Below are 56,538 nucleotides of genomic sequence, written 5' to 3'. Positions count from 1 at the left end.
GATCAACTGGTCGACGACGTTCTCGCTGAACGCGGACCGGCTGAACGTGATGATCTTCGACTCGATGATGCCGACGGTGTCCGGGCCGAACCAGCCGCCGACATAGCCGATGCTGCCGAGAAGCCCGAGCAGCAGAGGCGGCAGCGACAGGGTCTGCCAGAACGCCGCCGTCGCGGACTTGCCGAAGATCGAGTCACCCCACGCCTTGGCCGCGGTTCGCCTGACGACCAACCAGGTCGTCCGAAGCGGATGACGGCGTTCCTGCTCCGCGTCCCCGTGGTGGGTGGGCAGTTCGGCGGGCAGATCGGAGGGCGCCGCGGGTGTGCCACCCGGGTGCTCCTCGCCGATCGGTTCGCTCATGGTGCCTCAAGCATCCCTGACGGCGTGTCGCTCGGCCGCACCGGAGGTGTCGTGTCGGACAACACCTCCGGTGACGTCGGACCAACACGGAACCGTTCTCGTCACTGCTCGTAGTGGCGAGGGTGACGCGCGCCGCGGAATGCGGAGAACGTCGGTGGTGAGGGTTAGGCTCGTGCGGCAGTTGTCCCGGTCGAGATCGACCCGCAATCGAGAAGGAGCGGACGCGACAGTGCTCATGGGGGACACCGAATCGCTCACGACGAGCGCAGCATCGGCATCGTCCGCACCCGCACCCAGCCTCCGTGCCTGGCAGCGGCGTGCTCTGACGAAGTACCTGGCGACCAAGCCGCGGGATTTTCTCGCGGTCGCGACGCCGGGCGCAGGCAAGACGACCTTCGCCCTTCGGGTTGCGGCCGAGTTGCTCGGCGACCGGACCGTCGACCAGATCACCGTCGTCGCGCCGACGGAACACCTCAAGCACCAGTGGGCCGAGTCCGCCGCGCGGCTCGGAATCGCGCTCGACTCCAACTTCACGAACTCGACCGGTCAGACGTCCGCCGACTACCACGGCGTGGTCGTCACGTACGCGCAGGTGGCGTCGCACCCGACGAAGCACCGGGTCCGTACCGAGAACCGCCGCACCCTCGTGATCCTCGACGAGATCCACCACGGCGGTGACGCCAAGAGCTGGGGTGACGCGATCCGAGAGGCGTACGACCCCGCGACGAGGCGCCTCGCACTCACCGGAACGCCGTTCCGCAGCGACGACTCCGCCATCCCGTTCGTGCAGTACGAGCCGGACCACGAGGGTCTGATGCGGTCGAAGGCCGACCACGCGTACGGATACTCCGATGCGCTCGCGGACGGCGTCGTCCGCCCGGTCGTGTTCCTCGCGTACTCGGGTGAGGCGCGGTGGCGGAACAACGCCGGCGAGGAGTTCGCGGCCCGGCTCGGCGAGCCACTCTCCGCGGAGCAGACGGCGCGGGCGTGGCGCACCGCGCTCGACCCGAGCGGCGACTGGATCCCCGCCGTCCTCGGCGCCGCGAACACCCGACTGCAGCAGTTGCGGGCCGGCGGAATGCCCGATGCAGGCGGACTCGTGATCGCCACCGACCAGACCGTGGCCCGCGCATACGCGAAGATCCTCGAATCGATCACCGGGCAGCCCCCGACCGTCGTTCTGTCCGACGACCCGACCGCGTCGAAGCGGATCGCCGAGTTCAGCAACAACACCGAACCGTGGATGATCGCCGTGCGCATGGTGTCGGAAGGAGTCGACGTTCCGCGCCTCGCGGTCGGTGTGTACGCAACCAGTTCCTCGACCCCGCTGTTCTTCGCGCAGGCGATCGGCCGCTTCGTGCGGTCCCGCGCGAAGGGGGAGACGGCGAGCGTCTTCGTGCCGTCCGTTCCGGTGCTCCTCGACCTGGCGAGCCAGCTCGAGGTGCAGCGCGACCACGTCCTCGGCAAGCCGCACCGCGAGAAGGACGGCCTCGACGACGACCTGCTGGCCGACGCCAACAAGCAGAAGGACGAGCTGGGCGAGGAGGAGAAGGCGTTCACCTCGCTCGGCGCGGACGCCGAACTCGACCAGGTGATCTACGACGGCTCCTCGTTCGGAACAGCGACGTTCGCGGGCAGCGACGAGGAGGCCGACTACCTGGGACTGCCCGGACTGCTCGACGCCGATCAGATGCGTGCGCTGCTTCGTGAGCGTCAGGCCGGTCAGATGGAGAAGAAGTCACAGGAGTCCGCGGTTCACGTTCCGGCTCCCGCGGCGTCCGAGCGGGTCGAGTCCGCGGCGAAACTGGCCCAGCTGCGCAAGGAACTGAACAGTCTCGTCGCGATGACGCACCACCGCACCGGCAAGCCGCACGGCTGGATCCACGGCGAACTGCGCCGCGTCTGCGGTGGCCCGCCGACGGCGATCGCTACCGTCGACCAGCTGACGGATCGGATCGCCGCACTGCGCAAGTGGTGACCGATCGGCGCAAGTGGTGACTGATCGGCCGTCCCGACACAACGACAGTGCCCGCACCCTGATGGGTGCGGGCACTGTCGTACGAAGGGGTTCGGCTGTACGCCTCAGATCGCTGCCTCGACGGCGCCGGACACGATCGTCGCGTTCATGGCGCGAAGCCGGTCCGAATGCTCGTTCGCATGGTGCTGGCAGAACAGGAGTTCTCCCCCTGATGTGAGGAGCGCGCGAACGCGGGCTCCTGCACCACACCGGTCGCACCGGTCGGCTGCGGTCAACGGGGCGGTGGTCAGTGTCTCGGGCATGACTCCTCCGTACTGGCCGCCGGCGTGACCCGGTGGCCTGGTGCGTGCTCCGCCGTGCCGTCTGGCGCGGTGGACTCACTCTGTCAGACGTTCGGCGTTCGAGCATTGTTCCCGAGGGTGTTTCTTTGTGGTTTCACTAACAGGAGAAATCCGACACGAGTGACGTGCCTCACTCTTTCGGGTCTGTCCCGTCCGCGGGATACGCTCCGCGGGTGACGGATTCGAACCTCGTACACATGTGCACTGCCGCGGAGTGGGAGAGCTGCCGCGAGGCAGGCAGCCGCGTCCCCGACAACTTCGACGCCGACGGATTCGTGCACCTGTCGACCCGCGACCAGGTGCATCTCCCGGCGAACCGCCTGTTCGCCGGGCACACCGACCTCGTCCTGCTCCACCTGGATCCGTCGCAGCTCGGGGCCGAGATCCGTTGGGAGCCGGGAGTCCCCACGGACCCGGATTCGATGCTGTTCCCGCACCTCTACGGCCCGCTCCCCGCGGCCGCCGTCACGGCCGTCACGCGGTATCGACCGGGCGCCGACGGGCGGTTCGGGACCCCGCCGCCACCGTGAATTGACGGTGTCGCGGCCGAAATCCGCCCGCGGCGCTACCGTTGAGACATGAACGTGGAAGTGACCCCGCTACCCGGAATCGGGGTGCGGAAGGACTTCGAGCTGACCACCGGGCGGCGCGTCGGTGTCGTCGCCTTGCGTGACGGTGGCCTCGACCTCATCGTGTCCAAGAAGGGTGACCCCGACTCCTGTCAGGCATCGGTTCGACTGACCGACGACGAGGCTGCCGTCCTGGCGAACCTGCTCGGTGCCCCGCAGTTGGTGTCGCAACTGCGCGAGGAACACCGCGACCTGCCCGGGATCTCCACCCGACAGCTCCCCATCGGCGAGGAATCGCCGTACGACGGGCGGACGCTCGGCGAGACCGCGATGCGTACCCGGACCGGTGTCTCGGTCGTGGCCGTGATGCGGGCCGGCCAGGTGTACCCGTCGCCGAACCCCGACTTCAACCTCACCGAGGGTGACCTCCTCGTCGCCGTCGGCACCTCGGACGGACTCGACGCAGCCGCCAAGATCCTGCACAACGGGTGATCGGTGAGTGGCACCGCACTCGCGCTGATCGAACTGGGCGCGATCTTCTTCGTACTCGGTGTCCTCGGTCGACTCGCCAGTCGGGTCGGAATGTCGCCGGTACCGCTCTACCTTCTCGGTGGCCTGTGCTTCGGGCAGGGCGGTTTCATCTCGCTCGGTGATGTCAGCGAGTTCGGGCACATCGCCAGCGAGATCGGTGTCGTGCTGCTGCTGTTGCTGCTCGGACTCGAATACCGGGCATCCGAGCTTGTCACCGGGCTGCGGAAGTCGTGGATGGCTGGCGTCGTCGACCTCGTGCTCAACGCGCTGCCGGGTGTGGTCGTCGCCCTGTTCCTCGGGTGGGGTCCAGTCGGCGCACTTGTGATGGGCGGCGTCACCTACATCTCGTCCTCCGGCATCGTCGCCAAGGTACTCACCGACCTGGGACGCCTGGGCAATAGGGAAACGCCTGTCGTGCTGTCGATCCTCGTGTTCGAGGACCTGACGATGGCGGTGTACCTCCCGATCCTCACCGCGGTCGTCGCCGGTGTCGGGGTGGTCGGCGGACTACGGGCAATGATCATCGCGCTCGCCGTGTTGGTGGTCGTGCTGATCGTTGCCCTGCGCTACGGGCACGTGGTGTCGAACCTCGTCGACGCCAAGGAACGCGAGGTGTTCCTGCTCAAGCTTCTCGGCGCCGCCCTGCTCGTCGCGGGCTTCGCCTCCGCCCTGCAGGTGTCCGCGGCCGTCGGGGCGTTCCTGCTCGGCATCGCGATCTCGGGGTCGACCGCACGCAACGCCACCCAGGTGCTCGAACCGCTGCGGGACCTGTTCGCGGCGATGTTCTTCGTCGTGTTCGGACTCAACACCGACCCGGCGACCATCCCGCCGGTTCTGGCGTGGGCGGCCGTCCTCGCAGTGGTGACGGCCGGAACGAAGGTCGCCACCGGAGTCTGGGCGGCCCGTAGGCAGGGCATCGCGCGGATGGGACAGGCCCGTGCCGGCGCCGCCCTCGTGGCGCGTGGCGAGTTCTCCATCGTGATCGCGGGCCTCGCGGTGTCCGCCGGCGCGGTCGAAGGCGAACTGGCCGCCCTGGCGACGGCCTACGTGCTGCTCATGGCCGTGCTCGGTCCGGTCGCCGCCCGGGTCGTCGAACCGTTCATGCAGTGGGTGACACGCGAGCGGCCGCCGGACAGTGATCCGGCGGCCGCTCGTGAGGGCATCGGGGAGATCTAGGCTCCCGGCGCGCCCCGAGCGTCGGGCGTGAAACATCGTGGATTGAACTGGGAACGGATTGCCGATACCGGGGTCGGCCCCGGTCGTGACGAGACGATCGTCAGACACGACGTGCCGGCCTGATCCAGACCCTCCGCGAACCCGTCCGGTGTCCCACCCGGGCGGGCTCGTTTCGTTCGGTCCCCGTCGGCGGCCGGGCGTGTCGCTAATACCCCTGGGGGTATTAGCGCGGTCGATCTGTTTCCGACCCGAGGAGTGTTCCCGTGCTTCGTCGATTTCGCCCGTTGCTGCTGGGTGCCGCTCTCGCTGTGTTCGCCGTGTTCCTGACCGGATGTGCGGGCGACGAAGCGGCGACGGCGGTCGGCCCGGGGACGGTGGTCCTCGACGTACGGACACCGGGGGAGTACGCGGACGGGCACCTCGAGGGCGCCCGGAACATCGACCTCCAGTCCGCGACGTTCGATTCGGAGATCGCGGCCCTCGACCCCGACGCGGAGTACGTCGTCTACTGTCGCTCGGGCAGTCGCTCGGCGCTGGCTGCCGCACGGATGGCGGACGCCGGTGTCGTGAACGTCACCGACGCGGGCGGCATCGACCGGGCGGCAACCGAGACGGGCCTGCCGATCGTGGTGGGATAGCCGGGCCGGGTGACGCCGTTCACCCTGTACGCGGTGGGTCAGCTGCCACTGCGCGAGGTCCGGCGACGGACCGATGTGGCTCATGTTCTATTCGACGCCGTCGCCATCCCGACTGTCGCTGTGCAGGGCATAGAACTGTGCCCTGACCGCTATCGCAGCAGGTCAGGGCACAGTTACTCGAAGTAAGCCTAGTCCAGGTAGTCGCGCAGAACCTGGGACCGCGACGGGTGGCGCAGCTTCGACATCGTCTTCGACTCGATCTGGCGGATGCGCTCGCGGGTCACGCCGTACACCTGACCGATCTCGTCGAGGGTGCGGGGCTGACCGTCCGTCAGACCGAAGCGCAGTCGCACGACCCCCGCTTCACGCTCGGACAGCGTGTCGAGCACCGACTGGAGCTGATCCTGCAGCAGCGTGAACGACACCGCGTCGACGGCGACGACAGCCTCGGAGTCCTCGATGAAATCGCCGAGCTGGCTGTCGCCCTCGTCGCCGATGGTCTGGTCGAGGGAGATCGGCTCACGCGCGTACTGCTGGATCTCGAGGACCTTCTCCGGCGTGATGTCCATTTCCTTCGCCAGCTCCTCCGGAGTGGGCTCGCGGCCCAGATCCTGGAGAAGCTCGCGCTGGATGCGGCCGAGCTTGTTGATGACCTCGACCATGTGCACCGGGATACGGATGGTGCGGGCCTGGTCTGCCATCGCGCGGGTGATCGCCTGACGGATCCACCAGGTGGCATAGGTGGAGAACTTGTAGCCCTTCGTGTAGTCGAACTTCTCGACGGCACGGATCAGACCGAGGTTGCCCTCCTGGATGAGGTCGAGGAACGCCATTCCTCGGCCCGTGTAGCGCTTCGCCAGCGACACCACGAGGCGAAGGTTCGCCTCGAGGAGGTGGTTCTTGGCACGGTTGCCGTCACGGCAGATCCAGTTGAGGTCGCGGCGCTGCGCGACCGGCAGCTTCTCGCCCTTCTCGGTGAACTCCTGCATCAACTGCGTCGCGTAGAGGCCCGCTTCGATGCGCTTGGCGAGTTCGACCTCCTCCTCGGCGTTGAGGAGGGCGACCTTGCCGATCTGCTTCAGGTAGGCGCGAACCGAGTCCGCGGACGCGGTGAGTTCGGCGTCCTTACGTGCCTGGCGAAGGGCCTCGGACTCCTCCTCGTCCCAGACGAAGTCGCCGGACGCCTTGTCCTTCTCGGACGGCTCCTCGGTCTCGGCGTCGTCCTCGACGACGATCTCCTCGACGACCTCTTCGGTCAGTTCGCCCTCGGGACCGTCGAGTTCGGCTTCGTCGTCCTCGAGGCCGTCGGCATCGGGATCGCCGGCCTTGGCGGTCGCCTTCTTCGCCGCGGTCTTCTTGACGGCGGCCTTCTTGGCGGGAGCCTTCTTCGCGGCGGCCTTCTTGGCGGGAGCCTTCTTCGCCGCGGCCTTCTTGGCAGGAGCCTTCTTCGCAGCCGCCTTCTTCACGGGGGCGGTACCGGCGACGGCCGAGTCCTGAGCAGTGCCTGTGTCGGCAGCGGAGTCGGCGGTCTGACTGGTTTCAGTGGCGGCCACGTACGCCCTTTCGTGACGGAGTCGTGCGGCGTCACGCCAGAGTGATTTCCGGCGGAGAGGTCAATTGATTTCGGCCGGCTTTGGACGTCGGCCTCACCATTGTAACGATCGCGGCGGGGTGCTATCGCCCGATGCTGGTCACGGACGCGAGAGCGGCCCCGGCGATGCCCGCCGTGTTCCTCAAAGTGGCCGCCACGACGGGGGTGCGAGTCGTCAGGTGCGGGATCCACTTGTCGCCCTTTCGGCTGATCCCGCCGCCCACGATGAACAGGTCCGGCCACAACAGCTGCTCGTACCGTTCGAGTACCCGTGAGACCTCCTTCGCCCAGTCCTTGTACGAGAGGTCCTTGTGTTCCTTGACTGCGGACGAGGCCCGGTGCTCGGCTTCCTTCCCGTCGACCTCCATGTGGCCGAACTCGGTGTTCGGCAGGAGCACGCCGCGGTTGAGGATCGCCGATCCGATCCCGGTGCCGAACGTCAACAGCATGACGACGCCGTCGACCTCCTTGCCCGCGCCGTACCGGTCCTCGGCGATCCCCGCCGCGTCCGCGTCGTTGAGGACCGAGACCGGACGTCCGCCGAGGGTTCGTGAGAACAACTCGGCGGCGTCGGTTCCGATCCACGAGTGGTCGATGTTGGCCGCGGTCCGGGCGACGCCGGACGTGACGACCGCCGGGAGGGTGATACCGACCGGTCCGGCCCATTCGAACCGGTTCACGATCTCCAGGACCGTCTCGGCGACCGCGTCCGGCGTCGAGGGGTGCGGAGTGAGGATCTTCTGCCGCTCGCCGACCAGCTCCCCGGTGTCCAGATCCACGACGCCACCCTTGACGCCGCTGCCTCCGACGTCGATTCCGAGTGCATGGTTACCGCTTGCGAGAGGGGTGGCTGCTGAGGCGCTGCCCGGCTCCTGCTGTGCCGCATCCGTCATGCGAGCCACGATAGTGGCTACCGGGGCTGCACGTCGGGAAGCAGTGGGGGACCATGGGGCGTGCCGCTTTTCGACGATCATCCCGCTGTCCGTGACCACGTCGTCGCCGATTCCACGCCCGGTTCGGTCGACCCTCGAACACTTAGGGAGGTGGCGGTCCGGGTCGCCGTCGAGGCCGCCGCCCACGCGTCGACTCGACGTCCGCAGGTGTTCGCCTCGGTGGGCCACGCGGTCCGGGAGACCGAGGCGGGCACAGGCGCGGGCGCCGTCGACACCAAGAGCACACCGACCGACCCGGTCACGGTGGTCGACACCGAAACCGAGATCCTCATCCGTGCCCGGCTCGCCGACCTGCGACCCGGAGATGCGGTCCTGGGTGAGGAGGGCGGCCGCGACGGTGGACCCGAGGGCATCCGGTGGGTGGTCGACCCGATCGACGGCACCGTGAACTTCCTCTACGGGATTCCCGCGTACGCGATTTCGGTGGCGGCGCAACTCGACGGCGTGTCCGTCGCGGGCGCGGTCGTCGACGTGGCCGGGGGAGCTGTGTACTCGGCCGCACGGGGGCATGGTGCCACGTTGCACGAGGCCGACGGAGCGGTCCATGTACTGCGGTGCACGACGGTCACAGAGGTGTCGATGTCGTTGCTCGCCACCGGGTTCGGCTACGCGGCAGGGCGGCGGCAGCGGCAGGGCGAACTCATCGCAGCCCTGCTACCGCAGGTCCGTGACATCCGCCGGATCGGTTCGGCGGCACTGGATCTGTGCATGGTTGCGGCCGGCAGGGTCGACGCGCACTTCGAGCACGGGCTGAGTCCCTGGGACTGGGCCGCCGGTTCGCTGATCGCGGAGGAGGCGGGTGCCGTGGTGATGTTGCCGTCGCCGGAGTCGACGAGTGCCGACGGTGATGTCACGGTCGCGGCGGCGCCCGGTGTCGCGGCGGCACTGGAGGCCACGCTGGCCGGGATCGGGGCACTGGATCCGATCCCGGCGTGAGCGTGGGCTGTCAGCAGTGTGCGGTGCGCGCCGCGTTGAGCAGGTCGATGTCGACGGCGCCCGCGCTGCCGGGAGCGGTCGTCTTCAGTGCGGCGAGAACTTCCTCGGCGTCGGTGTTCGGCTGGATCTTGCGGAAGTAGGTACCGAGCGCGAGATCGACGACGTCATCGGTGCGCGCGTCCTGTACCAGTTCCGCACACGGCATGGCCAGCCACAGTGAGCTGGCCGCGGCGAGACCGTTGGTTCCGAAGCGGATCTGTCCCTGGCACTGCATGTTCTGATCGGTGTACACCGGGTCGTTTCCGGACTGGACGTCCGGTGCAGAAGCGAACCCGTAGTCGCTGAGCTGTGACGCGACGTCGGCGGCCTGGCCGCGCTCGCCGTTGGCGTTGAACACGCGGACCCGGGTCGCGGCGAGCGGCGCGGGCTCGACGTCGAGGAGCGTCGAGGCGGACACGACGTCGCCGAGTGGTTGCGGTTCCGGGTCTCCGGCCTCGAGCGGTCCCGACGTCGACGGCGGGTTGCACACGACCGGCGCGGACAGTTCGGCGGGCTTGGTGAGGATCCGGAACCACACGACGGCACCGAGCACGGCGAGCACAGTGATGAGGATCATCACCGGGAGTGCACGGCGGTACGGATACGGCTTGCCGTTCGGGTCCGTCGACCGGCCGTCGGTGATCAGTGAAACCACGTTGCGTCCTGACCTCTCGCTGTTCGGGGTGCGCCGGCCGGCCCCGGTCGGGGAGAGCCGTTGGGGGCGCGGATCTGCTGCTGCGCTTGGCACAGCGTAGTGAACGCGGGGGCATGCGGACGACACCGGACGGGGCCCTGCGCGCCTCGCGGGTGGGAGTCGCCGGTGGGGTGCCGTGGCAGTGGGTGACACCGGCCGCCGACGGCCCGGAATGTCTGGGTCCACGGGAGTGTTGGTGCCGATTGTCCGATAATTTGCGGGCCACGGCGAAATGAACCGCGACTTTTTCGCGTAGTTCGGCTATTGTCTGGCCGCCTGATGATGACAGGACGAGGGCTCTACGGTGCGCTACCGGAGGAGAATGTGAGGCGAATCATAATTCGCCTGACGAACTTCCGGTACCACTTTTCGTTCTGGCGCGTTGTGTAGCGGGACTGCACCAGGTGGTACGCCCACGAGGGCGTGGGGACGGGGACAGATGACGAGAGAGGACGAGGGGAAGACGAGATGGCAACCGACTACGACGCACCGAGGCGATCGGAGTCCGACGAGGTGTCGGAGGATTCGCTGGAGGAGTTGAAGGCGCGACGGAACGAGGCTCAGTCCGCGGTCGTCGACGTCGACGAGTCCGACACGGCGGAGTCCTTCGAACTGCCGGGCGCCGACCTGTCCGGCGAGGAACTGTCGGTTCGGGTGGTTCCGAAGCAAGCCGACGAGTTCACCTGCTCGAGCTGCTTCCTGGTTCACCACCGGAGCCGACTCGCCAGCGACGCGAACGGCGTGATGATCTGCATGGACTGCGCCGCCTGACGCAGTGAACGACGGCCGCGCCGACCTGTCACGGTCGGACCCGACGGGGTCCGACCCGGGTGGACTGCGGTTCGAGGACGTCGGCATCTGACCGACCTTGCGCCCGCAAACGCCCGTGGCCGACCCGAACGATCGGGTCGGCCACGGGCGTTTCGGCTGTGTGAGTCCGAGCTCAGCTCGCGTCGGTACGCCAGCCGAGGGCGGCAGCGAGTTCGCGCGGGTGCCGCGTGCTCACCAGCCAGTACGGCGTCGGATCCTCGGGATCGTCGAGGACGATCAGCAGCATCGGCCCGATCCACGTCCGGTTCTGAACGAACGCCGCGGGATCGAGCTGCCTGCCCAGTGCCGCCGACTTGGCCGACCCGGGCACGACCGCCACCCGGGCGATCGCGTCCACGGGCAGGTGTGCGCGTCCCACTCGCAGCTCGCCCTCACCGGAACCGGGGCCGGGCACGACCTCGACCTGCAGGCGGCTGAGCCACAGCAGTCCCCATGCAGGGATCGGGATCAGCACCACGTACGGCAGCCAGGAGACGAGGCCGGGCGCTCCCATGTTCACCTCGACGGCGAGCAGGATCGCGATCGCCAGGCCCGCAACCCACCACCACAGCGGGACGCGGAGGCGCTCGGAATACTTCGTGATCCCCAGTGGCGCAGGGGTGGAGGACGGTTGGTTCGCAGGTCCGGGCTTTACAGGCACACACTCAGAGTAGTCTCGGTCCACGTGAGCGATCTTCCTGCCGTCGAGTTGAAGCGCCTCGACCCCGAGACACCACTGCCCCGACGTGCCCACGAGGGCGATGCCGGCGTCGACCTCTGCTCCACCGTGGACGTCACCCTCCACCCCGGCGAGAGGGCTCTCGTCGGTACCGGTATCGCGATCGCCCTGCCGATCGGGACCGTGGGGTTGATTCATCCGCGGTCGGGTCTGGCGGCGAAATCGGGGCTGTCCGTGGTCAACACGCCCGGCACCGTCGACGCCGGATACCGAGGCGAGATCAAGGTCTGCCTGATCAACCACGACCTCCACACCCCGATCGAGATCCGGCGCGGGGACCGGATCGCGCAGCTGCTCGTGCAGCGCGTGGAACTGGTGACGTTCATCGAGGTCGACGAACTGGACGAGACGAGCCGGGGCACCGGCGGCCACGGGTCGAGTGGCGGACACGCGCTGCTCCACGCGGTGCCGGAGCCGGCCGAGGGAGAGGCGCAGTGATGTTCGGACGCAAGAAGAAGACCGACGCAGACGAGACACCTGTCGAGTACGACGTCGCCGACAGCAACACGGACACCGACGAGTTCCCGGCACTCGGTACCGAGGACCGAGGCCCGTACGACGCGACCGACTTCGAGGATGCGGAGCCGACCGAGGGGCGCCTCGACCTCGGGTCGGTTCTCGTTCCGGTTCCGGACGGCGGGCAGATCCAGGTCGAGATGTCCACCGACGGCTCACCGCAGGCCGTCCATCTGGTCACGCAGTACGGACGCATCACCGTCGCGGTGTATGCCGCACCGAAGTCGCCGGGGCAGTGGCGCGAGGTCGCGGCGGATCTGGCGGACTCACTGCGCGGTGACAACGCGCAGGTCTCCGTCGAAGGTGGGCCGTGGGGCCGCGAACTGCACGCCGTCACTCCCAACGCGGACCTCCGCTTCATCGGCGTGGACGGCTACCGGTGGATGATCCGGTGCGTCGTCGCGGGGCCGGCCGGAACCGCGGGCGTGGATTCGGACCTGGCGCGGGTCGCGCGGGAAGTGCTGAGGGAGACGGTGGTCCGGCGCGGCGACGAGCCGCACCCGGTGCGCACGCCGCTGCCGGTGGTCCTTCCGCAGGTACTCGCCGACCAGCTCGTGGCCGCGCAGCAGCAACAGGTGCTCGCGCAGCAGCAGGCCGCTGCCGCGCAGGCCGAGGCGCAGCGTCAGGAAGCGATCGCGGCGGTACAGGCGCAGCAGGCGAAGGACGCCATGCCACCCGAGCAGCGCCCGGGTGGCGGCGGTTCGGCGATGCAGCAGATCGAGCGCGACTCGTAGGAAACCTCAGCTCACTCGATGCGCTGCGGCGGGGGAGACCCGCTGCAGCGCATCGAGCGACACCCGTCCGAGGACGGACGGATCGGCCCCGATCTCGTCGAGGGTGACGGTGCCGAGCGCGGAGTGGGGGAGCATCCCCGTCCAGTCCTGCGACACGGTGAGCGGATGCACCGCGTCGTCGACGGCCGCGCAGATCCCGACCGGGACCTCGCAGCGCGCCATGTCGTCGGCCGTGGGCGCGTGGTATCGGGCCGCTTCGTCCAGCGCGAGCGGGAGTTGCGGCCATTGGGACCGCCACGATCGTTCGAGCTCGCCGGCCAGCCAGGTGGGCGAGGACGCCGTCATCTCGGCGGTCACGGCGTCGAGCCCGTCGGCGCGCAGCCGGCCTGCTGTGTACGCGGCGCTCAGCGCTGCGGGCGCGTTCGCGGGGTCACCGGTCCAGGCAGGCAGGGCGGCGAGGACCCCGGCCGCGCGATCGGGATGTTCGGTTGCCCACTGGAGCGCGATGGACGCCCCGATGGAGATTCCTGCGGCCAGGATCGGGCCGTGCTGCTGGGCCGCCGAGTTCAATGCGTCGAGGTAGCTTCCGACGAGTCGGGCCGGGTCGGGTTCGACGGCGATGACATGCACCCCGATCTGCGACAACGCGTCGGTGAACGCGCGTGCCGCGAAGTCGGCGTCGGAGCCGGTTCCGGGGAGGGCCACCGCGACCGGCGGCAGTGTGAGCGAAGCCATTCGTCGATAGTGCACGGCCGGTCCCGAGCTCGTCGCAGGAGGTCTGATTGACCCCCTGCAAATGAGGTCTACAGTGGCGAGAAGAGAGACCACATGGACTACCCGTGGCGCGCGAAAGTCGCGCCGCACGCTGCTCGGAGGGGCGCAATGGCACTCGCGGCCAACGGATACATTCGGCGACTGACCCGGCGACTGACCGAGGACATCGACCAGCTCGACGCCGAGGAACTGGCGGAGTCGTTGCACGCCACCGGCGCGCAACGCGCCTGTGACTGTCGACACGGCGAAGAAGTGACGATGCGGGGTCGGTTGCGCAGCGTCGAATCCTGCCCCAAGGCGTCGGCCGCCACGGTGCAGGCGGAACTGTTCGACGGCACCGATCCCGTGACGCTGGTGTGGATCGGGCGGCGCCGCATCGCGGGGATCGAAACCGGTAAGCAGCTGCTGGTGCGGGGACGCATCGGTGACCGCAACGGTCAGAAGGTCATCTACAACCCCTACTACGAGCTCCTGGGCGACTCGTAGCGCTCCGCGGTGGATGTGGCACCCTCGTGTGGTGACGGACAAGCAGCCCACCATTCTCGAACAGCTCGGAGGCGTCAGCGGGCTGGTCTACTCGACCCTGCCGGTGCTGGTGTTCGTGCCGGTCAACGGATTGTTCGGGCTGACCGCGGCGATCTGGTCCGCCCTCGGGGTCGCGGCGGTGATCCTGGTGTGGCGTCTCGTCGTTCGTGGAACCGTGCAACCGGCGATCTCGGGGTTCTTCGGTGTCGGTGTCTGTGCGTTCATCGCATACCGCACCGGTGACGCGAAGGGCTACTTCCTCTTCGGCATCTACACCTCGCTGCTGTACGGGGCGGTGTTCATCGCGTCGATCCTCGTCCGCTGGCCGCTGGTCGGCGTGGTGTGGGGGTTCCTGAACGGCCACGGCAACAGTTGGCGTACGTCTCGCTCGGCGATCCGGGCCTACGACATCGCGACGTTCGCGTGGGCGCTGGTGTTCGGAGCGAGGTACCTCGTGCAGTCCCAGTTGTACGACACCGACCACACGGGGTGGCTCGCGGTCGCCCGGATCGGCATGGGCTGGCCGCTCACGGCGCTGGTGCTGCTGGTGACGGTGTGGGCTGTTCGACGCGCCGATCACGTGGTGGACGAGGATGCGCTCGACACCGACACCGACACCGACACCGACACCGACACCGCGGAAGGCGCGACGCCCGACGCGGCCGACACCGATACGGGTGAGACTCCCACCTCGCGCGGTCGCTGATCGCACGCCGCGACACCGATTTCGCAGGCGTTCCGGTGAATTCGGAGGGTGCCTGCGAAATGGTGCCGCCGAGAAGAAATTCCTAGACCCCGTCGTCGGGGCAATTTGCCACGGAATGTAACGGGGCGATTGTCGGCTGTTGTGTATTTCGAATGATGTACAAATTCTTGGACACCTGACGGTGAAAGTGTCCAAGCAATTCGTCAGCGAGTCAGGCCGAGAGCGTCCCGGAGCTGTTCCTCGACCTCGACCGACGCCACGAACACCAGTTCGTCGCCGCCCTCGATCGGATCGTCGGGCTGCGGCGTGATGACCCGCCCGCCGCGGATGATCGTGACGAGCGCGGCATCGCGCGGCAACGTCATCTTGCGGACGGGCTTGCCCGCAAGCGACGTGTCCGGAGGGAGGGTGACCTCGACGAGGTTCGCCTGACCCTGGCGGAACGTCATCAGCCGGACCAGGTCGCCCACCGAGACGGCCTCCTCGACCAGCGAGGCGAGCATTCGCGGTGTCGACACCGCGACGTCGACGCCCCAGGACTCGTCGAAGAGCCACTCGTTGCGGGGATCGTTGACGCGGGCCACGACACGCCGGACCGCGAACTCGGTCTTCGCCAGGAGGCTGACCACGATGTTCGCCTTGTCGTCGCCCGTCGCGGCGATGACGACGTCATAGGACTCCAGCTGGGCCGCTTCGAGGAGACCGAGCTCGCAGGCGTCCGCATGGACCCAGTGAACCTCCGGGATCGCCTCGGGGTCGACGTGCTCGAGCTTGCGCTCGAGGAGCATCACGTGGTGATCGCCGCGGACGAGTTCGCGGGCGATCGATCGGCCGACAGCGCCGGCTCCGGCAATTGCGACTCTCATCGGGTCCATCCGATCGGTTTCGGGTGAGAGGTTGGCTCGGCGGGGACGTGCACGGTACTCACTCTTCGGCCGGCGGCGGGGTGGCGGCGAGCGCGACCGCTTCGGCGACGGTCCCGGACACCGCCGCGATGTACACCTGGTCGTCCGCCTGGATGACGGTCTTGGCCGTCGGCAGGATCCCGGCACCGAACCGGATCAGGAAAGCGACCCGCGACGTCGTGAACTCCTCGAGTTCGGTGACCTTCCGTCCGATCCAGTCCTCGTGGAGGTCGAGTTCGGCGACGGCGACCGTGCCCGTGGGGTCGCGCCACTTCGTGGTCTGCGACTCGCGGGTGAGGTGGTGCAGGAAGCGGTCGGTCGTCCACGGGACGGTCGCGACGGTGGGGATGCCGAGGCGCTCGTAGACGGCGGCGCGTTTGGCGTCGTAGATGCGCGCGACGACCCGGCCGACGCCGAACGTCTCGCGGGCCACGCGGGCGGAGATGATGTTCGAGTTGTCACCGGACGAGACCGCCGCGAACGCCTCGGCCTTCTCGATGCCTGCCTTGACGAGCACGTCGCGGTCGAAGCCCATGCCGACCACCCGATGCCCGGTGAACTCGGGGTCGAGTCGACGGAACGACTCCGGGTCCCGGTCGATGATCGCGACCTCGTGCCCGATCCGGCTCAGTCCGGCCGCGAGGGCGGACCCCACCCGGCCGCACCCCATCACGACTACGTACACCTGACACCCTTTCCTGGCCGGTGTCGTCCGATGCGGCACCGATGATGTGGTCCGAACGGTACCGCTCGGAGCGGGGTGGTGCCGACGGGCATGCCGAAATCCGCTCGAAGCGGACTCGATGGGGAGTGGATGGCGCTGGATCGGTTCCGACGGCTTACGCTTTGGCGGTGTCAAAGCTGTCGACCGCTGCGAAGCGGCTGTTGGTGGGTAGGCCGTTCCGGAGCGACAAACTGGGACACACCCTACTGCCCAAGCGGATCGCGCTGCCGGTGTTCGCATCCGACGCGATGTCGTCCGTGGCGTACGCGCCGGAGGAGATCTTTCTCGTCCTGTCCGTTGCGGGCATCTCGGCGTACGCGTACACCCCGTGGATCGGGCTCGCCGTCTGCCTCGTGATGGCAGTGGTAGTGGCCAGCTACCGGCAGAACGTCCACGCCTACCCTTCGGGCGGCGGCGACTACGAGGTTGCCACGGTGAACCTGGGCCCCAATGCGGGTCTGACGGTGGGTAGCGCACTCATGGTCGACTACGTGCTGACCGTCGCGGTGTCGATCTCGTCCGCCGCGTCGAACATCGGGTCGGCGGTCCCGTTCGTCGCGACCCACAAGGTGCTGTTCGCGGTCGCGGCCATCGTGTTGCTGACCGCGATCAACCTGCGGGGAATCCGGGAATCGGGGACTGCGTTCGCGATTCCCACGTACGCGTTCATCGTGGGCATGTTCCTGATGCTCGGCTGGGGGTTCTTCCGGATCTACGTGCTCGGGGACGACGTCGCGGCGGAGTCGTCCGGATTCGACCTCGTGGCGGAGGATTCGCACCTGGTCGGTATCGCGTTCGCCTTCCTGATCGCCCGCGCGTTCTCCTCGGGGTGTGCGGCACTGACCGGTGTCGAGGCGATCAGCAACGGTGTGCCCGCCTTCCGGAAGCCGAAGTCGCGCAACGCGGCGACCACGCTCTTCCTTCTCGGTGCGTTCGCGATCGCGCTGCTGATGGGCATCATCACGCTCGCGCAGAAGATCGGCATCGTGTACGCGCACGATCCGGCGACGCAGTTGGTCGGCGCGCCCGAGGGATATCAGCAGAAGACGTTGATCGCGCAGATCGCGGAAGCGGTGTTCGAAGGGTTCCCGATCGGATTCTTCTTCATCGCGATCGTGACGGCGCTGATCCTGGTACTGGCAGCGAACACGGCGTTCAACGGGTTCCCCGTACTCGGTTCGATTCTCGCGCAGGACCGCTACCTGCCGCGGCAGCTCCACACCCGCGGTGACCGGCTGGCGTTCAGCAACGGCATCCTCTTCCTCTCCGGCGCTGCGATCGCGTTCGTGGTGGCGTTTGGCGCCGAGGTGACCAAGCTGATCCAGCTGTACATCGTCGGTGTGTTCGTGTCGTTCGTGCTGAGTCAGACCGGCATGATCCGGCACTGGACGCGGCATCTGAAGTCGGAGTCGGACCCCGCTCAGCGTCGGCACATGCAGCGTTCCCGGGTGATCAACTCGATCGGTCTCGCGATGACGGGTGCCGTCCTGGTCATCGTCCTGCTCACCAAGTTCGCGGCGGGCGCGTGGATTGCAATCGTGGCGATGGTCGCGATCTTCGTGCTGATGAAGTCGATCCGGCGGCACTACGACGGCGTCGCAGCGGAACTCGTCGACCAGGAGTGGGACGGAGTGTTGCCCAGCCGGACCCATTCCATCGTGTTGGTGTCGAAGCTGCACATGCCGACGTTGCGCGCGCTCGCCTACGCTCGCGCGACACGGCCCGACACTCTCGAGGCGATCACCGTCAACGTCGACGACCCGGACACCCGCGCGCTGGTGCGCGCATGGGAGAAGAGCGATATCACGGTGCCGCTCAAGGTGATCGAGTCGCCCTATCGAGAGATCACGAAGCCGGTCCTCGACTACGTGCGGCGGGTGCGCCGCGATTCACCACGCGACGTGGTGACGGTGTTCATCCCGGAGTACGTGGTGGGTCACTGGTGGGAGCAGATCCTGCACAACCAGAGTGCGCTTCGCCTCAAGAGCAGGCTGCTGTTCCAGCCCGGGGTGATGGTGACGTCGGTGCCGTGGCAGCTGACGTCGTCCGAGCGGGTGAAGCGGTACACCGTTCCGTCGGGGCCGGGCGGAACGCGTCGCGGCTTCGACGCACCCGACACGAACGGATCGGACACACCCCGATGAGCGAGAGCTGGGTCGGCGCGGAACTGGAACTGCGACTGGGCAATCCGGGGCACGGCGGTTTCTTCGTCGCGCGCCACGAAGGTCGCGTGGTGTTCGTTCGGCACGGGCTACCGGGGGAGTTGGTGCGGGCCCGGGTCACCGAGGACCGCGGCGGGTCGTTCTGCCGCGCAGACACGGTCGAGGTGGTGGAGTCGTCGCCGGACCGCGTCGATCCCCTGTGCCCGATCTCCGGTCCCGGGGGCGCGGGCTGCTGCGACCTGTCGCACGCCACCCTGTCCGCACAGCGGGCGATCAAGGCGTCGGTGGTTGCGGAGCAACTGCACCGGTTGGCGGGCGTCGATCGTGAGGTGGAGGTCGAGGATCTTCCCGGCACCGGTGACGGATCCGGGTGGCGTACCCGTCTGCGGCTCGCCGTCGACTCCGAGGGACGAGCCGGTTTTCACGGGTATCGGAGCAGCGAGGTCGTCACGTCGCTCGGGTGTCCGCAGCCGGTATCGGGGATGTACGACGGTCTCGCCGAACGATCGTGGCGCCCCGGGGCGGAACTCCTGGTCGCCGTCGACTCGGACGGCCTGCGACACGTCGTCGAAATCGAACCGGCAGAGGTGAGCCGGACGGGTCGGCGCAGCCCCGGTCGGCGTGGGGCGACTGCACGACGCGCGGCGTCGTCGCGGCGACGACGTGAGCGCCCGGTGATCGGGAGTGGCAGGGTCACGCAGCGTGTCGCGGGCCGTGAGTGGGAATTGTCGGCCACGGGATTCTGGCAGGCCCATCAAGGGGCAGCCGACCGCTACACCGAGGTCGTCTCCGAGTGGGCGGAACTGGGTGCCGGCGATGTCGCGTGGGACCTGTACGGCGGTGTCGGTGTCTTCGCTGCCGCGCTCGCAGTGCAGGTGGGGGAGGGCGGGACGGTCCTGTCCGTCGAGTCGAGCCGCGGCGCCGTCGAGGACGGCAGGAGGTCGCTCGTGGACCTGCCGCAGGTCCGCCTCGAGGTGGCCCGGGTGGAGAGTGCGTCGACGTTGCTGTCGGGTGCTGTCGGGACCGTCGTCCTCGATCCGCCGCGTGCGGGTGCGGGACGCGCAGTGGTGGCGGCCGTCGCCGCGGCGGGTCCGCGGACGGTGATTCATGTCGGGTGTGATCCGGCGGCCTTCGGTCGTGACATCGGTCTGTATCTGGAGCAGGGCTTCCACCTGGAGGATGTCCGCGCGTTCGATGCCTTTCCTCTCACCCACCACATGGAGTGCTTCGCGCGACTGACGCGCTGAACCCACCCCGGAGGCGCACCGATTCGCCGAGTGCGTCGCGGGTCACACCGGGCACGACTTGTTTGCGGTCTGCAATTAAATATATAGTTGTATAACGCAAGCATATTAAAGGGGTCTTTACCTTCCGGAGCGGGCACCCGTCTCCGATGCCATCTCACAGAACGAAGGGGGTGTCGCATGACCACGACAGACACGCGCATCGACGGTGACGTCGAGCCGGAGGAGTTGATGAACCACCGGCAGATCCTCGAGGTCCTTGCCGGACTGCTCGCCGCACTGTTCACCGCGCTGATCAGCTCGACCATCGTCTCCACGGCGCTTCCCACGATCATCGGGGACCTGAACGGGTCGCAGACCCAGTACGCCTGGGTGATCACCGCTGCACTCCTGGCAACCGCGGCGTCGACGCCGATCTGGGGCAAACTCTCCGACCTCTACAACAAGAAGGTCCTGGTCCAGTCCGCGATCGTGATCTTCGTGGTCGGCTCCGTGATCGCCGGGCTGTCCCACTCCGTGCCTGTTCTGCTCGGGGCGCGCGTCGTCCAGGGCGTCGGTATGGGAGGTCTCACCGCGCTCGTCGTCGCGATCATCGGCACCATCATTCCGCCGCGCGACCGTGGCCGGTACTCCGGCTACATGGGCGCCGTCATGGCCGTGTCGATGGCAGGCGGACCCGTGCTCGGTGGCGTGATCGCCGACGGCCTCGGCTGGCGTTGGTGCTTCTTCGTGTGTGTTCCGCTCGCCGTGGTCGCGTTGGTCCTGCTGCAGAAGACCCTGCACATCGAGACCACTCGGGTCGACGGGGTCAAGATCGACTGGCTCGGCGCCACCCTGCTCACCGCAGGTGTGTCCGTGCTTCTCGTGTGGGTGTCGTTCGCGGGCAAGGCCGACTACTACGACTGGATCTCGACCCAGTCCGCACTCATGGTCGGTGGCGGCCTGCTGCTGCTGATCGCGACCGTCGTCGTCGAGAGCAAGGCGACGTCGCCGATCATTCCGCTCAAGATCGTCACCGAGCGGACGACGGCCCTCGCCATCGTCGCCTCGATCGCGGTCGGCATCGGACTCTTCGGAGCGACCACGTTCCTGACCCAGTACTTCCAGACCGCACGCGGATTCTCGCCGACGGAGGCCGGACTCCTCACGATCCCCATGGTGCTCGGGATGTTCGCCGGCTCGGTCGGGTCGGGTCAGCTGATCACCAAGTTCGGCAAGTGGAAGGCGTTCGTGGTGGTGGGCGCGGCCCTGCAGGTCACCGGCTTCGCGCTGCTCTCGACCGTCGACCACGAGACGGCGATTCCGCTGATCGGTCTCATGATCGCGCTCCTGGGTCTCGGCACGGGCATGCTCATGCAGAACGTCGTGCTCGTCGTGCAGAACACGGTGAGCGTCCACGACATCGGCGCGGCGTCGAGTGTGGTCGCATTCTTCCGTACGTTCGGTGGCGCGATCGGCGTGTCGGTGCTCGGGTCGGTGTTGGCGACCCGCGTCACCGACCTGACCGCGACCGGTTTCGCGAAACTGGGCATCGACTCCCACACGCCCGGCGGCGGCGGAAACCTGAATCTCGACGCCCTTCCCGAGCCGGTGGCCGAGATCATCCGGATGTCGTACGGCGATGCGACCGGCCGGATCTTCCTGATCGCGGCGGCCGTCTCCGTGATCACCGTAATCGCGGTCGCGCTGCTGCCGAACAAGCCGCTGCGCACGACGATCGACCTCAAGCCCTCTGCCGCGGACGAGGAGTACGCGAAGGTCTAGCTGTCGGTCTCTCGGTCACGTGAAAGGCCCGGTCCCATGGCGGGACCGGGCCTTTCACGTGGCATTCAGGACTTGCGGTTGTACAGCCGCATCGTGATCGGTCCGAAGATCACGATGAACCCGGCACACCACGCGAACACGATCCCGAGGCTGCCGGTGGGCATGGTGCCGCTCATCAGGTCGCGCATGCAGGTGACCAGCTGGCTGATCGGATTCACGTCCACGAACGCCTGCAACCACCCCGGCATCGTGGCCGGGTCGACGAAGATGTTGCTGGCGAACGTGAGGGGAAACAGGATGAACATCGACACGCCCATCACGGCCTGCTCCGTACGCATCAGCATCGCGAACATCGTCCAGATCCACGACATCGCGAACGAGAAGAACAGCAGCAGGGCGATCGATGCGACGACGCCGACGAATCCGCCCGCGGGCCGGAATCCGAGGATCAGACCGAGCACCATCACGATCACCGACGCGATCGTGTAGCGGACGAGGTCGCCGAGCAGTGCCCCGACGAGCGGAGCGGGCCGCCAGATCGGCAGCGAGCGGAACCGGTCGAAGACGCCCTTCTCGATGTCCTTGTTGAGCGTCAAACCCGTGTACATCGTGATCATCACGACCGTCTGCACGAGGATGCCGGGGATCAGCCACTGCACGTACGCCTCGGTCGAGCCCGCGAGTGCGCCGCCGAACAGGTACGTGAACATGAGGGTGAACATGATCGGGAACATGGTCACGTCGAAGAGCTGCTCGGGGACGTGCTTGATCTTGAGCAGCGCCCGCCAACCGAAGGACAGCGACGACACGACCGCGTTCGGCCGCTTCGGCCGCGGGCCGTCGAGGCTGAGTGCAGCGCCGACGGCAGCGGCGGGCGAGGTGGCGGAGACGGTGGTGGTCGTGGTCATGCGGTGGTCTCCTCGAGATCGTCGGCGGGCCTGCCGGTCAGGGCGAGGAAGACCTCGTCGAGACTCGGCTGACCGAGTGCGAAGGTGGTGACCGCGATACCGGCCTCGTTCAGTGCGGGAAGCGCCCGGGCGACACGCTCGCTGTCGTCGATGCGCGCAGTCAGCGCCGCGGGATCGGTTTCGGCCGTGACCTCGACTCCCAGCACGGTGGTGAGCAGGACCCTGGCGTCCTCGCGTCGTGCCGGATCGGCGACACGGACGTGCAGTGCGCCCGATCCGACCGACGCCTTCAATTCGCCGGTCGTGCCCTCGGCGATGACGCGACCGTGATCGATCACAGCGACACGGTCGGCGAGCTGATCGGCCTCGTCGAGGTACTGCGTCGTGAGCAGCACGGTCGTGCCACCCGCGACGAGTGCGCGCACGATCTCCCACACCTGGTTGCGGCTGCGCGGGTCGAGGCCGGTCGTGGGCTCGTCGAGGAAGATCAGCTCCGGTGTGACGATGATCGACGCGGCGATGTCGAGGCGTCGTCGCATGCCACCGGAGAAGTTCTTCACCTGCCGGTCCGCGGCGTCCGTCAGGTCGAACGCGGTCAGCAGTTGCTCGGACCGCGAGCGCGCTGCTCCGCGGGAGAAGCCGTACAGGCGCGAGAGCAGCACGAGGTTCTCGGTGCCGGTGAGGTCCTCGTCGAGCGAGGCGAACTGACCGGTCAGCGCGACCTTGCTCCGCACGGTGTCGGATTCTCGGACCACGTCGTGGCCCAGGACCCGGGCCGACCCGCCGTCGATGTCGAGGAGCGTGGCGAGCATCCGGATCGTCGTGGTCTTGCCCGCACCGTTGGGGCCGAGAACGCCGTAGACGCCGCCGCGTGGAACGGCGAGGTCGACGCCGTCGACCGCGACGGTCTTGCCGAAGCGTTTGACGAGTCCCTGGGTGTCGATCGCGAGGTCCGTTGGCATGACGACCAGCCTGTCCGATTCGGGCGGATCGGGCAATGGAATTTATCGGACCTTCACCGGCGACGGGAGACCGGGAACGACCGGTCCGTGGACGCCGAATCCGCGAATCGCCGTGTCGAGCTGGGCGTATGCGCTGGTGAGGAGTCGGTTGAGGAGTGCGACCTTCACTCCGGGGGCAGCGTGGCTGAGAGTCGCGAAGTGTTCGGGCGAGAGGATCGCGAAGCGGGCCGGTGTGTCGGCTCGGATGTCCCCGAGGAAGGTTCCCCCGATCAGGGTCGGCATCTCGCCGAAGGTCATACCGGGTGCGAGGGTGGTGATCCGGTGGATGGAACCGTCCGGTCCCGTGACGGTGGTGCTGACCCGGCCGGACAGGATCAGGGCGATGCCGATCGCATCCTCCCCCCGCCGGACGACGGTGTGCCCGCCGGGCACCTCGCGGAAATCGAGTTGGGCCGCCACCTGTGCGAACTGGTCGGCGGTGAGGTGTGCGAGCAGGGGATGGTCGCCGAGTTCGATGGACGCCGGGATCCGGCCGGTCGCGCAGTGCCGGTCCAGGACCACCGTTTCCGCCCATTCCAGTGCGCTGTCGAGGTCGACGAACACGCGTCCGCGCCCCGACGGGTCGACGCTCGACGCGGTGTTGCCCAGATGCCCGTCGGGGTCGACGAACGCGCAGGGGCACCCCGAACCGTCGAGGTCCTCGCGCATCTCGGTGAACATCCGCCGCGCGACGTCGCCGACCTCGTCGACCCGGCGCAGATCGACGACGACGGCCTCGAGCCCGGCGGCGCGCTCGCCGACGGCGCGGACCGCGGACTCGGCTCCCGCGAACAGCAGGTCGCCGTGCAGTTCGTAGACGCGGGCACGGTCACCGAGGCGCGTGAGCGTCGCGCGTTCGGCGTCGGTTCGGCGCTGCCTCGACGGCGCCTCGGTGACGGTGTAGCTGGACCGGATCGCCGAACGCGCCGCGCGGGTGACGTGCAGGAAGTGCAGTTCGAGGGTCGTCGACAGTTCCCGGCACGCCTGCACGCCGCGGACGCTGTTGCCGTGGGCGTCGAGGCGGGGGGAGTGCACCGCGATGCCGATCTGGCCGGGCAGTACCGCGAGTACGCCGCCCCCGACGCCACTCTTGGCCGGCAGGCCGACCCGCGCGATCCAGTCGCCCGCCGCGTCGTACATGCCGCAGGACGTCATCACCGACAACACCCGCTCGACGTGCTCCGGGGCGAGCGCGCACTCGCCGGTCAGCGGGTGGGTTCCGTTGTTGGCGAGTGTCGCGGCCATCAGTGCCAGATCCCGGGAGGTGACATTGACCGAGCACTGGCGGAAGTACAGGTCGACGGCGTCCTCCGGGTCGTCCGTGATGATGCCGAACGAACGCAACATGTGACCGATCGCCCGGTTGCGGTGCCCGGTACGGGCCTCCGAGGCGTACACCTCCTCGTCGACGGTCAGCTCCCGCCCGGCATAGGCGGAATAACAGCTGCGGATCCGCTCGAACCGCTCGGCCGGGTCGGCGCCCGCGATCAGCGATGCGGCGGTGATCGCGCCCGCATTGATCATCGGGTTGCGGGGTCGCTCCGTCACCGGATCGAGGCTGATCTCGTTGAAGGGCTCGCCGGACGGTTCGACGTCGACCTTGGTGGCGACGAGGTCGGGCCCGCGATCGGCCAGGGCGAGTCCGTACGTCAGTGGCTTCGAGATCGATTGGATGGTGAACTCGACGTCGGACGAACCGACCTCGTAGACATGCCCGTCGGCGGTGGCCACGCAGAGCGAGAAGGTGTCGGGCGACACCTGGGCGAGTTCGGGAATGTAATCCGCGAGCGCACCGTCACGGTTGCCGCGGCAACGCTCGAACACTTCGCCGATGATCGTGTCCACCACGGTGCGCATGCGACCAGGTTTGCATCCCGGGAGGCGCGGCGCGACCTGTGATGTGACTCACCGGGGTGGTCATAATGGAGCAGGCAGCGCGCATCGGCGGCGGGTCGAGGCGGTACGCCTGGCGTTGATCGCCCCGCAGCCTCCGTAGACTGATCGGGATCGGCCGATCCGCGGTCGGAGTGTTGTGGTGCAGTCCTGTGGAGGGAGCGATCTCGTTGGGTGTTCTTTCTCGAGTTCAGTCGCCCGGTGACCTCGACGGCCTGACCCTCGCCGAGATGCGCGAACTCGCCTCCGAGATCCGCGAGTTCCTGGTGGAGAAGGTGTCCGCGACCGGCGGGCACCTCGGCCCCAACCTCGGTGTCGTCGAGTTGACGCTCGCCGTGCACCGGGTGTTCGAGTCCCCGCACGACCCGGTGCTCTTCGACACCGGACACCAGGCGTACGTCCACAAGATCGTGACCGGCCGCAAGGACCGCTTCGACACCCTCCGCAAGCAGGGCGGGCTGTCCGGGTACCCGTGTCGTGCCGAGTCCGAGCACGACTGGGTGGAGTCCTCGCACGCGTCGGCGGCACTGTCCTACGCGGACGGGCTCGCGAAGTCGTTCGAGCTGACCGGCCAGAACCGGCACGTCGTCGCGGTCGTCGGTGACGGCGCGCTGACCGGCGGCATGTGCTGGGAGGCGCTCAACAACATCGCGGCGGGACGCGACCGATCCGTTGTCATCGTGGTCAACGACAACGGGCGCTCCTACGCGCCGACGATCGGCGGCCTCGCCGACCACCTCGCCGCACTGCGTCTGCAACCGGGCTACGAGCGGGTGCTCGACAACAGCCGTCGCATGGTCAAGAAGATGCCGTGGGTGGGGCGGGCGGCGTACCAGCTGCTGCACGGCATGAAGGCCGGCATCAAGGACATGGTGAGCCCGCAGGTGATGTTCACCGACCTCGGGATCAAGTACCTGGGGCCCGTGGACGGGCACGACCAGGCAGCGATGGAGTCGGCGCTGCGTCGCGCGAAGTCGTTCGGCGGACCGGTCATCGTGCATGCCGTGACCCGGAAGGGCATGGGCTACGCGCCCGCCGAGAACCACGTCGCGGACCAGATGCACGCGACGGGCGTGATCGATCCGCGGACGGGCCGGTCGACGAGCAGCCCGGTCGCCGACTGGACGTCGGTGTTCTCGCAGGAGCTGATCGACAGGGCGACCGAGCGGAAGGACATCGTCGCGATCACGGCGGCGATGCCGGGGCCGACCGGTCTCGCGGCGTTCGGGGACCGTTTCCCCGACCGCATGTTCGATGTCGGGATCGCCGAGCAGCACGCCGTCACGTCGGCGGCGGGTCTGGCGCTCGGTGGGCTCCACCCGGTTGTCGCGGTGTACTCGACGTTCCTCAATCGCGCCTTCGACCAGCTGCTGATGGACGCCGCTCTGTTGAGGCAGCCGGTGACCCTGGTGCTCGACCGGGCAGGCGTCACCGGGCCCGACGGCGCCAGCCACAACGGCATGTGGGACTTCTCGTTGCTCGGTATCGTGCCGGGGATGCGGGTCGCGGCTCCGCGGGACGCGGCAACCCTGCGTGAGGAGCTGGGGGAGGCCCTCGCGATCTCCGACGGCCCGACGGCGGTGCGGTTCCCGAAGGGGGCCGTCGGTGACGACATCCCGGCTCTCGAACGGGTCGGTGGGGTCGACGTGCTCGCGATGCCTGCTGCGCGCAGCGGTGACGTGCTGATCGTCGCGGTCGGGTCGTTCGCCGGGATTGCGCTGGAGACGGCGAAACGTCTGGCACAGCAAGGAATTTCGGCTGCGGTCGTCGATCCGCGCTGGGTGCTGCCGGTGGCGGGCGCCCTCGTCGACCTGGGCCGGAACTTCTCGATGGTCGTCACTGTCGAGGACAGCGGTGTGCACGGCGGTATCGGATCGGCGGTGTCCGGGGCGTTGCGCGCGGCGGATGTCGACACCCCCGCCCGCGACGTCGGTGTGCCGCAGCGGTTCCTCGACCACGCGTCGCGGGACCAGGTGCTCGCCGAGGTCGGGCTGACCGCCCAGGATCTGGCTCGTCAGATCACCGGGTGGGTGGCGGGACTGCGGTCCGACGACGACGCCGCGGCCCCGACCGTCGTCGAACCGGAGGCCACGCCGAAGCCCTGACGGACCCCGGCGTCGGGAGTTCCGAGGGTCAGCCCGCGGCTTCGAGTGTGCGGCCGCGGGTTTCGGTGACGAACTTCCAGACCACGAAGAACGACAGGGCCGCCATGACCGCGTAGCCGCCGTAGGTGGCGGACAGATTCCAGTCGGCCAGCGCCGGGAACGTGGCGGAGACCAGGAAGTTCGCGACCCAGTTGGCGGCAGTCGCGACGCCGACGGCCGCGGCCCGGACCCGGTTCGGGAACATCTCGCTGATGAGCACCCACACCACCGGGCCCCACGAGAACGCGAAGAAGAACACGAACGTATTGGCGGCGACCAGGGCGATCGTTCCGTTGGATCCGGTCAGGGTCGCGACCGAGTAGCCGTCCGCGTCGGTGGTGACCACTGCGGAACTGAAGCAGACGGACGTGATCGCGAGGGAGACGGCCATGCCGACCGAGCCGATCAGGAGCAATGGCCTGCGGCCGATGCGGTCGATCACGGCGATGGCGACGAACGTTCCGACGATGTTGACGAGAGCGCTGACGACGCTGATCAGGAGGGACCGGTCCTCCCCGAATCCGACTGCCTCCCACAGCGTTGCCGAGTAGTAGAAGATGACGTTGATGCCGACGAACTGCTGCAGTGCGGCGAGCGCGATGCCGATCCACACCAGCGGCGCGACGCCGAGCGGTTTCGAGAACAGTTGCCGCACCGTGGTCTTGGCCCGGTGCTCCTTCAGTGATTCGCGGACCTCCGCGATCCGGGCGGTGACCTGAGCATCGTCGCCGCCTTCGAGTTCCGCGAGTACCCGACGTGCCTGGTCGTCGCGGCCCCGCAGGACCAGGAATCGGGGTGACTCGGGGATCGGGAAGGTCATCAGCAGGTACAGGATGGCCGGGATCGCCTCGAGCGCGAGCATCCACTGCCACGCCTCGATGCCGGCGAGTTCTCCCCGGGCACCGTCCGCGGCCTGGGTGAGTGCGTAGTTGACGAGCTGTGAGATCGCGATCCCGAGCACGATCGCCAACTGGTACATCGAACCGAGCCTGCCGCGGATCGACGCGGGGGAGATCTCCGCGATGTACGCGGGTGCGATCACCGCGGCGAAGCCGACGGCGACACCACCGACGACGCGCCACGCTGTCAGGTCGTACACGCTGAACGGGAACGCCGAACCGAGGGCGCCGATCACGAACAGCACGGCGGCGAGCTGCATGACCCTGATGCGCCCCAAGCGATCGGCCAGATCGCCCGCGATCCAGGCGCCGAGTGCGGCGCCGAGCAGAGTGAGCGAGACCGTCAGCCCGGTCCCGCCCGCCCCGATGTCGTACTTGTCGCGGATGGCTCCGACCGCGCCGTTGATGACCGCGGTGTCGTAGCCGAACAGGAATCCGCCGAGGGCGGCGGCAGCGGCAATCATCACCGCATGCCCCGCGTGGGTGTGGGCGGGACCGGAACTGCTTCCGCCGTAAGAGGTGTCGCTCGTCGCCATGGCCGCCCAGCCTCTCAGCCGTAGAGCCTCCGGGCCGACGCTCCATTGCGTCGACACACCCGGAGCACTATGACGCTACTGCGAATCGTTCCGGTGTGCGCGACATCACACGGTGTGGCGGTGTCGGCACCCCACACCGTGTGATGTCGGCTCATTTCGCGTTCGCGGCGGCCCGGGACAGCTCGGGGACGATGGTGGGAAGCACCCACGGGATGCTCAGCACGTTGACGTTGCTCAGCGCGGCGATGACCTGCTCGTCGGTCAGCACGACCGCGGAGTTGCGGCCGACCGCGGACAGCTGTGCGAGGGCGGGGTTCGATGCCATGTCGTTGGCTCCCGCGACGCCGAAGGCGACGACGACGTCCGCGTCGATCTCGCGCAGGTTCTCCAGGGAGAGGGATTTGTAGAAGGTGCCGGCCTCGTTGTCGGCGGCGAGTGCCTCCACGCCGGGCGCGTTCACGAATCCGAGCTCGGTGAGGACCTGGACCCGGGGGTCGGTGGGGAGGTAGACGTTCGCCTGGCCGGTCGAGGTGTCGAGGTTGACCACTGTCAGCGTCTTGCCTGCGAACTCGGGATGCGCGGCGGCGGTGTCGGCGAGCGTGGTGCCGAGTCCGTCGATCAGCGCGCGTGCCTCGTCGGGCTTGCCGACGGCCTGCCCGATGAGTGTCGTCTGGTCCTGCCAGGTCGTCTGCCAGGCGCCGCCCGGGTACGCGACCGTCGGTGCGAGTTCCGTGAGCTGCTTGTAGTAGGCCTCGTCGAATCCCTCGTACGGCGCGAGGATCACGTCGGGCGCGAGGGCGGCGATGGATTCGACGGACGGTTCACCTGCCTGCGGGTCTTCGAAGAGGGTGGTCGTGTCCGCGTCGAAGTACGGCTGAGCCCAGGGCATCACGCCGTTGGCATCGGCGCCGTACACGTACTTCGGCTGACCGACCGGCTTCAGGTCGAGGGCGTACAGCACGTCCTGTGCGTTCCAGCCCATGGTGACGAGACGCTCGGGCTGCGACTCGATGGTCGTCGACCCGAACGTGTTCTCGATGGTGACGGGGAAATGGCCGTCCCCGGAGGGGGTTCCGGTGTCGGTGTCGTCGGAGGTGGACGAGCAACCGGCCAGGACCGTGACGGCGAGAGCCGCGACGCCGGCGCGCAGGAGAGAGTGCTTCACATAGGGGAGGCTAACCTATGGTGTCTCCGTTCCGGAATGGTCCGTGATCACGAATCGGGAGCAAACCGCATCGCCCCATATCGGAAAAAGCCGGTGCCGCGGGACGTGTCCCGCGGCACCGGCTTTTTCGTGCTCGGTCGGATCAGCCGATGTTCGCCGACAGGTCGGGGATCATCCGGTTGACCTGGTCCTCCCAGTTCTTCCAGTTGTGCACACCCGTTGCGGGGTAGTCGTAGTGGGCATTCCGCGCGCCGATCGTGGCCATCCGGACCTCGAACGCCCGCGTGTTGGCCAGTGCCAGTGCTTCGAGAGGCACCGCCTGCACGATTCCCAGTGCGCTGCTCACGTCTCCCTGTCCGGGTACCGCGCTGCCGGATGAGATCCACAGTCGCGTGTTGTTGTCGCGGAGTTGAGGTGCGAACACGAACGGGTCCATGCGCAGCCACTGCGGGCCCCACGGGGGAGCCATCGAGTCGATGTTGAAACCGCCCGCCGAGATCATCGCGACGCGGAGGGCCTCACGCATCCCGGGAGCCGAGGTGTTGAGGAACCCGGAGTACGAGCCCGCGAAACTGAACTGCTGCGGGTAGTAGCCGGCGAGAGCCAGCGCGGCGCTGCCACCCATCGAGAGCCCGAAGACGCCGTTGCGGGTGGACCGGAACCCGAGTCGGTTTTTCAGCTCACGGGGAAGGTGCTGCGTCAGGAACGTTTCCCACTTGTACGTGTTCCGCTTCCCTGCGACGTCATTCCCGGCGGCCGACGAGCCGACGGCGGACGATCCGGCGGACCCCGAGCTCGATCCGTCCGTACCGAAGAACGTGCTCGGTGCGTTCCAGTCCAGGTAGAAGCTGGACTGGCCGCCGACCGGCATCACCACGTTGATGTTCGCCGCGGTCAACGCCCGCGCAACGTTGGTCTCGATCTCCCAGCCGTTGAGGTCGTCCCGCGCCCGCATGCCGTCGAGGGCATACACCACACGGTTGGTGTTGCCGTTGGCCGCGCGGAAGACGCGTGACTTGATTGGGCCCATCTCGGAGTCGACCCAGAAGTCGAAGCCGCTCGGATCGAACGCCGCGTTCGCGGTGCCGACGGGACCTGCTACCGACGCCCCGAGCGGTAGCACGATCGCCATCGACACCAGAACAGCGCGTCTGAGCAATCCGGTGCGGTCGGGAGAGCCGGCAGCCCCCCCAGTTCTCCAGAGGCGTAATCGCATCGTGCTCGGGCCTTTCGTTCGGTGCGGCCAATGCACAGCCGCGGGTCACGGGCCCGTGCACTTTACCGCGCGACGCGTGTCCCACGTCATCTGCGTCGCCCCGGTGTCGCGCGTGTCGGGTCTATATTGCCTGGTCAGTGGCGTATCGCGCGGGGATGATTCCCCTCCGACGAAACGGGCGCGGCGCGGGATCATCCCGTGCCGCGCCCGTGTGTGGTGCGGGTTGGTTAGACGCTGGCAACACCCGGTGCCAGGAACCGCTTGCCGTTGACGGCCTCGGAGGTTCCGGTGCGATCCAGGTACGGGGTGATGCCGCCGTTCCAGAATCCGAAACCGCCACCGAGGATCAGGCAGAGGTCGATGTCCTCGGCCGCCACGACGACGCCCTCGTCGAGCATGATGGCGATTTCCTCGGCGAATGCACGGCGGGTGCGCTCGAGGACCTCGTCGGCGGTGGACGGCTTGTCACCCTGCGGCCACAGTGCGGCCACCTCCGGGTCGACGACCTGGCCCTCGGGCCCATAGGTCCACACGCCGGGCTTGCGGGCCTCGACGAGGGCCTCGAGCCCGGGGGAGGACTTGAACCGGTCCGGGTACGACGCCTGCAGGGTCTCGCCGGTGTGCAGTGCGACGGCGGGGCCGACCAGAGCGAGCAGCGTGAACGGGCTCATCGGCATGCCGAGCTCGGCGATCGCGTTGTCGGCGACCTCGAACGGGGTGCCCTCGTCGACGGCGGCCATGACCTCGCCGAGGGTGCGGGTCACGAGCCGGTTGAAGACGAACCCGGCCTTGTCGCCACACAGCACCGCGGACTTACGCAGCGACTTCGCGGTGGCGAAAGCCGTTGCGAGAGTGGCATCGTCGGTCTTCTCGCCCTTGATGATCTCGAGCAGAGGAAGCACGGCGACCGGGTTGAAGAAGTGGAAGCCCACCACGCGCTCGGGGTGCGCGAGTTCGGAGGCCATCTCGGTGATGGACAGCGAGGAGGTGTTGGTGGCCAGAACGGTCTCGGGGGAGATGTGCTCCTCGAGTTCCGCGAACACCTTCTTCTTGACGTCCATGTTCTCGAAGACGGCTTCGATGACGAAGTCGGTCTTCGCGAACGCGGCCTTGTCGAGGGAACCGGTCACCAGCGCCTTGAGGCGGTTCGCGGCGTCCGGGGACAGCCGGCCCTTGCCCTGAAGCTTGTCGATCTCGGCGTGGACGTATCCGACGCCCTTGTCGATGCGCTCCTGGTCGATGTCGGTGAGGATCACCGGCACCTTGAGCTGTTTGACGAACAGCATCGCGAGCTGGCTGGCCATCAGGCCGGCTCCGACGATGCCGACGCCCGTGATCTTGCGAGCGAGGGACTTGTCGGGGGCTCCGGCGGGGCGCTTCGCGCGCTTGTTCACCAGGTCGAACGCGTACAGGCCTGCCCGCAGCTCGTTGGACATCAGCAGGTCTGCGAGGGCCTCGTCCTCGGCCGCGAACCCTGCGTCGAGGGTCGCGGTGTCGGTGAGGTCGACCGCGCGGGCGGCGTCGAGCAGCGCGACGGTGCGCACGGCGCCGAGCGCGTTGTTCTTGGTCTTGCCTGCGACGAGCGCGGTGGCACGGGCGATGGCCTCGTCCCAGCCTGCGCCGCGGTCGATCTCCGGGCGGGCAGGGACGATCTCACCTGCGAGCACCTTGGCCGCCCAGGAGAGTGACTGCTCGAGGAAGTCGGCGGAGCCGAGGACGGCGTCGGCCAGACCGAGCTTCGCGGCCTGCGCGGCGCCGATGACCTTGCCGTTGTTGAGGGGATTCTCCACCGCGATCGTCACCGCGTTCGCCGGCCCGACGATGTTGGGCAGCAACTGCGTTCCACCCCAGCCGGGGACCAGACCGAGCATCGCCTCGGGCAGGCCGAGGGCAGGCACGTTGTCCGCATAGGTGCGGTAGTGGCAGTGCAGGCCGACCTCGAGGCCGCCGCCGAGCGCGAGGCCGTTGACGAACGCGAAGGTGGGCACGGACGAATCGCGCAGGCGGCGGAACACCTTGTGGCCCAGGCGGCCGAGCTCGACGCCCTGCTCGCGCGAGGTGATCGACGGGACGCCCTTGAGGTCGGCGCCCGCGGCGAAGATGAACGGCTTGCCGGTGACGGCGATTGCGGCCGGGTTCGCGTCGAACGCGACGTCGAGGGCGGCGTCGAACGCGAGCAGGCCGGCCGGGCCGAACGAGTTCGGCTTGGTGTGATCGAACCCGTTGTCGAGGGTGATCAGCGCGACCGGGCCGTCGATGCCGGGCACCGCGACGAGCTTCGTGTAGGCGTTCGTCACGACCTCGTCGGCGAAAGCGCTTGCAATGTCACTCATCTACTTGCCTCCGGCCTGGTAATCAGCGTGGTTGGGGTTTTCCCAGATGACGGTGCCGCCCATGCCGAGGCCGATGCACATGGTGGTCAGGCCGTATCGGACGTCGGGGTTCTGCGCGAACTGACGCGAGAGCTGCGTCATCAGGCGGACCCCGGAGGAGGCGAGGGGGTGGCCGCACGCGATGGCACCGCCCCACTGGTTGACGCGCGGGTCGTCGTCGGCGATGCCGAAGTGGTCGAGGAACGCGAGCACCTGCACGGCGAACGCCTCGTTGATCTCGAACAGTCCGATGTCCTCGATCTTCAGGCCGGTGCGGGCGAGGAGCTTCTCCGTCGCGGGGACGGGTCCGATGCCCATCACGGCGGGGTCGACGCCCTGGTAGGCGAATCCGACCATCCGCATCCCGACCGGCAGGCCGAGTTCGGCGGCGGTGTCTTCACCGGCGAGGATCGCGGCGGTGGCGCCGTCGTTGAGACCGGCCGCGTTGCCCGCGGTGATCCGGCCCGCGGGACGGAACGGGGTCTTGAGCTTGCCCAGGTCTTCGAGCGTGGTGCCGGGGCGCGGCGGCTCGTCCTCGGTGGCCAGGCCCCAACCGGTGGCGGAGCGGGTGGCGACCGGCGCGAGCATCTCGGAGATGTATCCGGCCTTGCGAGCGGCTTCGTACTTGTTCTGCGACGCGATCGCGTAGGCGTCGGTGCGGTCCTTGGTGATCGCCGGGAACCGGTCGTGCAGGTTCTCGGCGGTGTTGCCCATGACCAGGGCGGACGGGTCGACGAGCTTGTCGGCGAGGAAGCGGGGGTTCGGGTCGGCGCCCTCGCCCATCGGGTGCCTGCCCATGTGCTCGACGCCGCCCGCGATGACGACGTCGTACTGGCCGAAGCCGATGCCGGAGGCGGTGGTGGTGACCGCCGTCATCGCGCCCGCACACATGCGGTCGATCGCGAAGCCGGGAACCGTCTCGGGCAGGCCCGCGAGGATGGCAGCGGTGCGGCCGATGGTCAGGCCCTGGTCGCCGGTCTGCGTGGTGGCGGCGACAGCCACCTCGTCGACGCGCTCGGGCGGCAGCTGCGGGTTGCGGCGCAGCAGTTCACGGATCGCCTTGACGACCAGGTCGTCGGCGCGGGTCTCGGCATAGATGCCCTTGGCGCCGGCCCTGCCGAACGGAGTGCGGATGCCGTCGACGAAGACGACGCCGCGACCCTGCGAAGTGGATGGAGACACGCTGTTTCCTCCTGGTGGGGGGAGATGCTCACCGTCACCGTTGCCCTTGCGGCGGTGAGGCCTGTATTTGCCCTCGTAGCGAGCCGTGCGCGTTCGCTACCGGTCGGTAACTTAGTCTACGTCAATACCGCCGGTACCGACATGAGGGATCGTGTGAGAGCACGAGCCCGCACCCGCTATAGTCAATTTCTTTAATAGTGAATTCGGCACTCCGGGAGGTATGTCAGGTGTTCACCAGGTATGTCGCGATCGGCGACAGTCAGAGCGAGGGCCTGAACGACGGCGACGACGCCGCCGGCTACCGCGGCTGGGCCGACCGGCTCGCCGAACGGCTCGCCGTCGTCGACCCCGAGGTGCGGTACGCGAACCTGGCGATCCGCGGCAGGCTCGCCGCGCAGGTCAGGATGGAACAACTCGCGCCCGCACTCGCGCTCGAACCGGACCTCGCCTCCGTCGTCGCGGGCGTGAACGACCTGCTGCGCCCGAAGTTCGACCCGGTGACGGTCGCGGGTGAACTGGAGATCGCATTCGAGGCGCTGACCGCCTCCGGTGCGCGGGTGCTGACCATGGCGTTCCCGACGCTCGGTGCGGGAATGCCCGGCGGGTCCGCGATCAGGGGTCGCATCGTCGCGCTCAACGCCGAGATCCGCGCCGCCGCCGACCGGCAGGGGGTCGCGTTGGTCGATCTCGAGGCGTATTCGGTGTCGACGGACCCGCGACTGTGGAGCTGGGATCGTCTGCACCTGAACGCGGACGGGCACGAGCGCCTCGCTGCGGCCGCTGCCAGCGCCCTCGCCCTGCCGGGTTCCGACCTGTCGTGGCAGGAGGATCTGGGACCGCTGCCGTCCGTGCGATTCGGGGACCGCGTGCGCGGGGACGTGGAATGGGTCGTCCGCTTCCTCGGTCCATGGCTCGGGCGCCGTGTGCGGGGCACGTCCTCCGGTGCGGGACGCACCGCGAAGCGGCCGCAGTTGGCGCCCGTGAGTTGACCGTGTCGAGCGTCACGCCGTCGCTGTCGACGAAATGTGGCCGACAACACGCGAATTCGGTGCCCATTCCTGCGAGCCGACGGCGGGAAGGTGTCAGGGAGGTGAACGGCGGCCGACGGGCGCGTCGGCCGGGGTGGCCTGAGGTTCGTGTTCGCCGTGCGGCGAGGTGATCCCCCTCACTGCGATTTGTGCGGTACTGCTGCTCGGTTGTGTCGGGTGCGGTCGCATTAAGTGGCGTATTGGCTTGCGGCGCAGCGGCATTGGACGTCCGAAGTTGCTCCGTGTCGTCGACGGACGTTTGTCGCTACTGCTGAGTAACCGCGCTTGTCAAGGCCGTGACCACTCGCAACGCGGGCAGTACGTTCGTGCTGTGTCCACATCGCGGGCACGAATCACACATTGAGGGAGGACAATCGTGGGATCTGCTGAGATCGCTTCCATCGTCACCGGAGTGGCGACCATTCTGACCGTGATCGAGAAGCTCAGCACGGCAAGCAGTGCGGGCGACGAGACCGGGAGCCTTTCGACGCTCTCGGCCTAGTTCACGCACGAAGAGGCGATGGTGGTCGGGAGTGAATTGTCTTGGTCACCATCGCCTTTCGTCGGCCTCGAATCACACCGGTGAGCGTCCAGTTCGCAGGCGCCAGCGCAGGTCGGCCATCAGGTAGTTGTACGGGAACTCGCGCAGCACTGTCGGCATCCGTCGGTTGACGGTGGCGATCACCTTCATCATGCGGTCGAATCTCTTCTGGTCCTTTGCCGTCCACGAGTACCGCATCTGGTCCCGGAACTCCTGCGGCAGGAAGCCCTTCGTGACGAAGAGGTTGGTCCTGCCGATCAGCCTGGCGGTGAGAGGGTGCGCGAACTTGGCGCGCGCGATGTAGTCGAGGTGCTCGCGGGTGGCGTCGTCGATGTGCACCTTCTTCAGTGACTCCGCCCAGTACTCCTCGAACGCGTCACGGGTTGCGGGCCACATCTCTTCCTTGACCTGAAGGGTGGTGCCGAAGACCGCGCCCTTCTGGTAGTAGTACTCGCGCTGCGCCGGGGTGTACTCGCCGCGCAGCAGTCGATGGGTGTCCTCGAAGCCGCGGTAGATGCAGGCCGCGACCCACAGCTGCAGTTCCGGATCGAAGGCGTTGTACTCGACGGGGCTCTCGTCGGTCGACCGAACCTGGGCGTGCGCGCGGTTGACGCCGCGGCGGAACAGTCGCTTCTCCTCGTCGGTGCCCATCGATGCGACCGCGAGGAACTGCAGTGTGGTGCGGCTGCGCTTGATCGGATGGTCCAGCAGGCGTCCCGACTCGACCTTGCTCTCCATCACGCCGTAGCCGACCGCGGGCCACGAGAGCTGCATGATGACGTTCGCGGCGCCCGCCATCAGGGAGATTCCGTCGACGTGGGCCAGTACGGGCCCGCCGTCGATGGCCCGAATCGGCTGCTTGGGTGCCGCCGCCTTCCGTGCCGCAGGCTTGCGCGCGGCGGGTTTCGCGGCTGCCGGCTTGGCTGCGACGGGCTTCGGTGCCGCAGCCTCGGGTGCTGCCGCTTCGGGCGATTCGCTCGCAATCGTGCCGTCCGCCTCCGGTGCCACAGACATCTGCCCCTCCAGGTATCTCGTTCGGCCCCGTCGGCCGTATCTGAACACGACTGTACTCAGATATATGTACCGCGTACAAGGGTCGGATGAAAAGATCGCCCGATGGGAAGATTTAGGCCATGACGACGTCGGCACGGATCTACGCGGGAGTCGAGGGCGATCAGCGCAAGGCCGAACGACGGGCGCAACTGATCGAAGCTGGACTCGACCTGCTGGGAGGGCCCGACGGTGAGACGGCCTTCTCCGTTCGTGGAGTCTGCAAGAAGGCCGGACTGGCGAGCCGGTACTTCTACGAGTCCTTCGCCGATCGGGAAGCACTCGCGGTGGCCGTCTACGAGCACGCGGTCGGTCGAATCGCCGAATCGGCACTCCGGGCGGTCGCCGAGGCGCCGCAGGAGGAACGCGCCCTCGTGCGCGCGGTCGTCGCCATCCTCGTCCAGGAGATCTCGGACGATCCACGGCTCGGCCGACTCGTGTTCTTCGCATCCCTGAACAACATGCTCGCGCAGCAGCGATTGGAATCGGTGCGGATGTTCGTCGGCCTGACCATTGCGCAGGCCGTCGACTTCTACGACACACCGTCCGGCCCCGAACTCGACCTCGTCGGTCACTTCGTCGTCGGCGGTCTCGCCCAGATCCTCACTGCCTGGCTGGACGGTGCGGTCGAGGTGGACACGGAAACCCTGATCGAGCGCTGCACCGACCTGATGATCGCCGCGGGCAGCGTCAGGTAGTCGTCGCCTACGTCAGCGCTACGGCGAGTACGGGTGCGGTCAGTTCGCGCTGCCACGGCCTGGCGTCGCCGGCCTGGAGAACCGAGTCGACGAACTCCGTCAACTGGGCGGCATCCTCACCGGCATGGTCGGCGGGGACGTAGTCCCAGCACAGTCGCCGCACCAGCTCCGGCATCAGCAGGTTCTCGACCGGCACGGTCACCCGCTCGCTCAGCGTCGCCAGCTCGGCCCGTGCCGCAGCGAGCCGTTCCGCCGCGTCGGGGTGCTTCCGGGCCCAGCGTCCGGCGGGCGGTGGACCGGTGAACGGCTGTGTGACCGGTGGCAGCTCCGACTCGGGAAGCGCTCGGGCGCGTTCGAGCGCCTGGAGCCACACCTTCGAACTGCGGCGCTGGCGGGGCCCGCCGAAGACGGGCAGTGCCCGGAGCGCGTCCACGGACATCGGGTTCGCGCTCGCGGCCGCAGTGATCGCCGAGTCCGGGAGGATGCGGCCGGGCGCGATGTCGCGACGGGACGCGATCTCGTCGCGTGCCAGCCACAACTCACGGACCGCGGCGAGCTGGCGGGGCGACTTCAGGGAGTGGATCTGCGACGTGCGCCGCCAGCGGTCGGCCTTCGGCTTCGGTGGGCCCGCGAGACGGATGTGCTCGAATTCCTGTGCGGCCCACTCGGTCTTGCCCTGCGATTCGAGCTCGGCGGCGATCGCGTCGTGCAGTTCCACGAGCACCTCGACGTCGAGAGCCGCGTAGTTGAGCCACGATTCGGGAAGCGGACGGCGGGACCAGTCGTCGGCGCCGTGCCCCTTCTTCAGCTCCAGCCCGAGCAGTCGTTCGACGACCGCCGCGAGCCCCACTCGTTCGAATCCGGCCAACCGGCCCGCGAGTTCGGTGTCGTACAGCGAGGCAGGTCGGAGTCCGAGGTCCGCCATCCCCGGAAGATCCTGATCCGCCGAATGCAGGACCCACTCGAGGGGATTGATCGCCTCCGCGAGCGGACCGAGATCGCCCGCGACAGGGATCGGATCGACCAGGACCGTTCCCGCGCCGGCGCGCCGGAACTGCAGCAGGTAGGCGCGGTTGGAGTAGCGGAAGCCGGATGCTCGTTCGGCGTCGACAGCGAGCGGCCCGGTGCCACCCGCGAGCCGCGCTGCCGCCTCCGCGACCAGGCGAGGCGAGTCCACCACCTCGGGCAGCCCGCCCGACGGCGCCAGGAGGGGGACAGCGTTGGGTGCAGGCGAGGGGACGCTCGGCTCCGACATGGTAGGTGACTCTACGACGGCTGTCTCGGTCATCGAGGAACGACCCGGATCACGCGTGGCGGAATGCCCCCGCCGAGAGCGTGGCGTGTCCTAAATTCGATCCGGCGGTACACCCGAAAGGCAGCGCATGACCATTTCCTTCGCACTACGGCAGGCAGTGAACGCGGTGGCGAGCGTGAACGCGCTGCGCCCGATGGACGGCCCGCGCAGCGCCGTCCCCGCCTTCCTCGCGGGCTGGCTGACGTCGGAGCTCGCACCTCAACTACTCGCGGCCACCGCGGTCGACGCGGGCATCCACGTGGCGCGGCGCGGCGTTCGCACCCCGACCGATCGGATCGGGCTCGCCCTCGCCGCCGCGTCCGCTGCCGGATTGGCCGCGACCATCCTCACGGGGAGCCGGGCGGGCGCCGAGATGGACGCGGCGCTCACGGAGGTCGGCATCGACCTCCCGGGCCGTGCTGTCGACTGGCGGTCGTCGTCGAGGCCGTTCTCGTACCGCCGCGAGGGCGTGCGCCGTGTCCGGAACCTCGCGTACGCGCCCGGTGGCAAGCGCTTCCTCGTCGACGTCTACCACCACCGCGACACCCCGGCCGACGCGCCGATGCTGCTGCAGGTGCACGGCGGTGGATGGGTGATCGGTAACAAGGACCAGCAGGGACTTCCCCTGATGGTGGAGATGGCGTCGCGGGGCTGGGTGTGTGCGGCGGTGAACTACCCGCTCTCGCCCAAGGCGGTGTGGCCGGACCACCTCGTCGCACTCAAACGTGCGGTCGGGTGGATGCGCGCCGAGGGTCCGCAGTACGGGGGAGATCCGGGTTTTCTCGCTGTCACCGGTGGATCGGCAGGCGGCCACCTGTCCACGATGCTCGCGCTGACCGCGAACGACGCGGTGCTGCAGCCCGGTTTCGAGGACGTCGACACGTCGGTGCAGGCCTGCGTGCCGTTCTACGGTGCCTACGACTTCACCGGCGAATCGGGAATCCCCGCCGTCCGGTGGCGGGTCGAGTCGAAGCTGACCCGGATGGTCCTCGGGCGGGACGCAGTGTTCCCCGACTCCTACCTGGCCGCCTCGCCGCTCGCGAAGCTGCACGCCGGTGCGCCACCGTTCCTCGTCATCCACGGGACGAACGACTCGCTCATCCCCGTCGCCGAGGCCCGCGACTTCGTCCGGAGGCTCCGAGAGGTGTCCGACAACCCTGTCGCGTACGCGGAACTGCGCGGAGCCCAGCACGCCTTCGACCTCTTCCACTCCCTGCGCAGCGATCAGGTCACCACCCGAGTGGCGGCATTTCTGGAATGGACACGCGCACGCGCGGAGGAGGGAACCGAATCAGCGCAGCAGTCAGTGACCCAGTGAGGTGACGCCTGCGGGCGGCAGACCCGCCGCCGCGGCGAGTACCTCGCAGAACGCCTCGACGTGCGGCGCCAACGTGGTGCTGCCCGCAGTCCAGGACGCCCGCAGTTCCAGTTGGTGGGCGCGCGGCGGACCGGCGATGTCGCCGTATCGGACCGAACTGGTCGCGGTGACGGTGCCGCCGAGTGCGGTCACCTGCTCGTGGTGGGCGTCGAGGGCGTCGATCAGCCAGCTCCACGCGACTTCGGGAAGCAGTGGATCTGCCGCGAGGTCTGCCTCGAGGTCGGCCTGGATGTAGGCGACCAGGCGCAGGGTCCCGTTCCACGCCTCGTCGCCCGCGGGGTCGTAGAGCAGGATCAGCCGACCGAAGGCATCGCCCTCGGAGTCCTCGGCGACGGCGTCGGACTGCGGATGCCGGACTTCGGCGCCGATCGCATAGCTGTACGGGGCGAGTCGCTGAGGCGGCCGGATCGGGCCGATCTCGATTTGCGGGTGGACCGATGCCGCATGCATGGAGTCCACTGCGCTACGGAACGGCGCTGGCTCGGCGTTGGGTCCGGACATGGTCACAGAGCGGACGGTAGACCGGCCCCGATGATCGGCGCGGGAGGCGCGCCGGACGTCGTGTGGCGGCGGATCTGGCAGCATGACGGACGAGTAGCACGGACCAGGTGACGAAGCGTTGGGACACATGAGCGATCTGGAAGACACGAATTCGGCGATGACCACCGGCGCGCGGTACCCGTACCGCAGGCGCCTCACCGATGCGCCGCTGTTGGCCGCGGCCACCGGCGGACGACCGCGCCACCGGCCGGTGTGGTTCATGCGGCAGGCCGGGCGGTCGCTGCCCGAGTACCGGGAGATCCGGGCGGGGATCGGGATGCTCGAATCCTGCTTCAACCCGGAGCTGGTCTGCGAGATCACCATGCAGCCGGTGCGCAGGCACAAGGTGGACGCCGCGATCCTGTTCTCGGACATCGTGGTCCCGCTCAAGGCGGCGGGCATCGACCTGGACATCGTCGCGGGCACCGGGCCCGTCGTCGCGAACCCGGTGCGCACCGCCGCCGACGTCAAGGCGCTGCCCCGGCTGCGCGCCGAGGAGGTCGGCGCCGTCACCGAGGCGATCGCGCTCCTGACGACCGAGCTCGGGGACACCCCCCTCATCGGTTTCGCGGGCGCCCCGTTCACGCTGGCGTCGTACCTGGTCGAGGGTGGACCGAGTCGCAACCACGAGCGCACGAAAGCGCTCATGCACTCCGACCCGGCGACGTGGCATGCGTTGCTCGGCGCGCTAGCCGACACCACCATCGCCTTCCTGAAGGCGCAGCTGCACGCCGGTGTCGACGCGATCCAGCTGTTCGACTCGTGGGCGGGTGCGCTGTCGCAGGCGGACTACCGCACGTATGTCCTCCCGCACTCCGAGCGGGTGTTCGCCGAGGTCGCCGAGGCGGGCGTGCCGCGTATCCACTTCGGCGTGGGCACCGGTGAACTGCTGGGCGTGATGGGGGAGGCCGGGGCCGACGTCGTCGGTGTCGACTGGCGGATCCCGCTCGACGACGCGGCCCGCCGGGTCGGTCCGGGCAAGGCGCTGCAGGGCAACCTCGATCCCGCGGTGCTGTTCGCCGGCTGGGACGCGATCGAGAAGGAAGTGCGGCGCATCACTGCCGAGGCGGACCGCGCGGTTGCGGCCGGGGCCATCGGGCACATCTTCAACCTCGGCCACGGCGTCCTCCCCGACACCGATCCGGCCGTACTCACCGACGTCGTGGAGCTGGTGCATTCGCTGTGACCACGGTGGCGGTGGTGGGTGGTGGTATCTCCGGGCTCGTCGCCGCCTACCGGTTGCGGCAGCGCCTCGGACCGGACGCCCGGATCGTGGTGCTCGAGGAGTCGGATCGGTACGGCGGCAAGCTGCGGACCGTCCCGCTCGCCGGTGAGCCGGTCGACGTCGGGGCCGAGGCGTTCATCGAGCGCCGTCCGGAGGTGCCCGAGCTCCTCGCCGAGCTGGGCCTGTCCGACCAGGTGGAGCACCCGTCCGGGGCGCGGCCGCTGATCTGGGCGGGCGGGCGGCTGCATCCGCTGCCCGCGGGGACCCTCATGGGCATCCCTGCCGGGTCGGAGTCCCTGGTCGGGCTGGTCGACGCGGAAACCCTCGCGCAGATCGACGCCGAGCCGACCACACCCTTCCACTGGGACAGCACCACCGACGTCTCGGTGGCCGCCCTTGTCGGCGCCCGGTTCGGGGACCAGGTGGTCCGGCGCTCCGTGGATCCGCTGCTTGGTGGGGTCTACTCGGGCCTGTCCGACACGGCGGGCGTTCGGGCGGCGGTTCCGACGCTCGCGGCCGCGCTGGACGCGGGTGCGACGAGCCTGACCGAGGCGGTGCGCCGCGCGCTGCCACCCCCCTCGGACGCACCCGTGTTCGGGACACTCCGGGACGGGTACGGCGCCCTCCTGAACGCGCTTCGCGAGGCGTCGGCAGCCGAGTTCCACGACGGCACCAGCGCAGCGGCGCTGCGGCGGACCGGTGGCCGCTGGTCGATCGACCCGGTCGGCGAGGTCGACGGGGTCGTCCTCGCGATTCCCGCCGACCGTGCAGCGACGCTGCTCGCCGACACGGTGCCTGCGGCAGCGGCGCAGGCGCGCGACATTCCCCTCGCGTCGTCCGTCGTCGTCGCCATGGCGCTGCCGAAGAATGCTGCGCTGCCGAACAATTCGGGAATTCTGGTGGCCACCGGCGAGGACCTCTCGGCCAAGGCGTTCACGCTCTCGGCCCGGAAGTGGCCGCACCTCGGCGCGCGTGCGGTCACCCTGGCGCGAGCGTCGTTCGGCAGGTTCGGGAACGCCGCCCTCGTCGACGCCGACGACGAGCAGCTCGTCACCCTGGCACGCGCGGACCTCGCCACCGTCACCGGCGTCACCGATCAGCCCATCGCGACCTTCGTGCAGCGTTGGCACGGCGGCCTGCCGCAGTACCGGGCCGGTCACCTCGACGTCGTCGCGGCACTCGAATCCGAGATCGCCCTGGTCGACGGCATCGAGGTCGCGGGCGCGATGCTGCACGGCGTCGGCGTCCCGGCATGTGTCCGATCAGCCACGACGGCCGCGACACGGCTCGCGGAGCAGGTGGCAGGATAGGGGCCATGGCACGCCTCGATTACGACAAGCTCAATTCCACCCTGCGCTACGCGATGTTCTCGGTGTTCCAGGCCCAGCCCGGCGTCCTCGGTGACGACCGCGCGGCTGCGGTGAAGAACGCTCAGGACTTCTTCGACTCGTACGAGGACACGGACGTCGTCGTCCGCGGCATCTACGACATCGCCGGTGTGCGCGCGGACGCGGACTTCATGATCTGGACCCACGCCGAGAAGCTCGAGGACCTGCAGAAGCTGTACGCCGACTTCCGGCGCACGACGGACCTGGGCCAGGCCAGCGACCCGGTGTGGTCGAACGTCGCGCTGCATCGTCCCGCCGAGTTCAACAAGAGCCACGTGCCTGCGTTCATCGCGGGCGAGGAGCCGGGCGCCTACATCTGCGTGTACCCGTTCGTGCGTTCGTACGAGTGGTACCTGCTGCCCGACGCCGAGCGTCGCACGATGCTCGCCGATCACGGCAAGGCGGGACGCGGCTACCCGGACGTCCGCGCCAACACGGTGCCCGCGTTCGCGCTCGGTGACTACGAGTGGATCCTCGCGTTCGAGGCGCCGGAGCTGGACCGGATCGTCGACCTGATGCGCGATCTGCGCGCCACCGAGGCCCGCATGCACGTCCGCGAGGAGACGCCGTTCTTCACCGGTCCGCGTGTGTCGGTGGAGCAGCTGGTCAACTCCCTGCCCTGATCCTGTCCCCTGCGGCCGGGACGAAGTCGTGTCGTTACCGGCCGCAGGGGAGGGCTTTCTGTGTCACTCTCCGTAGTGGACGGCGGTTCCCACCTGCAACGGACGCCCGGGGAGTAGCGGTGGTGACCGTCGTCGGGTGTACCGGGCACGCCACCACGACGGAGGTAACCACCATGTCGCAGCGTTTCTCGAAGACCACCAGGCGGTTGTGCGTTCTTGTCGCGGTCGCCGCCGCGGTCGCGGTGGCGACGCCCGCCGCCGCGGCACCGAACAACGGCACCCCACCGGGTGAACCGAACAACAAGAAGGTCGCCGTGATGACGCGGAACCTCTATCTCGGAACCGGTCTGACCGACATCGTGACCGCACCGACCTTCCCGCAGTTCGTCGAGGCCGTCACCCGGGCCCGACAGAACGTGATCGACACCGACTTCGAGGCCCGCGCCGACGCACTGGCCACCGAGATCCAGCAGGCGGGCCCCGATCTCGTGGGTCTGCAAGAGGTCTCGCTGTGGCGGACCCAGACCCCCGCAGATCTCTCGGGCACCCCGAACGCGACAACCCCGTTCCAGGACTTCCTCGCGATCCTGCAGTCCGAGCTGGCCGAACGCGGCCTGGCCTACACCGCGGTTGCGACGTCGACCAACGCCGACGTCGAGGCGCCGTACCTGGATCCGGCGGCACCGGTGAATCCTGTGGTGGGACTGCCGCTGTCGGACATCCGGCTCACGGACCGCGACGTGATCCTCGCGCGATCCGGGGTGGCGACGTCGAACCCGCAGAACGGCCACTACGCCGCGCAGCTCACCGTGCCCACCGCGGCAGGAAGTACCGTCACTTTCACCCGAGGCTGGACATCGGTCGACGCGACCGTGAACGGCGCCTCGTTCCGGTTCTTCAACTCCCACCTCGAGACCGAGTCCCCGGTGCCCGCCATCCAGGTCGCGCAGGGTGCGGAGGCACTCGGAATCGTCACCGCGAGTCCGCTGCCCGTGATCGTCGTCGGCGACTTCAACTCCGACGCGGCGGGCACGACGACGCCGACCTACGCGAACCTGATCGCGGGCGGACTCGTCGATGCATGGCCCGCAGCCAACCGGAACGATCCCGGGCTGACGTGCTGCCAGAACGAGTTGCTGACGAACCCGGTGTCGGAGAACGCGACGCGGATCGACCTGGTGCTGACCAGGGGGGACTGGCAGGCCAAGAAGGTGTCGACGGTCGGAGCGGCGCCGTTCCGCGGCGCACCCGCGCCGCTGTGGGCCTCGGATCACGCCGGGGTGGTGGCCGAGCTGAAGCTGAAGTAGCGACCGGTGGCACACTGGCCACCGTGAGTTCGGAGCGGCGCCGGCAGATGGCGCACTGGGGAATGTTCGAGGCCGAGTCGGCGAACGGTGAGGTCACCGCGGTGCACCCGTTCGCCGGCGACGCCGACCCCTCACCGATCCTCGAGAACGCGGTCGGGTCGGTGCGTCACCGCTCGCGCGTCACCGGCCCGGCGGTCCGGCGCGGCTGGCTCGAGGGCGGCCCGGGTCCGTCCGATCGGCGCGGCGCCGACGAGTTCGTCGCGGTGTCGTGGGACGAGCTCACGGAACTGCTGGCCGGGGAGCTGCGCCGGGTCGTCGACAGGCACGGTAACCGGGCGATCTTCGGCGGCTCCTACGGCTGGTCGGCGCCGGGACGCTTTCACCACGCGCAGAGCCAGGTACACCGGTTCCTGAAGCAGTTCGGCGGCTACACGCGCTCGGAGAACAGCTACTCGCTCGGCGCGACCAGCGTGATCATGCCTCGGGTGATGGGCACGCACTGGAAGCTGTTCGCGCGCTCGACGAACTGGGACGTCATCGCCCGCGAGACCGATCTGATGGTCTGCTTCGGCGGCGTCCCACTGAAGAACACCGCGGTCAACGACGGCGGCACGAGCAACCACCCGACGCGCGGCGCGCTGGACGCGCTGCGCGCCCGCGGAGGGCGGATCGTCACGATCAGCCCTCTGCGCGACGACGTGCACGGTGAAGCGAAGTGGCTGGCGCCGCGGCCGGGCAGTGACGTGGCGATCATGCTGGCGCTCGGACACGTCCTGGCCACCGAGGATCTCGCGGATCGCGCCTTCCTGGACCGGTACACCGTCGGCTACGACAAGTTCGAGGACTACCTGCTGGGCCGCAGCGACGGCGTCGCGAAGGACCCGGCGTGGGCCGAGGGCCTGTCGGGGATTCCCGCCGCGACGATCGCGGACCTGGCCCGGCAGATGGCGTCCGGCCGGACGCTGGTCACGGTCACGTGGTCGCTGCAGCGGGTCCGGCACGGCGAGCAGGCACCGTGGGCGGGGATCACCCTCGCCGCGATGCTCGGCCAGATCGGTCTTCCCGGCGGAGGTTTCGGCCACGGCTACGGGTCGATGAACGAGCCGGGCCTGGCGCCGGTGCCGTACCCGCTGCCGACCCTGTTCCAGGGGCAGAACCCGGTCACCGAGTCGATCCCCGTCGCGGCGATCTCGGATCTGCTGCTGCATCCGGGGGAGCGGTACGACTACAACGGCGAGACCCGCACCTTCCCGGACATCCGCTTCGTGTACTGGGCGGGCGGCAACCCGTTCCACCATCATCAGGACCTCGGCCGTCTGCGCCGCGCGCTGTCGCGTCCGGACACGATCGTCGTGCACGACCCGTACTGGACCCCGATGGCCAAGCATGCCGACATCGTCGTGCCGTCCACGACCTCACTCGAGCGAAACGACCTGTCCTGCACCCGGAACGACCCGCTGATGGTCGCGATGCAGGCAGCGGTTCCGCCGTACGCCGACGCCCGTGACGACTACGACACCTTCGCGGCACTCGCACGCCGTCTGGGTTTCGGTGCGCAGTTCACGGAGGGGCGGACGTCGGGGGAGTGGATCGAGCACCTGTACGAGCAGTGGCGCGGTTTCGTGCGCGCCGACGGCGGCGAGGCGCCGCAGTTCGACGAGTTCTGGGCGCGCGGGCACGTCCGGATGCGCACCGAGGACGGTCTGACGCTGCTGGAGGATTTCCGCGCCGATCCGGAGCGCAACGCGTTGCGGACGCCCAGCGGGAAGATCGAGATCTTCTCCAGCGACATCGACGGATTCGGTTACGACGACTGCGCGGGGCATCCGACCTGGTACGAGCCCCAGGAGTGGCTCGGCGGGCAGCGTGCCGAGCAGTTCCCGCTGCACATGATCGCGAACCAGCCGAAGACGCGGCTGCACAGCCAACTCGACCACGGTGCCACCAGCCAGGCGTCGAAAGTACAGGGGCGCGAACCGATCCGGCTGCACCCCGACGACGCCGCGGCGCGCGGCATCGCGAGCGGCGATGTCGTGCGGGTGTTCAACGACCGCGGCGCCTGCCTCGCCGGGGCCGTGCTCGACGACGGACTGCTCGTCGGGGTCGTGCAACTGTCGACGGGTGCCTGGTACGACCCACTCGATCCGTCCGATCCGAATTCGATGTGCGTGCACGGAAACCCGAACGTGCTCACGCCCGACGTCGGGACGTCGCGCCTGGCGCGCGGTAGCACCGGGCAGCACGTGCTGGTCGAAGTCGAGCGGTTCGAGGGCGAGTTGCCGCCGATTCGCGCGTACGAGCCGCCGACAGTTCTTTCACATATGTGAACCATCTCACATCTCGCTGCGGCCCCGCGTAGCGTGAAAGCCCATGAACCGTAAAGCCGTACCTGGCCGACTGCTGCGGGTCACGGGCGTCGTGGTGACGCTGACCCTGTTCGCCGGAGCGTGCTCGGACTCCGACGACGCGTCCTCGGACGCCACGTCCACGACGGCAGGCACGGCCGCAGCATCGTCGGCCACCTCGGATGCCGGTGCCGTCAAGCCCGTCGATCAGGCGGGGCTGGAGGCCGCGCTCGAGGAGGGCGCGAAGGAGTTCCTGTTCCCCGGTGCGGTCGCGCTGCTCCGCACCCCGTCGGGCACGATCACCGCGACGTACGGCACCACCGAACGCGGCGGGGGTGACGCCGTCGCGCTGGACGACCACATTCGGATCGGTTCCAACACCAAGACGTGGACCGCGACCGCCATCCTGCAGCTCGCGCAGGAAGGGAAGATCGCGGTGACCGACCCCGTGTCGAAATACCGTCCCGACGTCCCGAACGGCGAGAACATCACCATCGCGCAGGTCCTCGACATGCGGTCCGGGCTCTACAACTACAGCGAGACCCCGGAGCTCAACGAGGCACTCGACAACGACCCGGGACGCGTCTGGATGCCGGAGGAACTGCTCGCCCTCGGGCTGTCGCAGCCGCCGTACTTCCCGCCCGGCGGGGGGTACCACTACTCGAACACCAACTACGTCCTGCTCGGTCTGATCGCAGAGCAGCTCGACGGCAAGCCGCTCGCCGAGATCTACCGCGACCGCATCATCGGTCCCGCCGGTCTGAGCAGCTCGTCGTTCCCAGAGCCGACGGACACCGCGCTTCCCGATCCGTACTCGCACGGCTACTTCTTCGGCACCAACATGCTCACCCTCACCGATCCGGCGTTGCCCGAGGACATGCAGGCCCAGGCGATGGACGGCACCCTCGCGCCGACCGACGTCACGAACAACAACCCGTCGTGGACCTGGTCGGCAGGCGGCGGAATCTCGACCGCCGAGGACCTCGCCACCTGGGCCGAGGCGCTCGCGGGAGGCAAGGCGCTGGACGCCGACATGCAGAAGCAGCGGCTGGCCAGTGTCCAGCCGACGGACCCGTCCAGCCCCGAGGCAGCGGGCTACGGCTGGGGCATCGCGAAGATGGGGCCGATGTACGGGCACACCGGCGAGCTGCCCGGCTACAACTCGTTCATGGGTTCGGACCCGGAGAAAGGGGTCACGCTGATCGTGTGGGCGAATCTCGCGCCCGGCGCGAACGGGCACGATCCGGCCTCCACGATCGCGAAGAACCTGATCGAAGAGATGTACGCCGGCTGAGGTGTCACAGTCCGAGCGCGCGCTGCACGTCCCGCAGCGCCTGCGCGGACGCTTGCAGTCCCTCCGCCTCACCGCCGGACAGCGGCACCTCGAGCACCCGCGTGGCCCCGCGTCCGTCGACGAGGGTCGGCAGCGACAGACAGACCCCGTCGATGCCGTACGCGCCGGTCTGCATCGAGGACACGGGGAGCACGCGATGCTGGTCGCGCAGGACGGCCTCGACGATCCGTGCCGTCGACAGGCCGATCGCCAGATTGGTGGCGCCCTTGCCCTCGATGATCTCGTAGGCGCTCCGCGTCACCTGGGCCGACAACTCGGCGCAGGCGTTCTCGTCGAACACCGGGCCGGCGCCAACGTCGTAGCTCAGGGCGGGCACCCCGCCGATCGTCGCGCTCGACCACAACGCGATCTCCGAATCGCCGTGCTCGCCGACGATGAGCGCGTGCACGTTCTCGACGGCCACGTCGACGCGCTGCGCGACCAGGAATCGCAGCCGACCCGAGTCGAGGACCGTGCCCGAGCCGAAGATCCGGGGCGCACACTCCGCACCCGCCGTGCGCACGGCCGCGTACGTGACGATGTCGACGGGGTTGCTGACGAACACGATCACCGCGTCGGGGGAGAGGTCGAGCAGCGCCGGGGTCAGTGCCTGGACGAGTTCGACGTTCGCTGCGGCGAGGTCGAGTCGAGACTGTCCCGGGCGCTGCTTCACGCCCGCGGTGACGACGATCAGGTCTGACGCCGTGGTCACCGCGAGGTCGTCGGCACCGTCGATGAGACATGCCGGCGCGAACTGCGTGCCGTGGTTGAGATCCAACACCTCGGCTCGGACCTTGCCCGCGTTGGTGTCGTACAGCGCGAGTGAATCCGCCGACCCGCGGATCAGACACGCATACGCGACCGCGGTGCCGACGCTGCCTGCCCCGATGATGGACACCTTCGACTTACGCGACGCCCTCGTAGCGGTCATGGACAAATCGTCCCCGCCTTCGGCGCTCGGCGCAGTGCGAGCCGGGACGACCTACCCCGTTTGCGTCAGGCGCAGTGAGATCGAGTTGATGCAGTACCGCTGGTCCGTCGGCGTCGGATATCCCTCGCCTTCGAAAACGTGCCCGAGATGGCTGTGGCAGTTGGCGCACAGCACCTCGACACGGCGCATTCCCAGCGAGTCGTCGGCACGCAGGATCACCGCGTCCGAATCGGCGGGGTCGAAGAACGACGGCCACCCGCAATGCGATTCGAACTTCTCGGTCGAGGTGAACAGCAGCGCGTCACACGCGCGGCAGTGGTACTCGCCGACGGTCTTCGTGTCGGTGTACTCGCCGACGAAGGGACGTTCGGTACCCGCTTGCCGAAGCACCGCGTACTCCTCGGGTGTCAGCTTCTCGCGCCACTGCGCGTCGGTCAGCTCGAACCCGGGCTTGCGGCCCGCAGCGGTGTGCTCAGAATCCGGGGTCATGCAACCACGCTACTCAGGATGCGACGGGAACGACTTCCCGCTCCGGTTCGTCGAACGCCGGATCGATGCCGCGGTCGAGGCGACCTTCGCGTTTCGCGGTCAGGTACCGGGTGACGAGCACACCGCAGATCACGAGCAGCAGCAGGCTCCAGCCAAGTGTGGTTTTCATGTACTCGGCCGCCCGCCCGGTCGCTGGGAACCGGCCCGACAGCCAACTGTCCAGGGACATGAATCCGTACACCGCGAGCCAGGCCGGCCAGTTCCGCATCACCGAGTTGCGCAGCACCACGGTCATCAGCAACGGCAGCAGCATCATCGAGTAGTACATCTGACCGAGCGAACCGAGCAGGAACGAGCCCGCCATGAGAACGCCGGTTGTAGTGGTGAGGAAGAACAGGCGGTCCTCGCGGTAGTACCGGTAGAGCAGCCACAGCGACACCAGCACAACCACGGCGAAGACGCCCCTGAGTCCGAAGATCAGCCAGGTCGGCAGGTTGTAGTAGGCGCCGTTACCGACGATCGCGGAGTTGAAGTAGTCCCGCGACTCCATCAGGTACGGCAACGTGTGGTGCACGAACTCCATCGGGTCGACGGCCAGGGGCCACGCGACCGCAGTCAGGACCAGCGGGACCCCGACCGCCGTGACCAGTGCGCGCCACTGCTTCGTCACCAGCGGGAGCAACAGCAGGGGGGCGAGTACGGGTTTGATCGCCAGCGTCAATCCGATGGCGACGCCCGCCCATGCGTCACGCCGGCGCAGGAGAAGCAGCAGGAACGCGACCTCGCCGAGCAGGATCACGCCGTTGACGTTGGTGAAGACCAGGGTGTTGGTGACCGTCTCGCTCGCGAACATGCCGAGGAGCAGGATCGGGGCGGCGATGGAGTCGAGTGCCAGACCGAACATGCGCAGCAGCAGGTAGCCGGCGATGATCACGGCGACCGCGTTGCCGAAGATGAACAGCCAGCGGGACCGCTCGGGGTCGATGATCGCGATCGGCGAGAGCAGCAGTGTGCCGCTCGGCGCGTACAGGTAGTGCGGGTCCACCCAGTTGAAATTGGCGGTGTACACCGGCTGCCGGTTCAGGAAGGCCAGTGCGGCGTTGTACACCGGTGTGAAGTCATCGGTGCGCGCCCCGTTCACGGCCTTGACCAGCACGCGGTGCAGGACCGTCATGATCGCGAGCGGCCAGAGCGCGAACTTCACCACCTCGGCGGTGGTGCGGGCGGTACGCGGCTCGAGCTGTCGAAGGAACACCGTGGCACGGTACCCGACGCGTCGCCTCCGCCGCCCCAAGACGCCGCCCGGATTCGGGCTCAGCCCGGACACGCACCGCCGTCGGGCGGCAGAAGGCCGGTGTCCGCGTACCCGGCGATCGCGAGTTGCACGCACTCGGAATGCGTGAATGCGGGATGACCCGACCCCAGCCAGGCAACGGTCGCCGTCGGAGTGCCGACGGCGCCGAGGGCACCCGACGCCGACGCCGACCCGTCACCGCCGACCGGATCGGCGGCACCGGCAACGATCATCGTCCCGACGGTGTCGGTATCGGGCCCCGGCGGCGGCGGAGTGCTCGGCCAGGACGCACACAGCAGCATTTCCAGCGCCGCTTCCGGTCCGAACACCGGATACCGCTGTCCCCAGTCGGCCATCAGTTCCCGGACTCGTCCCGGCGTCGGCCACTGGTCGCCGTCGGAGCACCGCGCGATGAACTGACCGTCGGTCCGGATCGCGGCGACCGCGGTGTCGATCCGTGCCTGCAGGGGGCCGGTGTCGCCCGCCGCTGCGGCGGACAGGGTGTCCGAGAACTCACGAATCCCGGCCTGAACGTCGGCGCGCGGCGAACCGACGAAGTCGGTGATCGCGATCAGCACCGCGTTCGCGGATACCGTGCCCAGTTCGCCGTTGCGGGCCCGCTCGACCAGGTTCGTGATCGCGCCCAGCGGATCCGGGCCGAGCGAGCACTGGAGCGCCGCGCACTGCCTGGCGTACGAGGCGAGAGCCGCCTGCCTGCCCCGGACCACGGACTCGGTGGCCGTCGCGGCGTCCGACCGAACCACCGACGGCGAGTCGAGGACGAGCCGGCCCAGCGACTCCGGATGCTCGGCCGCGTACGCGAGGGCGACGTCGACGCCGCTGCCTGCGGCGATCAGACCGATCCGGTCGACGCCCCACGCCCGGCGGATCTCGTCGAGATCCCCGGCGGCATTGAGGGCATCGAAGGAAAGTTCGTGCGGTGCCAGGAAGTCCGAGCAGACCGTCGTGGCATCCCGCCCCAGTGCGAGGACGGTGTCCGCCTCGTCACCACCCGGCGCCGGGGGCGGCGTGAACTGTCCGAGGTCGATCATCGCCTGCCGAGGCATTGTGGTGGTCGTGCTGTCGGCGCACTCGATCGCCGTGGACGTGCCGATGCCGCGGCGGTCCACCGCCACCAACGGACGTGACGGCAGCAGTGATCCGACCGGTCCGGTGGCGAGCGCCGCCAGCGTCGACGTCGACGAACGATCCGCTCCCGTCGTGAGAAGGAGGGGAGCGACGTCGGTCGGAGTCTGGGGCAGCCTCGCGCGCAGTGCACCGAGGGTGAAGGTGCCGCGCATCAACTCGTCGGAGTCGACAGGCGTCGTCAGTTCCGCACACTCGAGGACCAGCCCGGGCGGACCCGGCGGCAACCCCAGGACGGCCACCGTCGTCGCGGTGCAGTCCCGCCAGTCCAGGTCGTGCAGCGGTACCGGCAACTCGGCTGCGCCGGTGGGGACGTCACCCGTCGTCGAGGCCGGGGCACCTTCCTGCTCCTCGACGACCGCGACGTCCGGTCGGATGCTCGGCCCCGCGCTGCACGCACTGCACAACGCGATGACCAGTGCCGCCAACCCCAATGTGCGCATGCGTCACAGCCTGCCAGGTCGCTCTCGCACCCAGCGGGTCAGGATCGTGCCGTCGTCGTCGGCGAGCACGTGGGCGCGTCGCATCGGCCTCGGTGACGACGCAGGGGACGACGCGATCCGTCCCGCGCCTCCCGCAACGAGCATCGGTGACGTCGTCAGACACAGTTCGTCGACGGCGTCGTCCCGCAGCAATTGCCCGAAGAGGCTCGGGCCCCCCTCGCAGAGCACGCGATTCAGGTTTCGCTCCGCAAGCGCGGCCAGCAACGCCGAGGTCGGGACGGCGTCGTCGGCAACCGTCACCACGTCGGCGCCGGCCGCGACGAGCGCCTGCACCCGGTCTTCGGGCGCGGCCCGGCCGGTGATCACGATCGGTGGCACAACCGTGTCCGTGAGCAGCCTGCTCCGGGGGTCGATGTGCGCGCTGGTGGTGACGACGGCGATCGGGGGAACCGGCGCCTGACCACGGGCGAGGCGGCGGTCCCTGGTGGCGGCGTCGGGCTTCGCGCCGCCGTAGTTCTCGGATCGGACCGTGCCCGCGCCCACGACCACGACATCGGAGAGTTCGCGGAGAAGTGTGAAAAGCCGCCGATCCGCGGGCGTGCCGAGCGCCCCGGATGTACCGTCGGACGTGACCGCACCGTCGATACTGGAGACGAAGTTCATTCGGATCCACGGCGAGCTCGGATCCGTTGGGTAGGCGTACAGCTCGCGGATCTCGTCGTCGTGTAGCCGGCTGTGAGCTGTTGTGAGGAATCCCTCATTATCGATAGCGCGCATAGTGTCGATAACAGCACGTAGATACGCTGTTTACATGCCGCAGCGCCTTGTCGATCGCAATCCCGTGGTCCTTGCCGACCAACTGATTGCCCAGATGGTCCCGCCCGCCATGTTCGACGAGGTGAGTTTCGCCTCCTACATCCCCGATCCGAACGAACCGAGCCAGGCCGCTGCAGTTGCCAAGGCCGAGGAGTTCTCGGGCAAGGTTGCGAAGATCCGGGCCGGCGGACGCCGCGGCCTGTTCGGCAAGAAGGCGCCCTCCACCGGCGCTGGCCTCTATCTGGACGGCGGATTCGGCGTCGGCAAGACGCACCTGCTCGCGTCGATCTTCCACAGCTCGCCCAGCCCGAAGGCGTTCGGTACGTTCGTCGAACTCACCCACGTCGTCGGCGCGCTCGGCTTCAACAACGCCGTCGAGCAGCTGTCCTCGCACAGCGTGCTGTGCATCGACGAGTTCGAGCTCGACGATCCGGGCGACACCATGCTGGTCTCGCGGCTGCTGACCGAACTGTCCGCGCGCGGCGTGTCCATCGTCGCGACGTCGAACACCCTGCCCGGTCAGCTCGGTGAGGGTCGCTTCGCGGCCCAGGACTTCCTGCGCGAGATCAAGAAGCTCGGCTCGATCTTCGAGACCATCCGCGTCGACGGCCCCGACTACCGCCACCGCGACCTTCCGCCCGCCCCGGAGCCGATCTCGTCGGAGGATCTGCGCGAGCGCGCGGAGTCGACCCCCGGCGCCACCCTCGATAATTTCGACGAGCTGTGCGTGCACCTGAGCACCCTGCATCCGTCGCGCTACAACAAGCTGATCCAGGACGTCACCGCGGTGTTCCTCGACGGCGTGCACCCCGCACAGGACCAGTCGGTGGCACTGCGTCTCGTCGTGCTCGCGGACCGTCTCTACGACGCCAGCATCCCGGTCACCGTGTCCGGTGCGAAGCTCGACGAGATCTTCACCCCCGAGATGCTCGCGGGCGGCTACAAGAAGAAGTACCTGCGCGCCACCTCGCGTCTGCTCGCGCTGTCGCGTTTCGAGGTTCCGGCCTAGCTCATCCGTGAATCCTTTCGGTCCGCATCGGGGCCGAAAGGACTCACGCACGGCGGAACCGCCCCTACCATCTGCGCCATGACGTTTCGTGTGGTGCAGTGGGCGACGGGTGGGGTCGGGACCGCGGCGATCCGGGGGGCGCTGCTACATCCGGACATCGATCTCGTCGGATGCTGGGTGCACTCCGACGACAAGGACGGCCGCGACATCGGCGAACTCGTCGGAGGTGACCCCGTCGGCGTCCGCGCGACCACCAGCGCGGAGGACATTCTCGCTCTCGATGCGGACTGTGTGATCTACACGCCCCTCGTCGCGGACAAGAAGGTCGTCGCGGCGCTCCTCGCGTCGGGGAAGAACGTCGTGACCCCGCTCGGCTGGTTCCGGCCGTCCGAGCGGGACGCCGCACTCGACCAGACGGCCCGCGACGCCGGGGTCACGTTGCACGGCACCGGCATCGACCCGGGTGGCATCACCGACCTCTTCCCGCTGGCGCTCTCGGCGATGACGTCGGCAGTGACGTTCGTGCGGGCCGAGGAGTTCTCGGATCTTCGCGGCTACGCTGCGCCCGACGTGCTGCGGTGGATCATGAGATTCGGCGGCACGGTGGAGGAGGCGCAGGACGGCCCGATGCTCGGCCTGCTCACGGGCGGGTTCACGCAGTCGCTCCGGCTGATCCTCGACGGCATGGGATTCGACCCCGACGCCGAGATCCGCACCGGTCACGACATCGCGGTCGCCACCGCGCCGATCGACAGTCCGCTCGGCGTCATCGATCCAGGATCCGTTGCGGCGCAACGGTTCCAGTGGGATGCGGTCATCGACGACAATTCCGTCGCGCGGGTCGCCGTGAACTGGTTGATGGGGGAGGAGAATCTCGATCCGCCGTGGACGCTCGGGTCCGCAGGCGAGCGCTACGAGGTCGAGATCGAGGGCAC

The 56,538-nt window shown here is 68.5% G+C and carries 51 protein-coding genes and 1 pseudogene (2 of these 52 only partly in view); 27 read left to right on the top strand and 25 right to left on the bottom strand.

Annotation, left to right across the window (positions count from 1 at the left end):
* Window positions 1-360: the 5' end (the start) of a YihY/virulence factor BrkB family protein gene (locus RHCRD62_RS18090; protein WP_084734345.1), read on the bottom strand. It extends 843 nt beyond the left edge of the window; only the first 360 of its 1,203 coding nucleotides appear in the window; it begins with the start codon at window positions 358-360; its stop codon lies off the left edge, out of view.
* A gap of 235 nt (window positions 361-595) precedes the next feature.
* On the opposite strand from RHCRD62_RS18090, the gene RHCRD62_RS18085 reads away from it, so the two are divergent.
* On the top strand, window positions 596-2,338 hold the full coding sequence (locus RHCRD62_RS18085) for a DEAD/DEAH box helicase (RefSeq protein WP_050066116.1): 1,743 nt from the start codon (window positions 596-598) through the stop codon (window positions 2,336-2,338).
* A 104-nt stretch (window positions 2,339-2,442) separates the two neighbouring features.
* On the opposite strand, the gene RHCRD62_RS18080 is transcribed toward RHCRD62_RS18085, so the two are convergent.
* Window positions 2,443-2,640, bottom strand: a complete 198-nt coding sequence (locus RHCRD62_RS18080) for a DUF7455 domain-containing protein (protein WP_050066115.1) — start codon at window positions 2,638-2,640, stop codon at window positions 2,443-2,445.
* 236 nt (window positions 2,641-2,876) lie between these two features.
* Between RHCRD62_RS18080 and RHCRD62_RS18075 the strand changes: the two genes are divergently transcribed.
* From RHCRD62_RS18075 to RHCRD62_RS18060, 4 genes are all read left to right on the top strand, one after another.
* On the top strand, window positions 2,877-3,209 hold the full coding sequence (locus RHCRD62_RS18075) for a DUF952 domain-containing protein (RefSeq protein ID WP_050066114.1): 333 nt from the start codon (window positions 2,877-2,879) through the stop codon (window positions 3,207-3,209).
* A 48-nt stretch (window positions 3,210-3,257) separates the two neighbouring features.
* Entirely contained in the window at window positions 3,258-3,740 is a 483-nt protein-coding gene (locus RHCRD62_RS18070; RefSeq protein WP_050066113.1) for a cation:proton antiporter regulatory subunit, read from the top strand.
* A 3-nt stretch (window positions 3,741-3,743) separates the two neighbouring features.
* The gene (locus RHCRD62_RS18065; RefSeq protein WP_050066112.1) at window positions 3,744-4,955 is read left to right on the top strand and encodes a cation:proton antiporter; all 1,212 of its coding nucleotides are present in this window, start codon (window positions 3,744-3,746) and stop codon (window positions 4,953-4,955) included.
* Between the two features lie 263 nt (window positions 4,956-5,218).
* On the top strand, window positions 5,219-5,593 hold the full coding sequence (locus tag RHCRD62_RS18060) for a rhodanese-like domain-containing protein (protein ID WP_050066111.1): 375 nt from the start codon (window positions 5,219-5,221) through the stop codon (window positions 5,591-5,593).
* A 188-nt stretch (window positions 5,594-5,781) separates the two neighbouring features.
* Here the strand turns inward: RHCRD62_RS18060 and RHCRD62_RS18055 are convergent, their stop codons facing one another.
* Window positions 5,782-7,146: an RNA polymerase sigma factor gene (locus tag RHCRD62_RS18055; RefSeq protein WP_050066110.1), complete on the bottom strand. Its 1,365-nt coding sequence runs from the start codon at window positions 7,144-7,146 to the stop codon at window positions 5,782-5,784.
* A gap of 121 nt (window positions 7,147-7,267) precedes the next feature.
* Window positions 7,268-8,077, bottom strand: a complete 810-nt coding sequence (gene ppgK, locus RHCRD62_RS18050) for a polyphosphate--glucose phosphotransferase (protein WP_084734344.1) — start codon at window positions 8,075-8,077, stop codon at window positions 7,268-7,270.
* Between the two features lie 150 nt (window positions 8,078-8,227).
* Between ppgK and RHCRD62_RS18045 the strand changes: the two genes are divergently transcribed.
* Window positions 8,228-9,073, top strand: a complete 846-nt coding sequence (locus RHCRD62_RS18045) for an inositol monophosphatase family protein (RefSeq protein ID WP_050066109.1) — start codon at window positions 8,228-8,230, stop codon at window positions 9,071-9,073.
* 10 nt (window positions 9,074-9,083) lie between these two features.
* Here the strand turns inward: RHCRD62_RS18045 and cei are convergent, their stop codons facing one another.
* The gene (gene cei, locus RHCRD62_RS18040) at window positions 9,084-9,767 is read right to left on the bottom strand and encodes an envelope integrity protein Cei (protein ID WP_050066108.1); all 684 of its coding nucleotides are present in this window, start codon (window positions 9,765-9,767) and stop codon (window positions 9,084-9,086) included.
* Window positions 9,768-10,274: 507 nt separating this feature from the next.
* Here cei and RHCRD62_RS18035 point away from each other — a divergent pair.
* The gene (locus RHCRD62_RS18035) at window positions 10,275-10,577 is read left to right on the top strand and encodes a DUF4193 domain-containing protein (RefSeq protein ID WP_050066107.1); all 303 of its coding nucleotides are present in this window, start codon (window positions 10,275-10,277) and stop codon (window positions 10,575-10,577) included.
* Window positions 10,578-10,749: 172 nt separating this feature from the next.
* Here RHCRD62_RS18035 and RHCRD62_RS18030 read toward each other — a convergent pair whose 3' ends face one another.
* Window positions 10,750-11,226 (bottom strand): DUF3093 domain-containing protein, encoded by a 477-nt coding sequence (locus RHCRD62_RS18030; protein ID WP_050066266.1) that lies wholly within the window; start codon window positions 11,224-11,226, stop codon window positions 10,750-10,752.
* Window positions 11,227-11,301: 75 nt separating this feature from the next.
* On the opposite strand from RHCRD62_RS18030, the gene dut reads away from it, so the two are divergent.
* Together dut and RHCRD62_RS18020 are read left to right on the top strand one after the other, a co-directional pair.
* The gene (dut, locus tag RHCRD62_RS18025) at window positions 11,302-11,793 is read left to right on the top strand and encodes a dUTP diphosphatase (RefSeq protein WP_050066106.1); all 492 of its coding nucleotides are present in this window, start codon (window positions 11,302-11,304) and stop codon (window positions 11,791-11,793) included.
* On the top strand, window positions 11,793-12,605 hold the full coding sequence (locus RHCRD62_RS18020) for a DUF3710 domain-containing protein (protein WP_050066105.1): 813 nt from the start codon (window positions 11,793-11,795) through the stop codon (window positions 12,603-12,605). Before dut ends, RHCRD62_RS18020 begins: the two co-directional genes overlap by 1 nt.
* A 6-nt stretch (window positions 12,606-12,611) precedes the next feature.
* On the opposite strand, the gene RHCRD62_RS18015 is transcribed toward RHCRD62_RS18020, so the two are convergent.
* Window positions 12,612-13,340 (bottom strand): alpha/beta fold hydrolase, encoded by a 729-nt coding sequence (locus tag RHCRD62_RS18015; protein ID WP_050066104.1) that lies wholly within the window; start codon window positions 13,338-13,340, stop codon window positions 12,612-12,614.
* 147 nt (window positions 13,341-13,487) lie between these two features.
* Here RHCRD62_RS18015 and RHCRD62_RS18010 point away from each other — a divergent pair, with 147 nt between their 5' ends.
* Complete coding sequence (locus RHCRD62_RS18010) at window positions 13,488-13,865, top strand: OB-fold nucleic acid binding domain-containing protein (RefSeq protein WP_050066103.1); 378 nt, start codon at window positions 13,488-13,490, stop codon at window positions 13,863-13,865.
* A gap of 28 nt (window positions 13,866-13,893) precedes the next feature.
* Window positions 13,894-14,610 carry a DUF3159 domain-containing protein gene (locus tag RHCRD62_RS18005; RefSeq protein WP_253277369.1) on the top strand — a complete coding sequence of 239 codons (717 nt, stop codon included), beginning with the start codon at window positions 13,894-13,896 and terminating at the stop codon, window positions 14,608-14,610.
* Between the two features lie 203 nt (window positions 14,611-14,813).
* Here the strand turns inward: RHCRD62_RS18005 and RHCRD62_RS18000 are convergent, their stop codons facing one another.
* A complete protein-coding gene (locus tag RHCRD62_RS18000) occupies window positions 14,814-15,476 on the bottom strand; it encodes a potassium channel family protein (RefSeq protein WP_050066265.1) in 663 nt (220 codons plus the stop codon).
* Window positions 15,477-15,534: 58 nt separating this feature from the next.
* On the bottom strand, window positions 15,535-16,200 hold the full coding sequence (locus tag RHCRD62_RS17995; protein ID WP_050066102.1) for a potassium channel family protein: 666 nt from the start codon (window positions 16,198-16,200) through the stop codon (window positions 15,535-15,537).
* A gap of 167 nt (window positions 16,201-16,367) precedes the next feature.
* Between RHCRD62_RS17995 and RHCRD62_RS17990 the strand changes: the two genes are divergently transcribed.
* The 3 genes and pseudogenes from RHCRD62_RS17990 to RHCRD62_RS17980 all read left to right on the top strand — a co-directional run.
* Entirely contained in the window at window positions 16,368-18,383 is a 2,016-nt protein-coding gene (locus RHCRD62_RS17990; protein WP_050066101.1) for an APC family permease, read from the top strand.
* Entirely contained in the window at window positions 18,380-19,648 is a 1,269-nt protein-coding gene (locus RHCRD62_RS17985; RefSeq protein WP_050066100.1) for a class I SAM-dependent RNA methyltransferase, read from the top strand. Before RHCRD62_RS17990 ends, RHCRD62_RS17985 begins: the two co-directional genes overlap by 4 nt.
* 228 nt (window positions 19,649-19,876) lie before the next feature.
* A pseudogene (locus RHCRD62_RS17980) lies at window positions 19,877-21,505 on the top strand (MDR family MFS transporter); the annotation flags it as partial.
* Here the strand turns inward: RHCRD62_RS17980 and RHCRD62_RS17975 are convergent.
* Genes RHCRD62_RS17975 through glsA form a run of 3 tightly spaced genes read right to left on the bottom strand, consistent with a single transcriptional unit; the run spans window position 21,475 to window position 25,175 of the window.
* Window positions 21,475-22,317 carry an ABC transporter permease gene (locus RHCRD62_RS17975; RefSeq protein ID WP_050066099.1) on the bottom strand — a complete coding sequence of 281 codons (843 nt, stop codon included), beginning with the start codon at window positions 22,315-22,317 and terminating at the stop codon, window positions 21,475-21,477. The pseudogene RHCRD62_RS17980 and the gene RHCRD62_RS17975 sit on opposite strands and share 31 nt — an antisense overlap.
* Window positions 22,314-23,279 (bottom strand): ATP-binding cassette domain-containing protein, encoded by a 966-nt coding sequence (locus tag RHCRD62_RS17970; RefSeq protein WP_050066263.1) that lies wholly within the window; start codon window positions 23,277-23,279, stop codon window positions 22,314-22,316. Before RHCRD62_RS17970 ends, RHCRD62_RS17975 begins: the two co-directional genes overlap by 4 nt.
* Before the next feature lie 42 nt (window positions 23,280-23,321).
* Window positions 23,322-25,175, bottom strand: a complete 1,854-nt coding sequence (glsA, locus tag RHCRD62_RS17965) for a glutaminase A (protein WP_050066098.1) — start codon at window positions 25,173-25,175, stop codon at window positions 23,322-23,324.
* 206 nt (window positions 25,176-25,381) lie between these two features.
* Between glsA and dxs the strand changes: the two genes are divergently transcribed.
* The gene (gene dxs / locus RHCRD62_RS17960) at window positions 25,382-27,316 is read left to right on the top strand and encodes a 1-deoxy-D-xylulose-5-phosphate synthase (protein WP_084734366.1); all 1,935 of its coding nucleotides are present in this window, start codon (window positions 25,382-25,384) and stop codon (window positions 27,314-27,316) included.
* Between the two features lie 28 nt (window positions 27,317-27,344).
* On the opposite strand, the gene RHCRD62_RS17955 is transcribed toward dxs, so the two are convergent.
* The 5 genes from RHCRD62_RS17955 to RHCRD62_RS17935 form a co-directional block, all read right to left on the bottom strand.
* The gene (locus RHCRD62_RS17955; protein WP_050066097.1) at window positions 27,345-28,790 is read right to left on the bottom strand and encodes a sugar porter family MFS transporter; all 1,446 of its coding nucleotides are present in this window, start codon (window positions 28,788-28,790) and stop codon (window positions 27,345-27,347) included.
* A gap of 151 nt (window positions 28,791-28,941) precedes the next feature.
* Window positions 28,942-29,904, bottom strand: a complete 963-nt coding sequence (locus RHCRD62_RS17950; RefSeq protein ID WP_253277383.1) for an iron-siderophore ABC transporter substrate-binding protein — start codon at window positions 29,902-29,904, stop codon at window positions 28,942-28,944.
* Between the two features lie 193 nt (window positions 29,905-30,097).
* On the bottom strand, window positions 30,098-31,087 hold the full coding sequence (locus RHCRD62_RS17945; RefSeq protein ID WP_172671091.1) for an alpha/beta hydrolase: 990 nt from the start codon (window positions 31,085-31,087) through the stop codon (window positions 30,098-30,100).
* 311 nt (window positions 31,088-31,398) lie between these two features.
* Window positions 31,399-33,504, bottom strand: a complete 2,106-nt coding sequence (locus RHCRD62_RS17940; RefSeq protein WP_050066094.1) for a 3-hydroxyacyl-CoA dehydrogenase NAD-binding domain-containing protein — start codon at window positions 33,502-33,504, stop codon at window positions 31,399-31,401.
* Complete coding sequence (locus RHCRD62_RS17935; RefSeq protein WP_050066093.1) at window positions 33,505-34,725, bottom strand: thiolase family protein; 1,221 nt, start codon at window positions 34,723-34,725, stop codon at window positions 33,505-33,507. It abuts the gene before it with no gap.
* 227 nt (window positions 34,726-34,952) lie between these two features.
* On the opposite strand from RHCRD62_RS17935, the gene RHCRD62_RS17930 reads away from it, so the two are divergent.
* On the top strand, window positions 34,953-35,714 hold the full coding sequence (locus tag RHCRD62_RS17930) for an SGNH/GDSL hydrolase family protein (RefSeq protein ID WP_050066261.1): 762 nt from the start codon (window positions 34,953-34,955) through the stop codon (window positions 35,712-35,714).
* A gap of 415 nt (window positions 35,715-36,129) precedes the next feature.
* Window positions 36,130-36,255, top strand: a complete 126-nt coding sequence (locus tag RHCRD62_RS26640) for a hypothetical protein (RefSeq protein ID WP_301280729.1) — start codon at window positions 36,130-36,132, stop codon at window positions 36,253-36,255.
* 72 nt (window positions 36,256-36,327) lie between these two features.
* On the opposite strand, the gene RHCRD62_RS17925 is transcribed toward RHCRD62_RS26640, so the two are convergent.
* Window positions 36,328-37,092 carry an oxygenase MpaB family protein gene (locus RHCRD62_RS17925; protein ID WP_050066260.1) on the bottom strand — a complete coding sequence of 255 codons (765 nt, stop codon included), beginning with the start codon at window positions 37,090-37,092 and terminating at the stop codon, window positions 36,328-36,330.
* A 335-nt stretch (window positions 37,093-37,427) separates the two neighbouring features.
* Between RHCRD62_RS17925 and RHCRD62_RS17920 the strand changes: the two genes are divergently transcribed.
* Window positions 37,428-38,042, top strand: a complete 615-nt coding sequence (locus tag RHCRD62_RS17920; RefSeq protein WP_050066092.1) for a TetR/AcrR family transcriptional regulator — start codon at window positions 37,428-37,430, stop codon at window positions 38,040-38,042.
* 7 nt (window positions 38,043-38,049) lie between these two features.
* Here the strand turns inward: RHCRD62_RS17920 and RHCRD62_RS17915 are convergent, their stop codons facing one another.
* Entirely contained in the window at window positions 38,050-39,297 is a 1,248-nt protein-coding gene (locus RHCRD62_RS17915; RefSeq protein ID WP_050066091.1) for a ribonuclease D, read from the bottom strand.
* 127 nt (window positions 39,298-39,424) lie between these two features.
* Between RHCRD62_RS17915 and RHCRD62_RS17910 the strand changes: the two genes are divergently transcribed.
* Window positions 39,425-40,654, top strand: coding sequence for an alpha/beta hydrolase (locus RHCRD62_RS17910; protein ID WP_050066090.1), 1,230 nt, complete (start codon window positions 39,425-39,427; stop codon window positions 40,652-40,654).
* On the opposite strand, the gene RHCRD62_RS17905 is transcribed toward RHCRD62_RS17910, so the two are convergent.
* Complete coding sequence (locus RHCRD62_RS17905; RefSeq protein WP_050066259.1) at window positions 40,640-41,215, bottom strand: DUF3000 domain-containing protein; 576 nt, start codon at window positions 41,213-41,215, stop codon at window positions 40,640-40,642. The genes RHCRD62_RS17910 and RHCRD62_RS17905 overlap by 15 nt on opposite strands.
* 127 nt (window positions 41,216-41,342) lie before the next feature.
* On the opposite strand from RHCRD62_RS17905, the gene hemE reads away from it, so the two are divergent.
* The 6 genes from hemE (at window position 41,343) to RHCRD62_RS17875 (ending at window position 49,436) form a co-directional block, all read left to right on the top strand.
* Window positions 41,343-42,440, top strand: a complete 1,098-nt coding sequence (gene hemE, locus RHCRD62_RS17900; protein ID WP_050066089.1) for a uroporphyrinogen decarboxylase — start codon at window positions 41,343-41,345, stop codon at window positions 42,438-42,440.
* Complete coding sequence (locus tag RHCRD62_RS17895; RefSeq protein ID WP_050066088.1) at window positions 42,437-43,789, top strand: protoporphyrinogen oxidase; 1,353 nt, start codon at window positions 42,437-42,439, stop codon at window positions 43,787-43,789. Before hemE ends, RHCRD62_RS17895 begins: the two co-directional genes overlap by 4 nt.
* A gap of 5 nt (window positions 43,790-43,794) precedes the next feature.
* Window positions 43,795-44,490 carry a hydrogen peroxide-dependent heme synthase gene (gene hemQ / locus RHCRD62_RS17890; protein WP_050066087.1) on the top strand — a complete coding sequence of 232 codons (696 nt, stop codon included), beginning with the start codon at window positions 43,795-43,797 and terminating at the stop codon, window positions 44,488-44,490.
* A 173-nt stretch (window positions 44,491-44,663) separates the two neighbouring features.
* The gene (locus tag RHCRD62_RS17885; protein WP_157050974.1) at window positions 44,664-45,797 is read left to right on the top strand and encodes an endonuclease/exonuclease/phosphatase family protein; all 1,134 of its coding nucleotides are present in this window, start codon (window positions 44,664-44,666) and stop codon (window positions 45,795-45,797) included.
* Between the two features lie 47 nt (window positions 45,798-45,844).
* Window positions 45,845-48,124 carry a molybdopterin-dependent oxidoreductase gene (locus RHCRD62_RS17880; RefSeq protein WP_050066085.1) on the top strand — a complete coding sequence of 760 codons (2,280 nt, stop codon included), beginning with the start codon at window positions 45,845-45,847 and terminating at the stop codon, window positions 48,122-48,124.
* Between the two features lie 43 nt (window positions 48,125-48,167).
* A complete protein-coding gene (locus RHCRD62_RS17875) occupies window positions 48,168-49,436 on the top strand; it encodes a serine hydrolase domain-containing protein (protein ID WP_084734339.1) in 1,269 nt (422 codons plus the stop codon).
* 4 nt (window positions 49,437-49,440) lie between these two features.
* Here RHCRD62_RS17875 and RHCRD62_RS17870 read toward each other — a convergent pair whose 3' ends face one another.
* Genes RHCRD62_RS17870 through RHCRD62_RS17850 form a run of 5 tightly spaced genes read right to left on the bottom strand, consistent with a single transcriptional unit; the run spans window position 49,441 to window position 54,555 of the window.
* Window positions 49,441-50,406 (bottom strand): L-lactate dehydrogenase, encoded by a 966-nt coding sequence (locus RHCRD62_RS17870; RefSeq protein WP_050066083.1) that lies wholly within the window; start codon window positions 50,404-50,406, stop codon window positions 49,441-49,443.
* A 51-nt stretch (window positions 50,407-50,457) separates the two neighbouring features.
* Entirely contained in the window at window positions 50,458-50,895 is a 438-nt protein-coding gene (msrB, locus tag RHCRD62_RS17865) for a peptide-methionine (R)-S-oxide reductase MsrB (RefSeq protein ID WP_050066082.1), read from the bottom strand.
* Window positions 50,896-50,908: 13 nt separating this feature from the next.
* Window positions 50,909-52,150, bottom strand: a complete 1,242-nt coding sequence (locus tag RHCRD62_RS17860; RefSeq protein WP_172671090.1) for a glycosyltransferase family 87 protein — start codon at window positions 52,148-52,150, stop codon at window positions 50,909-50,911.
* 59 nt (window positions 52,151-52,209) lie between these two features.
* The gene (locus RHCRD62_RS17855; RefSeq protein WP_050066081.1) at window positions 52,210-53,778 is read right to left on the bottom strand and encodes an alpha/beta hydrolase; all 1,569 of its coding nucleotides are present in this window, start codon (window positions 53,776-53,778) and stop codon (window positions 52,210-52,212) included.
* A 3-nt stretch (window positions 53,779-53,781) separates the two neighbouring features.
* Window positions 53,782-54,555 (bottom strand): pyrimidine reductase family protein, encoded by a 774-nt coding sequence (locus RHCRD62_RS17850; RefSeq protein ID WP_050066080.1) that lies wholly within the window; start codon window positions 54,553-54,555, stop codon window positions 53,782-53,784.
* Between the two features lie 34 nt (window positions 54,556-54,589).
* On the opposite strand from RHCRD62_RS17850, the gene zapE reads away from it, so the two are divergent.
* Both zapE and RHCRD62_RS17840 read left to right on the top strand, forming a co-directional pair.
* Window positions 54,590-55,603 carry a cell division protein ZapE gene (gene zapE, locus RHCRD62_RS17845; protein WP_050066079.1) on the top strand — a complete coding sequence of 338 codons (1,014 nt, stop codon included), beginning with the start codon at window positions 54,590-54,592 and terminating at the stop codon, window positions 55,601-55,603.
* A gap of 78 nt (window positions 55,604-55,681) precedes the next feature.
* Window positions 55,682-56,538, top strand: partial view of an NAD(P)H-dependent amine dehydrogenase family protein gene (locus RHCRD62_RS17840; protein WP_050066078.1) — the 5' portion only. The gene runs 202 nt beyond the window's last position; only the first 857 of its 1,059 coding nucleotides appear in the window; the start codon lies at window positions 55,682-55,684; its stop codon lies beyond the right edge, outside the window.

This window comes from Rhodococcus sp. RD6.2 (assembly GCF_001040705.1).
Lineage (GTDB): Bacteria > Actinomycetota > Actinomycetes > Mycobacteriales > Mycobacteriaceae > Rhodococcus_G.
Note: the sequence above shows the minus strand (reverse complement) of the source record. Positions and strands in the feature narration are given on the sequence as shown.

Excerpts from the sequence above, each read along its gene's own strand:
- RHCRD62_RS17920 (WP_050066092.1), top strand. The coding sequence starts at position 37,428 with ATGACGACGTCGGCACGGATCTACGCGGGAGTCGAGGGCGATCAGCGC.
- hemQ (WP_050066087.1), top strand. The coding sequence starts at position 43,795 with ATGGCACGCCTCGATTACGACAAGCTCAATTCCACCCTGCGCTACGCG.
- RHCRD62_RS18015 (WP_050066104.1), bottom strand. The coding sequence starts at position 13,340 with ATGGCTTCGCTCACACTGCCGCCGGTCGCGGTGGCCCTCCCCGGAACC.
- RHCRD62_RS17870 (WP_050066083.1), bottom strand. The coding sequence starts at position 50,406 with ATGACCGCTACGAGGGCGTCGCGTAAGTCGAAGGTGTCCATCATCGGG.
- hemE (WP_050066089.1), top strand. The coding sequence starts at position 41,343 with ATGAGCGATCTGGAAGACACGAATTCGGCGATGACCACCGGCGCGCGG.
- ppgK (WP_084734344.1), bottom strand. The coding sequence starts at position 8,077 with ATGACGGATGCGGCACAGCAGGAGCCGGGCAGCGCCTCAGCAGCCACC.
- RHCRD62_RS17925 (WP_050066260.1), bottom strand. The coding sequence starts at position 37,092 with ATGGCGGGCGCCGCGAACGTCATCATGCAGCTCTCGTGGCCCGCGGTC.
- RHCRD62_RS18010 (WP_050066103.1), top strand. The coding sequence starts at position 13,488 with ATGGCACTCGCGGCCAACGGATACATTCGGCGACTGACCCGGCGACTG.
- RHCRD62_RS18020 (WP_050066105.1), top strand. The coding sequence starts at position 11,793 with ATGTTCGGACGCAAGAAGAAGACCGACGCAGACGAGACACCTGTCGAG.
- RHCRD62_RS17975 (WP_050066099.1), bottom strand. The coding sequence starts at position 22,317 with ATGACCACGACCACCACCGTCTCCGCCACCTCGCCCGCCGCTGCCGTC.
- zapE (WP_050066079.1), top strand. The coding sequence starts at position 54,590 with ATGCCGCAGCGCCTTGTCGATCGCAATCCCGTGGTCCTTGCCGACCAA.
- RHCRD62_RS17970 (WP_050066263.1), bottom strand. The coding sequence starts at position 23,279 with ATGCCAACGGACCTCGCGATCGACACCCAGGGACTCGTCAAACGCTTC.
- RHCRD62_RS18080 (WP_050066115.1), bottom strand. The coding sequence starts at position 2,640 with ATGCCCGAGACACTGACCACCGCCCCGTTGACCGCAGCCGACCGGTGC.
- RHCRD62_RS17885 (WP_157050974.1), top strand. The coding sequence starts at position 44,664 with ATGTCGCAGCGTTTCTCGAAGACCACCAGGCGGTTGTGCGTTCTTGTC.
- RHCRD62_RS17940 (WP_050066094.1), bottom strand. The coding sequence starts at position 33,504 with ATGAGTGACATTGCAAGCGCTTTCGCCGACGAGGTCGTGACGAACGCC.
- RHCRD62_RS17875 (WP_084734339.1), top strand. The coding sequence starts at position 48,168 with ATGAACCGTAAAGCCGTACCTGGCCGACTGCTGCGGGTCACGGGCGTC.
- RHCRD62_RS17905 (WP_050066259.1), bottom strand. The coding sequence starts at position 41,215 with ATGTCCGGACCCAACGCCGAGCCAGCGCCGTTCCGTAGCGCAGTGGAC.
- RHCRD62_RS17945 (WP_172671091.1), bottom strand. The coding sequence starts at position 31,087 with ATGGCGATCGTGCTACCGCTCGGGGCGTCGGTAGCAGGTCCCGTCGGC.
- msrB (WP_050066082.1), bottom strand. The coding sequence starts at position 50,895 with ATGACCCCGGATTCTGAGCACACCGCTGCGGGCCGCAAGCCCGGGTTC.
- RHCRD62_RS17880 (WP_050066085.1), top strand. The coding sequence starts at position 45,845 with ATGGCGCACTGGGGAATGTTCGAGGCCGAGTCGGCGAACGGTGAGGTC.
- RHCRD62_RS17985 (WP_050066100.1), top strand. The coding sequence starts at position 18,380 with ATGAGCGAGAGCTGGGTCGGCGCGGAACTGGAACTGCGACTGGGCAAT.
- RHCRD62_RS18075 (WP_050066114.1), top strand. The coding sequence starts at position 2,877 with ATGTGCACTGCCGCGGAGTGGGAGAGCTGCCGCGAGGCAGGCAGCCGC.
- RHCRD62_RS17915 (WP_050066091.1), bottom strand. The coding sequence starts at position 39,297 with ATGTCGGAGCCGAGCGTCCCCTCGCCTGCACCCAACGCTGTCCCCCTC.
- RHCRD62_RS18085 (WP_050066116.1), top strand. The coding sequence starts at position 596 with ATGGGGGACACCGAATCGCTCACGACGAGCGCAGCATCGGCATCGTCC.
- RHCRD62_RS17855 (WP_050066081.1), bottom strand. The coding sequence starts at position 53,778 with ATGCGCACATTGGGGTTGGCGGCACTGGTCATCGCGTTGTGCAGTGCG.
- glsA (WP_050066098.1), bottom strand. The coding sequence starts at position 25,175 with ATGCGCACCGTGGTGGACACGATCATCGGCGAAGTGTTCGAGCGTTGC.
- RHCRD62_RS17955 (WP_050066097.1), bottom strand. The coding sequence starts at position 28,790 with ATGGCGACGAGCGACACCTCTTACGGCGGAAGCAGTTCCGGTCCCGCC.
- RHCRD62_RS18035 (WP_050066107.1), top strand. The coding sequence starts at position 10,275 with ATGGCAACCGACTACGACGCACCGAGGCGATCGGAGTCCGACGAGGTG.
- RHCRD62_RS18000 (WP_050066265.1), bottom strand. The coding sequence starts at position 15,476 with ATGAGAGTCGCAATTGCCGGAGCCGGCGCTGTCGGCCGATCGATCGCC.
- RHCRD62_RS18070 (WP_050066113.1), top strand. The coding sequence starts at position 3,258 with ATGAACGTGGAAGTGACCCCGCTACCCGGAATCGGGGTGCGGAAGGAC.
- RHCRD62_RS17910 (WP_050066090.1), top strand. The coding sequence starts at position 39,425 with ATGACCATTTCCTTCGCACTACGGCAGGCAGTGAACGCGGTGGCGAGC.
- RHCRD62_RS17850 (WP_050066080.1), bottom strand. The coding sequence starts at position 54,555 with ATGCGCGCTATCGATAATGAGGGATTCCTCACAACAGCTCACAGCCGG.